Origin of the sequence: Rhodohalobacter sulfatireducens (genome assembly GCF_022012475.1) — a bacterium.
Taxonomy (GTDB): domain Bacteria; phylum Bacteroidota; class Rhodothermia; order Balneolales; family Balneolaceae; genus Rhodohalobacter; species Rhodohalobacter sulfatireducens.
Genome location: NZ_JAKLWS010000002.1, coordinates 230,687 through 288,357 on the forward strand (window position 1 = coordinate 230,687; position 57,671 = coordinate 288,357).

General features: G+C 42.6%; 45 protein-coding genes and 1 tRNA gene (2 of these 46 running past the window's edge). 24 read left to right on the forward strand and 22 right to left on the reverse strand.

The features are described 5' to 3' along the window. Nucleotides 1–1,000 carry the 3' portion of an aspartate-semialdehyde dehydrogenase gene (asd, locus tag L6773_RS03135; protein WP_237852396.1) on the forward strand. It extends 53 nt beyond the left edge of the window, so 1,000 of the gene's 1,053 nt are visible here — the last part of the coding sequence; its start codon lies beyond the left edge, outside the window; its stop codon occupies nt 998–1,000. 277 nt (nt 1,001–1,277) lie between these two features. Here asd and L6773_RS03140 read toward each other — a convergent pair whose 3' ends face one another. The 9 genes from L6773_RS03140 to gltX form a co-directional block, all read right to left on the reverse strand. Further along, entirely contained in the window at nt 1,278–2,048 is a 771-nt protein-coding gene (locus L6773_RS03140) for an outer membrane lipoprotein-sorting protein (RefSeq protein WP_237852397.1), read from the reverse strand. A gap of 70 nt (nt 2,049–2,118) precedes the next feature. Continuing rightward, nucleotides 2,119–2,916, reverse strand: a complete 798-nt coding sequence (locus tag L6773_RS03145) for a DUF5995 family protein (RefSeq protein WP_237852398.1) — start codon at nt 2,914–2,916, stop codon at nt 2,119–2,121. Between the two features lie 7 nt (nt 2,917–2,923). Beyond that, on the reverse strand, nt 2,924–3,919 hold the full coding sequence (lgt, locus tag L6773_RS03150; RefSeq protein WP_237852399.1) for a prolipoprotein diacylglyceryl transferase: 996 nt from the start codon (nt 3,917–3,919) through the stop codon (nt 2,924–2,926). Between the two features lie 106 nt (nt 3,920–4,025). Next, a complete protein-coding gene (locus L6773_RS03155) occupies nt 4,026–6,170 on the reverse strand; it encodes a coiled-coil domain-containing protein (protein WP_237852400.1) in 2,145 nt (714 codons plus the stop codon). Nucleotides 6,171–6,550: 380 nt separating this feature from the next. After that, nucleotides 6,551–7,564 (reverse strand): ParM/StbA family protein, encoded by a 1,014-nt coding sequence (locus L6773_RS03160; RefSeq protein WP_237852401.1) that lies wholly within the window; start codon nt 7,562–7,564, stop codon nt 6,551–6,553. A 541-nt stretch (nt 7,565–8,105) separates the two neighbouring features. After that, complete coding sequence (locus L6773_RS03165) at nt 8,106–11,189, reverse strand: AsmA family protein (protein ID WP_237852402.1); 3,084 nt, start codon at nt 11,187–11,189, stop codon at nt 8,106–8,108. Between the two features lie 108 nt (nt 11,190–11,297). Further along, a complete protein-coding gene (locus L6773_RS03170) occupies nt 11,298–13,574 on the reverse strand; it encodes a TonB-dependent receptor (RefSeq protein ID WP_237852403.1) in 2,277 nt (758 codons plus the stop codon). A gap of 6 nt (nt 13,575–13,580) precedes the next feature. Next, nucleotides 13,581–14,048 (reverse strand): hypothetical protein, encoded by a 468-nt coding sequence (locus L6773_RS03175; protein ID WP_237852404.1) that lies wholly within the window; start codon nt 14,046–14,048, stop codon nt 13,581–13,583. Between the two features lie 248 nt (nt 14,049–14,296). Next, nucleotides 14,297–15,778, reverse strand: a complete 1,482-nt coding sequence (gltX, locus tag L6773_RS03180; RefSeq protein ID WP_237852405.1) for a glutamate--tRNA ligase — start codon at nt 15,776–15,778, stop codon at nt 14,297–14,299. Nucleotides 15,779–15,972: 194 nt separating this feature from the next. Between gltX and L6773_RS03185 the strand changes: the two genes are divergently transcribed. Continuing rightward, nucleotides 15,973–16,695, forward strand: a complete 723-nt coding sequence (locus tag L6773_RS03185) for a DUF1499 domain-containing protein (protein ID WP_237852406.1) — start codon at nt 15,973–15,975, stop codon at nt 16,693–16,695. Between the two features lie 146 nt (nt 16,696–16,841). Continuing rightward, nucleotides 16,842–17,261, forward strand: a complete 420-nt coding sequence (locus L6773_RS03190; RefSeq protein ID WP_237852407.1) for a VOC family protein — start codon at nt 16,842–16,844, stop codon at nt 17,259–17,261. Nucleotides 17,262–17,411: 150 nt separating this feature from the next. Here L6773_RS03190 and L6773_RS03195 read toward each other — a convergent pair whose 3' ends face one another. Beyond that, nucleotides 17,412–18,410 carry a serine hydrolase domain-containing protein gene (locus tag L6773_RS03195; RefSeq protein WP_237852408.1) on the reverse strand — a complete coding sequence of 333 codons (999 nt, stop codon included), beginning with the start codon at nt 18,408–18,410 and terminating at the stop codon, nt 17,412–17,414. A gap of 154 nt (nt 18,411–18,564) precedes the next feature. On the opposite strand from L6773_RS03195, the gene L6773_RS03200 reads away from it, so the two are divergent. Next, a complete protein-coding gene (locus tag L6773_RS03200) occupies nt 18,565–20,850 on the forward strand; it encodes a glycosyltransferase (RefSeq protein ID WP_237852409.1) in 2,286 nt (761 codons plus the stop codon). A 141-nt stretch (nt 20,851–20,991) separates the two neighbouring features. Here the strand turns inward: L6773_RS03200 and L6773_RS03205 are convergent, their stop codons facing one another. Genes L6773_RS03205 through L6773_RS03215 form a run of 3 tightly spaced genes read right to left on the reverse strand, consistent with a single transcriptional unit; the run spans nt 20,992 to nt 23,732 of the window. Next, complete coding sequence (locus L6773_RS03205) at nt 20,992–22,356, reverse strand: pyridoxal phosphate-dependent decarboxylase family protein (RefSeq protein WP_237852410.1); 1,365 nt, start codon at nt 22,354–22,356, stop codon at nt 20,992–20,994. Between the two features lie 6 nt (nt 22,357–22,362). Then, the gene (locus tag L6773_RS03210; RefSeq protein WP_237852411.1) at nt 22,363–23,235 is read right to left on the reverse strand and encodes a DUF3078 domain-containing protein; all 873 of its coding nucleotides are present in this window, start codon (nt 23,233–23,235) and stop codon (nt 22,363–22,365) included. A gap of 14 nt (nt 23,236–23,249) precedes the next feature. Then, on the reverse strand, nt 23,250–23,732 hold the full coding sequence (locus tag L6773_RS03215; protein ID WP_237852412.1) for a phosphoribosyltransferase family protein: 483 nt from the start codon (nt 23,730–23,732) through the stop codon (nt 23,250–23,252). Nucleotides 23,733–23,848: 116 nt separating this feature from the next. Here L6773_RS03215 and L6773_RS03220 point away from each other — a divergent pair, with 116 nt between their 5' ends. From L6773_RS03220 to L6773_RS03250, 7 genes are all read left to right on the forward strand, one after another. Beyond that, nucleotides 23,849–24,130 (forward strand): hypothetical protein, encoded by a 282-nt coding sequence (locus L6773_RS03220; protein ID WP_237852413.1) that lies wholly within the window; start codon nt 23,849–23,851, stop codon nt 24,128–24,130. Next, nucleotides 24,123–25,292 (forward strand): DUF2851 family protein, encoded by a 1,170-nt coding sequence (locus L6773_RS03225; protein ID WP_237852414.1) that lies wholly within the window; start codon nt 24,123–24,125, stop codon nt 25,290–25,292. Before L6773_RS03220 ends, L6773_RS03225 begins: the two co-directional genes overlap by 8 nt. Before the next feature lie 47 nt (nt 25,293–25,339). Further along, a tRNA-Gln gene (locus L6773_RS03230) sits at nt 25,340–25,410 on the forward strand. Nucleotides 25,411–25,476: 66 nt separating this feature from the next. Next, nucleotides 25,477–26,409, forward strand: a complete 933-nt coding sequence (locus tag L6773_RS03235) for a ribose-phosphate diphosphokinase (RefSeq protein WP_237852415.1) — start codon at nt 25,477–25,479, stop codon at nt 26,407–26,409. 17 nt (nt 26,410–26,426) lie between these two features. Continuing rightward, nucleotides 26,427–27,134, forward strand: a complete 708-nt coding sequence (locus tag L6773_RS03240; protein ID WP_237852416.1) for a 50S ribosomal protein L25 — start codon at nt 26,427–26,429, stop codon at nt 27,132–27,134. 23 nt (nt 27,135–27,157) lie between these two features. Then, nucleotides 27,158–27,715 carry an aminoacyl-tRNA hydrolase gene (pth, locus tag L6773_RS03245; RefSeq protein ID WP_237852417.1) on the forward strand — a complete coding sequence of 186 codons (558 nt, stop codon included), beginning with the start codon at nt 27,158–27,160 and terminating at the stop codon, nt 27,713–27,715. A gap of 43 nt (nt 27,716–27,758) precedes the next feature. Next, nucleotides 27,759–29,945, forward strand: a complete 2,187-nt coding sequence (locus tag L6773_RS03250) for a sodium-translocating pyrophosphatase (protein ID WP_237852418.1) — start codon at nt 27,759–27,761, stop codon at nt 29,943–29,945. Nucleotides 29,946–30,002: 57 nt separating this feature from the next. Here L6773_RS03250 and L6773_RS03255 read toward each other — a convergent pair whose 3' ends face one another. Beyond that, entirely contained in the window at nt 30,003–31,250 is a 1,248-nt protein-coding gene (locus L6773_RS03255) for a PP2C family protein-serine/threonine phosphatase (RefSeq protein WP_237852419.1), read from the reverse strand. Nucleotides 31,251–31,382: 132 nt separating this feature from the next. Between L6773_RS03255 and L6773_RS03260 the strand changes: the two genes are divergently transcribed. Further along, nucleotides 31,383–32,042, forward strand: a complete 660-nt coding sequence (locus L6773_RS03260; RefSeq protein ID WP_237852420.1) for a hypothetical protein — start codon at nt 31,383–31,385, stop codon at nt 32,040–32,042. Nucleotides 32,043–32,184: 142 nt separating this feature from the next. Here the strand turns inward: L6773_RS03260 and L6773_RS03265 are convergent, their stop codons facing one another. Continuing rightward, complete coding sequence (locus L6773_RS03265) at nt 32,185–32,925, reverse strand: class I SAM-dependent methyltransferase (protein WP_237852421.1); 741 nt, start codon at nt 32,923–32,925, stop codon at nt 32,185–32,187. A gap of 100 nt (nt 32,926–33,025) precedes the next feature. Here L6773_RS03265 and pyrF point away from each other — a divergent pair, with 100 nt between their 5' ends. Beyond that, nucleotides 33,026–33,865, forward strand: coding sequence for an orotidine-5'-phosphate decarboxylase (pyrF, locus tag L6773_RS03270; protein WP_237852422.1), 840 nt, complete (start codon nt 33,026–33,028; stop codon nt 33,863–33,865). Continuing rightward, nucleotides 33,858–34,307 carry a ribonuclease HI gene (gene rnhA / locus L6773_RS03275; RefSeq protein ID WP_237852423.1) on the forward strand — a complete coding sequence of 150 codons (450 nt, stop codon included), beginning with the start codon at nt 33,858–33,860 and terminating at the stop codon, nt 34,305–34,307. The genes pyrF and rnhA overlap by 8 nt, the downstream gene beginning before the upstream one ends. Nucleotides 34,308–34,317: 10 nt before the next feature. Here rnhA and L6773_RS03280 read toward each other — a convergent pair whose 3' ends face one another. The 5 genes from L6773_RS03280 to L6773_RS03300 form a co-directional block, all read right to left on the reverse strand. Further along, complete coding sequence (locus L6773_RS03280; RefSeq protein WP_237852424.1) at nt 34,318–35,223, reverse strand: universal stress protein; 906 nt, start codon at nt 35,221–35,223, stop codon at nt 34,318–34,320. 15 nt (nt 35,224–35,238) lie between these two features. Then, entirely contained in the window at nt 35,239–36,855 is a 1,617-nt protein-coding gene (locus L6773_RS03285; RefSeq protein WP_237852425.1) for a BCCT family transporter, read from the reverse strand. Between the two features lie 45 nt (nt 36,856–36,900). Beyond that, entirely contained in the window at nt 36,901–37,989 is a 1,089-nt protein-coding gene (locus L6773_RS03290; protein ID WP_237852426.1) for a hypothetical protein, read from the reverse strand. A 630-nt stretch (nt 37,990–38,619) separates the two neighbouring features. Next, complete coding sequence (gene pruA, locus L6773_RS03295; protein WP_237852427.1) at nt 38,620–40,251, reverse strand: L-glutamate gamma-semialdehyde dehydrogenase; 1,632 nt, start codon at nt 40,249–40,251, stop codon at nt 38,620–38,622. Between the two features lie 251 nt (nt 40,252–40,502). Next, nucleotides 40,503–42,788 (reverse strand): carbohydrate binding family 9 domain-containing protein, encoded by a 2,286-nt coding sequence (locus L6773_RS03300; RefSeq protein ID WP_237852428.1) that lies wholly within the window; start codon nt 42,786–42,788, stop codon nt 40,503–40,505. Between the two features lie 200 nt (nt 42,789–42,988). Here L6773_RS03300 and L6773_RS03305 point away from each other — a divergent pair, with 200 nt between their 5' ends. Further along, nucleotides 42,989–44,731: a DUF885 domain-containing protein gene (locus L6773_RS03305; RefSeq protein ID WP_237852429.1), complete on the forward strand. Its 1,743-nt coding sequence runs from the start codon at nt 42,989–42,991 to the stop codon at nt 44,729–44,731. A 285-nt stretch (nt 44,732–45,016) separates the two neighbouring features. Here L6773_RS03305 and L6773_RS03310 read toward each other — a convergent pair whose 3' ends face one another. After that, nucleotides 45,017–45,604 (reverse strand): DJ-1/PfpI family protein, encoded by a 588-nt coding sequence (locus L6773_RS03310; protein ID WP_237852430.1) that lies wholly within the window; start codon nt 45,602–45,604, stop codon nt 45,017–45,019. Nucleotides 45,605–45,881: 277 nt separating this feature from the next. Here L6773_RS03310 and L6773_RS03315 point away from each other — a divergent pair, with 277 nt between their 5' ends. From L6773_RS03315 to L6773_RS03325, 3 genes are all read left to right on the forward strand, one after another. Continuing rightward, nucleotides 45,882–46,142 carry a DUF6364 family protein gene (locus L6773_RS03315; protein WP_237852431.1) on the forward strand — a complete coding sequence of 87 codons (261 nt, stop codon included), beginning with the start codon at nt 45,882–45,884 and terminating at the stop codon, nt 46,140–46,142. Further along, nucleotides 46,132–46,551, forward strand: a complete 420-nt coding sequence (locus L6773_RS03320; protein WP_237852432.1) for a PIN domain-containing protein — start codon at nt 46,132–46,134, stop codon at nt 46,549–46,551. Before L6773_RS03315 ends, L6773_RS03320 begins: the two co-directional genes overlap by 11 nt. Before the next feature lie 362 nt (nt 46,552–46,913). Beyond that, the gene (locus L6773_RS03325) at nt 46,914–47,375 is read left to right on the forward strand and encodes a hypothetical protein (RefSeq protein WP_237852433.1); all 462 of its coding nucleotides are present in this window, start codon (nt 46,914–46,916) and stop codon (nt 47,373–47,375) included. A 95-nt stretch (nt 47,376–47,470) separates the two neighbouring features. Here the strand turns inward: L6773_RS03325 and L6773_RS03330 are convergent, their stop codons facing one another. Further along, entirely contained in the window at nt 47,471–47,962 is a 492-nt protein-coding gene (locus L6773_RS03330) for a DUF6265 family protein (protein ID WP_237852434.1), read from the reverse strand. 565 nt (nt 47,963–48,527) lie between these two features. Here L6773_RS03330 and L6773_RS03335 point away from each other — a divergent pair. The 6 genes from L6773_RS03335 to L6773_RS21675 all read left to right on the forward strand — a co-directional run. Next, on the forward strand, nt 48,528–51,797 hold the full coding sequence (locus tag L6773_RS03335; protein ID WP_237852435.1) for a DUF1553 domain-containing protein: 3,270 nt from the start codon (nt 48,528–48,530) through the stop codon (nt 51,795–51,797). A 4-nt stretch (nt 51,798–51,801) separates the two neighbouring features. Next, nucleotides 51,802–53,262, forward strand: coding sequence for a DUF1501 domain-containing protein (locus L6773_RS03340; protein ID WP_237852436.1), 1,461 nt, complete (start codon nt 51,802–51,804; stop codon nt 53,260–53,262). Nucleotides 53,263–53,382: 120 nt separating this feature from the next. Next, nucleotides 53,383–54,447, forward strand: a complete 1,065-nt coding sequence (locus tag L6773_RS03345) for an NHL repeat-containing protein (RefSeq protein WP_237852437.1) — start codon at nt 53,383–53,385, stop codon at nt 54,445–54,447. Between the two features lie 3 nt (nt 54,448–54,450). After that, entirely contained in the window at nt 54,451–55,836 is a 1,386-nt protein-coding gene (locus tag L6773_RS03350) for a c-type cytochrome domain-containing protein (protein ID WP_237852438.1), read from the forward strand. Between the two features lie 602 nt (nt 55,837–56,438). After that, nucleotides 56,439–57,026: an RNA polymerase sigma-70 factor gene (locus tag L6773_RS03355; protein ID WP_237852439.1), complete on the forward strand. Its 588-nt coding sequence runs from the start codon at nt 56,439–56,441 to the stop codon at nt 57,024–57,026. Between the two features lie 286 nt (nt 57,027–57,312). Further along, nucleotides 57,313–57,671, forward strand: the start of a protein-coding gene (locus tag L6773_RS21675; protein ID WP_237852440.1) for a FecR family protein. Its footprint extends 661 nt past the window's final position; 359 of the gene's 1,020 nt are visible here — the first part of the coding sequence; its start codon is at nt 57,313–57,315; its stop codon lies off the right edge, out of view.

A 57,671-nucleotide genomic window follows, 5' to 3' on the forward strand; every position in this document is an offset into this window, starting at 1 on the left:
TCGACTTTTGGAGAATCACGATTGGTTTAAAATTCAGGCACTTGGGGCCTCAGAACGGTCGGCAGGAAAACCTTACAAGGAAGCTGCCAACTGGATTGAGAGCACACCTATGCCTAAAAAGATTGCGGATCTGGAAGTTCGAAACTGTGTTTCATCAGATTTTGATGATGTTGATTTTGTTTTTTCCGGGCTTGACTCGTCTGTAGCCTCAGAAGTTGAGAGAGATTTTGCAGAAGCTGGAATTCCGGTGATCAGTAATGCAAAAAATTACAGAACGGACCCAAGTGTTCCTCTGCTGATACCGGAAGTTAATCCCGATCACATCGATTTGATAAAAACCCAGACCTTTACCGAAGACGGTAGTGGATGGATCGTTACGAATCCCAATTGTGTAGCAGTGCCGCTAGCCATGAGCCTTCGTCCGTTATATGATAACTTCGGACTCAAAAGTGTTATTGTTACATCCATGCAGGCAATTTCCGGCGCAGGCTATCCCGGTGTTCCTAGCCTTGATATTCTTGGCAACGTGGTTCCGTTTATTGGCGGAGAAGAATCAAAAATTGTTGAGGAGCCCTTGAAGCTGCTTGGAAAGTTTAAGGAGGGAGCGATTGAACACGCTAGTTTCCCGGTTCAGGCTACGGCAACACGTGTGCCTGTTCTGAACGGACATTTACTGTCTGTTACTGCTGAATTAGAAAAAGATGCCGATGAACAAGAGGTAAAAAAAGCATTAAAAGAATGGAAGAGCCCAATTGCTAATTTCAGGCTTCCGACAGCGCCGAATTATCCGTTGCATCTGTATGACAACGATTACTATCCGCAGCCACGACTTCACGCGGACAGCGAAAGTGGTATGCAGACAGCTATCGGACGTGTTCGGAAATCAAATGTGTTGAGCATTTCATACGTTGCGATGGCCCACAACACGATTCGTGGGGCTGCCGGCGGAGCGATTTTGAATGCTGAACTGCTTGTGAAGAAAAACTATATCTACAAGTAAGAAAACTTTTAAGCATTCAATGGTCCTAAAAGCGTTTTGAAATTTTTTATGATCTCCGAATAAGGTGCAAGCGTTTCGTTTGTGCCTTCATGTACGAGCACGAACAAGATGCCCGCGATATATTATGCTTGTTTAAATGATAATCAACCTTTGCCTGCAGGGTTCATTTAAGCTGCCGAATTTAATGGATGAAGATCGAGAGATTCGGCAGGCTAAAGAGACAATCGTCAGCCGAGAAATTGTCTCAAATCTCACCTCTTATGGCTCAAGACTGAACTTAAATTCCTCGTCTTAAACCCCGTACGGTAAACCGCCAATCCGGAATATCAGCATTAATTTCTCGTTCCTGCCAGGTTAGTTCAGTCTTTCGATCTTCTCTTAAATCGTACATTGTCATTTTCTGCGGACTCCACAGCACATCCGTAATCTGTTCGAAATTTTCTGCTTCCAGGCGTTTTATCATCTCTTCTGAACTGTTGAAATATCGCACTGTTTCAAGAGCGTAGTTATCTTTTTGAATTTCGAATTCAACAAATGCATATTGATCGGAATCGGGTTTAGTAGCCCGAACAGTGTGATGAGTCTCACCGGTTTCCAGCCACTGAAACTCATAATCATCGGGATCTTGATCACCGAGGTCTTCATATGTAAAATCGCTGCCCATAAATTGGTCGCCCTGTTCGGCTGCACTGATTACCTGAATTCGTCCAAGCGAGGGGAGATAGAGTCGCTGAGTTTCATCTCCATCTTCATTGACGGATAAAAATCCGGTACCGCGTACAGTAGCCGGTTCAGAAAAAATAATCAGGTTGTCTGTATTTTCATCACTGTTTCGGGTCCAGGATTGCATCACTCTGGTTCGGGTTCGGCCCCGGGAATCGGTGATGATCATTTCCAAAACAGAAAATTCGGTGTCAATAGAGCCGCGTCGCTCTTCTACTTCATCGAATACGGCCCTTGCTTCATCCTCGTCTGTGATGCGTTCTTGAGCCAGGAGAGTTGTGGCCGCAAGTAGAGTGATCAAAAAAGTAAGTATGTATCGTATCATAATTATCGGTTTTGCAAAATAACATTGGAGAACTGCTAACCGTTCGTGATTTAATAACAATAAATGAATCTTACCTGAACAGATTCACAAACCAATTTACTTTTTGATCGATCCATTTTAGGAAGGAGACCGTCTCTTTAACTTTTGGATGTTGGATGGGGGATGCTAAAATAAGTCGTGCTAAAACAGCGGCTTGATCGTCTAAGGATCTTTGAAGAATTGCTCTTTCCAAATTGGTTTGAGCCGAGGTTAATGCAATTGACATCGACCACGAATGTTCCCTGGCCTTGGGAATGCTGAATGCGGTGATCTCGTCATCAATAGTACCCAACCCACGATCCAGCCGCTTTAAGATCGGGGCATATTTTTCAGCAACACTTCGTTTTAATCCGTCTGTAGCTTTTTCAAGGATAAGATTGATGTCGGTGTGATCCTGGTACTTTTCCTCGCGGTTTGGATCGATAGAGACCTGGTGTAAGGCCAGTGCTAGATCGTGATTAATATGAGCGTTTACTCCAAGTAACAGGTGTTGAATAATATACCCATCACCATTCTTTGCCAGGTTAAACGCAATTTCCCAGGATTTGGGTACCTCACTTAAATTGCCTTGTTCGTAGTTTAGAATAGCTTCTCGATAGAGATTGGCAAAACAGATCAGGTATTGTTGGCTCCAAGAGTTATTTTGAAAAGTCTTTTCTTCAATGGCCGCCCCAATAGATTGCGTGATGTGAAGATAGGCTGTGACAAAAACTCCCCTGAGGTCATTGTGATTCAGAAAATAGTTTTCGAGCCATTTAAAATTTTCTATCACCTCCGAAACGGATTGATATTGCTTCTGAAGGTTTGATATCAATTCCGTTTGACTCACTCCGTTTCTATTTTTTCCAATTCACCTTCTTCCAGAGAATCCATATACCAATCAGAACAAGTGGAATACTTAAAAGTTGTCCCATATCAAGAAATGCACCTTCAAGAAAATCAGCCAGTGTTTGCTTAGTAAATTCAAGGAAAAAACGACCCCCGAAAAGTGCAATCAGAAAGGTTGCAAACAGGGATCCTTCCGGTGGTTTACTATCGTATTTCTTGTAAATCCAAACCAATAAGATTAACACAAACAAGCAAAGAATGGCCTCATAAAGCATAGAGGGATGTCGGGGAAGCATATCCACTTTTGTAAAGACAACTGCCCATGGTACTTCGGTGGGAACTCCAATAATTTCTGAATTGAAAAAATTTCCGATACGAATAAACATACCCCCAATGGCTACTCCGGGAACAACTCGATCAGCAACCCAAAGAAAATTTAACCCATGAGTTTTATTTGCAAAGAGATACATTGCAATGATAATTCCAATCGCTGCTCCATGACTGGCTAGACCCCCTGTCCATACCTGTGGAATCAGGTGAACGTTCCGTAGGTAGAAGTCTGCTTCGTAGAAGAACACATGCCCCAGCCGTGCTCCAATAATGGTACCTACAAGCACATACATTAAGAGCCGATCGAGCTCTTCAACGGTTCTGCCGGCGTCCCTGAACATTTTAAGGCCTATCATATACCCTGATACAAATGCAGCAACCCACATCAATCCATACCACCGGGGTTGGATAGGGCCAATGGAACTAATTGTGGGTGAAGAAATAATAAGAAAAGGAAGTTGACTTAGAACAAGAGACCCGAGGATGATTCCCCAAACTTTCCAGCCTTCTGGTTCTTCTTTGCTTGATTTGGGTTTGATCTGTTGAAAACCAAAATAGATCAAGATGAAACCCAGAATAATACCGTATATCGATAACGGGAAAGGGAGATTAAATTCGGGAATTGTAAAGATCACCGGATCCAGTTCCCATGTAAAATGATCAGAGTTATTCATGGAAACAGTTCGTAAAATTCAAAGTGCAACAAATATGAAATGCAGTAAGTTTTAACTCAAGAAACATAATTTCCTGCTTCGCGGGAATTCCATTATACAAACTCAACTATATTCGCTCGCCGGATTTTCTTGAATAGAGTGTGCTTAAATAGTCCGAAATTTCGCTGATTGTCATTTCAATATATCCACGGGATGCGAACCTATTCTTTTCAGAATCTTTTGTGGCTTCCATTTGGGATTCTTGATTTGAACTAAAGTCAGATTTATTTGAGTCTGATTTGGATTTTTTTGATTTCGGATCTACAGTAATTGAATGCTCAGGAATAGCCTCAGAAGATTTTGGTCCGGTGTCGGTTTGTCCAGTATTTTTCTTGGTACTGGCTTTTGAATCGGATTGTTTTCTTTTGATCGTTCGTGAGTGTTCAGGAACAGGATATGATGGGCTGACCTCATCCGGAGATTTGGAACCAGTTGAGCCGCCATCAGGTGTGTCAGAAGTTGGTGAAGGTGATCCTCCTCCTTTATTATTATCACTGCCACTTCCTCCAGATTGATTATTGTCATCCTTGCTGGAAAATATTTTACTAACGAAGTAGACAATTGCTGCAACAACTAATGCAAGTAAGGTATAGATTAACCATGATAAGCTTCTGCCTTCTTCGTCTGTGTCGGCTTCTTCAGCAGTTTCAGAATCTGTAGGTTCATCAACTTCAGATTCAGGTTCAAGCTCAGTGATGCTCTCCTCTTCCTCTATTACACTATCATCTTCCTCAATAGCATCTGAATCCGTAATCGTATCGTCTGAGGTATCATCAGGATCTTTGGATGCGATGTCAGGTTCTTCTGTTGCATCGGGTGTATCATCTACGGATGCATCTTCATCGGCCCCCTCAGGTGATTCTGTTGTTTGTTGTTCTTCAGTAGCAAGTGTATCTGCAATTTCGGTAGAGGAATCAACATCTTTTCTGCCGACTGTTTCAGGTTCAGTGTCTTCATCATCTCTACGTTCAATAGGTGTGGTAGAAGCATCATCTTCTTCTTCTGATGGATCTGTTTCTGATTCGACATCAGCTGCTTCATCTATGGCTTGTCCAATTTGTTCACCACCCTCAACACGGTTTAACTCATTTACTAAAGAATCAATACGGGCTTGAAGATCAGCAATATTATTTTCATACAATTGCTCTTGTTCTCTTCGTGCTGCCTGTTCAGCAGATAATTGGGTTTGAAGAGAATCCAGTTGAGTTGTTAACTCATCCAGTTTTTGTAAATTTAGTTCCGCCTTTTCTCTCTCATTTGCAATCTCTTTCTCAAGACTTTCAATTCGGGTAATAAGTGTATTTAATGTGTCAGAATTTATCTCTACAGTTCTACTTTCTAATTGTTGCTGAGATTCCAACTCTTCTTCGAGTGATTCTATCTGATTTGTAAGGCTCTCAATCTGCGCCAGTTGTTCTTCTTGTTGGGCAAGCAATCGATTTTCAAGCTCTTCAAATACATCATCCCCAGCATAAGGGGGCTGATCTGAAGGAAGCAGTGGTGTCGGCCAATCGGCGTCTACATCACTTGATCCAAATTTAAACTGAATGCCAACCGAAATTACACTCCAAGTGTTAGAAGTTTTGGCTGAACCACTCAGATCATACAATTCACCTAAATAATCTCCGTCAACAATGTCTCGATTAGCAACATTGAATTCATATTGTGCAAAAGAATCAATTCGGGGACCGAGATTAAATCTTATTCCACCCCCGATAGACGTAAAGAATGTTTGCCCGGGGTGGTCTGCTGAAGTTGCATTTGGAATATTATTGTTGGCTCCGTCAGATTCAACAGAAATGTTGTTGAACATCAGCCCTGTCCCAATACTGCCGTATATATTAAAATTTTGAGAATTCCCCCCGAATAATCGCAGCAAACTAAGTTGTGTAGAAAGGGATGAAGTCCAATATTGATTTTCTAGCGATAAAAAACTCTGTTGGTTTTCAAATTCACTCAATAATGTGAATTTACCATATCCTATATTCGCTTGAAGGGCAACTTCAGGGGTTGCCACGTATCGAATATTAAAACCTATTGTATTATTGAACTGCTCTTTAAATTCAAAATTAGCATTTACAGCCGATTGAAATGTAGAACCCACATTTAGATGGCCTTTCGTAAGCGTGCCAAATACACCTATGCTTAATCGATTGGGTGTTTCATCCTGATTTTGAGCATTAGAATGACCAAAGAGGAGCAAAAATGACAAGGTTAGTAAAGAGGTGAATTTCCCCAATTTCATCATTAATTAGTCTTTTAAAAATTAATCTAGTAGAAAAAAATCAAGATGCTAACTAAAAAAACATCTATTGTGGTCTGTTGTACCAAAAATATTCGTATCAGCAATACAGCTGTAAATACTTATTTCTAATTTGGATATTCGTGCTTCATTTTTGAGCCAAAAAAATGCCTGGCTCCCCTTCAAGAAACACAAATTATTCGAATCAAAATTTAAACTAACAATATGTGAATCGATTAAAAAACACAAGTATTAAATAAAGTATGCGTTCATTTTTAATTTCAATTAAAAGCTAAATAAAAGTCCTGCATAAAAATTTAATGTCAAGGACATAAAAAGAGAACTTAATATTATTCACTGATTGAAACACAAGTATGAGCATTACCAATATCCAATCCGATACTTTTCGTATCAGTTGAATTACTTTTCTTTGCCGAATGCAAACAGTACCCTTTGCTTGCCATTGTGAGAGGGTCATCTGGAATTTCAATATTTAAAAACCCCTTGAATTCATCATAGAAGCAATCAACCAGTTCAGGGTAGCTTGCTCCACCTCCAACTAATACCATTGTACTGGCCTTATTAAAATCATCATCATTCCATGTATTTTTAATTAATGGTGAAATGACATTTGCATAATATTGGTTCAGTACTTTTTTCCTTAGATCCGTTAAGTCGATGCGTTGTCTATTAACGGTGATATGCCCATTTTTCAGAGCGTTATCGAATTGGTGTTCGGTTCTTAAACTCAAATAGTGAGAGTTCGACAATTCTTTCATAGCGGAGTCAATTGCGTAACGCAAGCCACTTCCACTGTTTAACGTTCGTTGTACAAATCCATTTTCTGTACAGAGTCCAAATTCAAGTGTGCCATACCCGATACTCACAACAAACATGCTGCCCCTGATTTGCATTTCACCTTCGCGGGCAGCAACAATGGATCCAAATAACTCTGGTATAATGCTTATTCTCTCAATGTTTACACTTGCTTCAGACATACCACTACCGCCAAAAGGCATAGAGTCGTATTGAATAGTATCGATGTTGCTGATAAGTTCGGAGGCTGCTTCTTTATTTAAATTAAATGTTGCGTGAGGAAAACCAGTAGTAATGGAAACAGGATTTTGACCAACATAATCTGATGCGATGAATAAGCCTGATTTTAATAATAGGTTATAATCGAGGTCATCCGGGGAACTGTTAATTCCTTTATGTGGTGATTTACCTTCTAATAGAGCTAAATTTCCAATTACATAATTTTCACCTTCATGATGAATTTTTATTCCATTAATTTTTTCGGTAGTTACGTTTATTAGTGTGGAATTGTACCCTTCTAAAACGCTTGGAATAATAAAAGTTTTCATGTGAGATTAGTTAAATTTTGAATTTAAAAATGGTCGGAAAAACCTGGTATCTATATTGATAAGAATTATAAAATGTCGTTATCCCCAATAAAATAATAGTAACAGCTATAAAAAAAGATTTTTACAGTTATGCAGTAATTTATACATAGTTACAGAAAATATATAATGTAAAATGAGTGGTTTTGATCTAAGGAAATTAGTACCTCAATAGTTGCAATAAACGATCACAATTTATGTAAACTTATTAAACAAACTTCCAAGATCAGAGAGCAAATATTACTTCTTATCGAGAAAAGTAGTTGAATGAGATTATAAACAAATACTGCATTATTATGAAATAAGGCCTCCTATTTTATTGAAAAAACTGAGAATCGATGGAGTACTCTTAAATCATATGAACACATTAAATCATTTCTTAAATAGAGGTGGCTTGTACACAACGTTTCAAGTTGAAAGTAACTTTGCTTTCAAATAAACTTTCGCAGTGTAATATTCCTGAACGTGTTTATGCTTATCTATAGCGGGGTTTTTGCAGAAGCACTTAATTTTCTAATAAATTTTTAAGTGTATTCTTTGCACTATCACGAATGTATTCCTTGACAATTGTATCTATAGTAGATGTATCCGGCCCAACTTTCGGAGATGCCGTTGTTCCCGTTATCTGTATCGGGACAGCTATTCTGCCATCTTCAAGTTGAAGGGCATCCGCCGCTCTGCCTGAGATGATTGTTGCAATTCCATTTTTGAACCGTTCAGGTAATAGCAGGGTGGCTTGATAATTTATGTTATCGCTCACCATGTTTAGGTTGCCATTCAGTTCAAGCCCGAGATTTCCGCTGGTCAGGTTCAAATTTTCAAGCGTCATGATTGATTCATCCATCGTAAAATTTGCATTCCAGCGATCGAGCGTAAGTGATGAGAGTTCCGGGGTTTTCAGAAATTCAGCAATTTTGGCTTGTATGGGGTGATTAGCCAGCCTCACTTTACTCATCCCGAAAGTTCCGTTAGCTTCTGCAGTTGTGATATCGGGAGAGAGATTCGGCTGAAGTTGCGCTGTGTAATCCACATCGGCACTGAAGGTTCCGTTAATATATTGATGAATGGTGCTTTTTGGGCCGAGGAATCCTGTATCTCTGAAGAATGATTTGGCCTGAAGGCTATCGAGATTTCCTGAAAATGAGATGCTGGTATTGAGTGGTTCTGTGATGGTCCATTCCATTTCCCCCGTCGCTTCTCCTTCAAAGAGTTGAGCAGTGGCATTGGAAACACCTATGACATTTTCCTCCATTCGCCCGGTACCGGTCAGATTTGTAATGTTGAGTCCAAAAATTTGGAGGCGGTCAATCCCTGCCTGAACAGATGCTTTAAGTTCAGGAAGTTCAATGGGAATCGGTTCTTCATCGGCTTCCTCTTCCCAGTCGATCATTTCGTCAATATTTAAATAACTGCTTGTGTAGGTTCCATTGACAATGGGTTTTGAAGTCGATTCAGCATCCAGGAAACTCATGTAATTTTGAAGCGTTCCTGCAAGCTGAATATCTGATTCACCCAAGTTCATCGAAAATTGTTCGAGGCTCATTTGGTTTGGACTCACGCTCATGCGGCCGGAAAGTTGAGTAATTGGAAGCGGTAGTGAATCACCTCTCGCGCTGACATTATCTACTTCTAATGAACCATCCAGGGCGATATTCTGCATATTTCCAACCGGCCCGCGTACATTAAGATTTAAAACTGCATTTCCGGTTAATTCCTGGATCATCGGTTCCAGTGAGTAATAGGAGGTAATGCTGCTGAAAACGGCATTCCCGTCGAACGTAAGATTGATGTTTGGTTCATCGCTGAGATAATCTGTTACAGATCCGGTCATTGCGAGAGCATTATCTCCGCTGGTAAATCTCCCTTCAGAAATGGTTAATTGCCGTCCCTGGGCTCGAGCTCGAAATGTGAAATCTTCGATAGGATTTGTCAAAGATTTATGCGAGATATACCCGTTCGTCAGATCGATGGTTCCGCGTTGTAATACTGTCTCAATTTGGTCGGGATCTAATTGACCTTTCAGCGCCACTTCTGCAATTAATGTACCACGCATTTGAAGTGTATCCTCATCAATTGGGTAGAAGTTTCTGATGGTTGCAAGGTCGAAGTTGACGTTTGAAACAACATCTACCGTTCGTTGATCTTCATCCAGTGGATTTAAAATGGTGCCTGAAAGCTTGAATTCATTTGTCTCCGCAGTAAAACCGGATTCGGCAATATCTATTCGATTTTGATCGGCTCTGATCTGAGCATTAATCGCTTCTATGGCGTTGGGCACATCAGCATATTTCAGGTTTCCATCAGCCAGGATAAACTCACCTGAGAACTGGGCATTTTCGAGATCATCCATGCGTCCGTTTGCAGTGGCATCAAGATTCAATTGTCCACTAAGACTTTCGATTCCCATATCCTCAATTGGATAAAAGCTGCTGACTGTTGCCAGGTTGATATCTCCGGTGGCGTCCAGTGTGAAAGATCCATTGTCTTCAAGCGGTTGTTCGATTCGACCCGATCCCTCAAGGTGATTTTCTCCAGCCTCGGCGCTGAACTGTTCGATAGTTGCCAATTCATTATTTACTATTGCCGATATATTGATATTCTGAATGGCTTCCGGTAGTTCAGGATCTTGGAGATATCCGTCAGCAACCTCTACAGTGAAATTAAAATTAGGCAAAGATTCTTCCTCGAAAACTCCATTTATACTTCCCTCTAATACCAGTGAACCGCGTGTATCTAAACCGGTAAGTTGTTCCTCGTACTCAGGCGGAGCCAGTCTGAGGAGCTCTCCGAAGTTATCTGAATTTGAGTTAAAGTTGAGGGACACTTCCGGTGCTTCACTACTCCATTTTGATACAGAACCGGTGAGATTTAGAGCCAATCCGCGAATCGAAAAAGTGCCCTCAGAAAATGTCAATACTTCATTTTCCATATCAAGTGTGGAAGTCTGTTCCATACTGAGAGCCAGATTTTCAACATAACTGGTTTCATCCATGGAGTAGGAGAGAGAGGCTAATTCCGCATCAATTGTGCTTTCGATGATATCAGAAAAAGTTAGTGCAATGCTTGCATCTAAATCTTCAAGATGAGCCTCTGAGTTTGCGGTTTGGTCTATGTAGTGAATGGATCCATCTGTAAGTTCAAAACCGGAAATGGAGATGCTGGCAGATTCCTCTGTTGTTGCAGTAGTGTCGCTTTCAAACGCTTCAAAAAGAAAATCGACATTGGTAGTAGAATCAGGCCGGATCGTGTAGTAAACAACAGGACGTCGAATATCTAAATTTGAGATGGATATTTGGTCCCCAAAGAGGCTGTATAAATCCAGTGAAAGCAATAGTTCATCAACTGTAGCGACGGGTTCCCCATCCTGATCAGGTACCCGGATACTGTCGAGTTGAACTCCGAAACTTGGGAATGTTCTGAAAAAAGTGATAGACATATTCTCAACCTGCACCTCACTCCCGGTGGCCTCCTGAACCTTAGGCAGAACCATATTCTTGAGCCTTTCATCTGTGAAATAGAAGTTGAGCCCGATCCCGGTAAGAATCAGAAAGATGAGAATACCGGCAATAATCTTTAAAAGTGTCTTCATGAAAGTAATTGGTTGATTTACTTGTTAAAACAAAGCTGAGTTTGCATTGTTCCATAAATCAAAGAGTAACAGGCAGGTAGATATTTAAATCTAACCTTTTCTTGAGTATCAAAACAGAGCTTCGATAACTATTTGAAAATTTCTTGGCGGGGCAAAAATGGCAGGTCTCTCCACGTAGTAATAATCAAATAGGTTGTTTATCAGGAAAGAAGCATTCACATCCAGACCTTCGTACACATGGGGCACCTGAAATTTAAATCGAATATCTGTGATGTATTGAGTGGGAAATACTTCTGCATCAGGAACAAAAAGCGAAAAATCAGTATCCACACGTTCAGGCGGACTCGCTGCCCGGAAATCAATTCCTGCTTCCATCCAGTCCGTTATTACTGAATTGGCAGACCCGTTCAGCAAGTGCTTTGAACGATAAAGCAGGGGTTGATTCAACTCTCGATCGGTTGTATTCAGGTAAGTATAGCCAAGTTTTATTTGATGATTTTGATCCAATGTAGAAACGGAAAAAGAGGCTTCTGCTCCGCGTATCCTTGCCCGGGTTACATTTACAAACTGAAATGCAGCAAGTTCATTGACAAAGGTCGGCTCCACCAATCGCCGATACTCATTCCAAAAGCTGGTCAGTTCTGCTTTTAAACTAAAAGCGTCAAGAATAGGACTGATGTACGTGACCCCGGCCTCATATCCTGTACTGGTCTCAGGTTTCAGAGTGATATTAGATTCAAGTGGAAAAAAATCGTTATTGTTTACAAATCGTTCAGCTACACTGGGCACTCGAAATCCTCGTCCAAAAGAAGCACGGGCTGTCAGACTTTCATTGATCGAATAAGATGCACTAAACTTTGGACTGAACTGAGTGGCTGTACTTCGGGTGTGTACCTGGTAAGCGTCGTATCGAACGCCTGCGGTAGTTGTAAGCTGATCATTCCAGGTGTACTCAGATTGCAGGAATAGAGCGCCTTCGGGTTGATTGCGAACGGTTAGCGAATCCTCGCCTACAAACACATCTGAGTTGATCACATTTTCATCAAAAGAGAGTCCGCCGCTAATGATCATTTCATCAGTGGCCTGTATGGTTGATTCTGCTTCCAAGCCGTAGCGAAGGCCTTTATTATGTCGTTTCGGCGGACTGATATGGCCATTATCTTTAAGAGGCCGAAATGCTACTCCAAAAAGCCGTCCTTTTAACGTGTATTGAATATTTGGGTTGATGGAGTGCTGAAAAACGGGAAGAATTGTGAGGCGATCAGAAAGTCCGTCGTTGGCTCCGCTGGCTTCGTTTCCGGTCAGATTGATCGACCCGGGGCTTAAAACATCATCCAGTCCATCCCAGTAGAGAAATTGCTCATTATTGTTTCGGCGAAGGCCGGTGTACATAGAGAGATTCATAACTTCTGAAATATCCCAGCCAAACTTGGCATATGTTTCAAAGCCTTTTCGGGTGCTGTTTTGCAGGTAACCGGAGTTGTTGTGGATTTTGCCACTGAACCAATACCCAAATGAATCAGTAACCTGGTGAGATCGTCCGAAAATAATACCGCCCCGGGGACGAAAATCAGACCCGCCGCCCCATCCGGCTCTCCACGTTTCAAATCGAACCGGTTCATAACCACCTCCATAGAGGCGAACAGTATTTTCAGGCTCATCAGAAAAATCTTTTGTGATGATATTAACGACTCCGCCCAAAGCTCCTCCTCCATAGAGGGCTGAGCCGGGACTTTTCAGAATCTCAATTTGCCTGGTTTGAATGAGGGGGAGGCCGTCAAAATCCATACCGCCATCGTCCGGCCCCATCAATGGAACGCCATCCACCAATAGCAAAACACGGCTGCCTACACCATACGAAAATCCGGAGGATCCGCGAATATTCACCGAGTTGCCGTGTACCTGAACTCCGGGTACGTATTCCAAGGCTTGGTCGAGTGACGTGATATTTCTGGAGGTCAACTCTTCCGGTGAGATCGTATTCATACTCACCGATACTTTTCCAATGAGCTGACTTCGCCGAGAGGCGGTAACAACAAGTTCATCCGACTGAAAAACCAGCGGTGATAATTCAATATCAAGGGTAATAGTTTGTCCACTTGCAACCGAAATGCTATCTGTTTTCTCCTCAAACCCAACCATCGAGATTCGCAGAAGGTAGGTCCCCGGAGATGCGATTGTCAGTCGAAACTGACCATTTGCATTTGTAACGGTTCCGAGCTCTAAATCGGGAATTGAAATGTGAACACCGGGCAGAGATTCTCCCGATGAATTTTGAACCGTTCCCTCAATGGTTCCGGAATTTTCCTGGGAATAAGCCGAAGGATGGATCAATAGAAAAACCAATAGGCTCAAAAGCAATATTTTGGTATTTCCTTGAAGCATAATCATCTATTCGGGTGGAAAAGGTGGGAGGTTCTCAAAATCCACATGAATGCTAATGGTAGTGGTGTCGCCTTTAACGATTATTATTCCGTCGTTTTGATCATAGAGCCCCACCGGTTTCCAATCACCAAATATATTATTCCCAAATTGCTGGGCAACGGTATTGTAAACATAAAAGCCATTCGGAACTTCGTTTACGATAAAAGTATCCTTTTCAACAAAAAAATCGAGGGGCTCGCTGAATACCAGGTTTTCTATATCAGAAAAAATGTCCTGAGCTGTTTGAGGTGGAGACTTCAAAGGAACAAATCGCAGGTCAACCAATGAGTCTTCCGTAGGCCATTCTCCTGAGTAGGTGATTGATCCGGTAATCACACCTGTGGGATTTGGTTCCTCTATCGGTGGTTCAAGCCCGCCTTCACAGCTTGCGAACAAAAAAGAAGCGATGAGGAGAAGAGCAATTGGTATGAACAAAGAGTGCTTCAAGAGCTTTATCCGTAATATGATCAACGGGAAGGATGCAATCAAGAGGGTAATATTAAGAAAAAAGAAGTCTTGTAATAGCGCGGGTTTACTCGTTCGTACATGTTACTTAGACACAAACGAGTGTTTTTTATAAAAAATACCTCTTTGGAAAAAGGGAAACCGCTGAAGAGGAAAATTATTTTTTTACAATCCAGAATACCCGTCAGACCGCTTGGAGCGGTCTGACGGGTGAAATGCTATCCCAACTTTTCAAGTGCTGTATCAATCCGCCGGGTCACTGCTTCTTTACCAAGAAGTTCCATCGAAGCGAACAGGTCGGGACCAAATCCCTGGCCTGTGATGGCAATTCGAAGTGGCATCATCAGCTTTCCAAAGCCAACATCTTTTGCATTAATGACGGATTCAAGAGATGATTTTAAATTGCCTGCTTCAAAATCAGATAGTTCTTCAATTTCTGTTTTGTAAAGGCCGACAAGTTCAGCGCTCTCGTCTTTCCATTTTTTGAGAGCTTTTTCATCATACTCCTTGGGATCTTCAAAAAAGAAACGTCCCATCTCAAGGATCTCTTCTATCTTGCTGATCCGTTCTTTCAGCAATCCCACAGCACTTTTTAGGTATTCGTCGTTTACGTTATCGATCAAACCGTCATCAGAGATTACTTTCAATCGATCGGCGATCTGTGAATCCGGTTGCTCACGCAGGTAGTGCTCGTTATACCATAATAGTTTTTTATGGTTGAAAACTGCTCCGCCTTTGCTCACTCGATCCATCGTAAAAAGTTCGATTAGCTCATCAAGTGAATGGATTTCGCTGTCATCACCGGGGCTCCAGCCGAGGTAGGCGAGGAAATTGACTAACGCCTCAGGCTCGTAATTCTGATCGATATAATCTTTCGTGTTAATCGGAATTCCTTCAGACTCCGCTTTACGCTTGGAAAGTTTTCCGCCGCTGGGCGACATGATGAGCGGAAGGTGAGCCATTTGTGGAATTTCCCAACCAAATGCATTGTATAAAAGCACGTGTTTGGGTGTACTGCTGAGCCACTCTTCACCGCGAATTACGTGAGAAATTTGCATCTCATGATCATCCACAACATTCGCCAAGTGATAGGTCGGCATACCATCTGATTTCAACAGAACCTGGTCGTCAAGTCCTTTGGTTTCAAAGGAAACATGGCCTCGTATCAGGTCTTCAAAACGAACAGTTTCACGTCGTGGAACTTTTAAGCGAACCACATATTCATCTCCTCGCTCCAGTCTTTTTTCGACTTCTTCCTGGGGAAGAGTGAGACTGTTTTTCATCGACTGACGCGTAATGGCATCATACTTGGGCGATGGATTTCCTGATTTCTTTAGCCGTTCCCGCATCTGATCAAGCTCGTCAGTTGTATCAAAGGCATAATAAGCCTGGCCTTTTTCGATGAGTTGTTCGGCGAATGTATGATACATCTCTTTCCGTTCGCTCTGCCGATAGGGTCCAAACTCGCCGGGTGTTTCGGGGCCTTCGTCAATATCAATTCCGCTCCATTTCAGGGAATTAATTATATCTTGCTCAGCTTCTTCCACATAGCGGCTCTGATCGGTGTCTTCAATTCTCAGGATAAATTTACCGTCGTGGTGTTTGGTGAAAAGGTAATTGTAGAGTGCCGTTCTGAGTCCCCCGATATGCAAATAACCGGTAGGTGAGGGGGCAAATCGAACTCGAACAGTGTTAGTCATAGATCGTCAATACTTTATTCAGATTTTTTCTCAGTTCAAAAATACGGTGAATTTGAACCGATGGCTAATAAATTCAGAAGGATGAGTAAGATCCGCGAAGTTTTCAAAACTTCACGCATCTATCTTTATCTCTAATGAAATTTCTACTCTCAATTTTATACATTGAGTTATAATCCTTACTTAAATTGGCTTCTATGCTTTACTCTCGAATTTTGTTTTACCTGTCTTTACTTGCAGTACTCGTTTTCATTGCATCGGGTTATGGTTACAACTGGGAGATATGGTCTCTCGGAATGGCATTTACACTCCTAACCTACAGTGCATATGCTACGATTGCCCTTGCACTGATTGGATTAATTTCGATATGGTTTTTAAGAAAAGGCCGGGCGAAAGCCATTGTTTTTGCCGTGTTGGCATTATTACTGACAGGTTCTGTTTCCATAACAGCTTTATACTGGCAGCAACGAGCTCAATCCGTTCCTCCCATTCACGATATAACAACAGATATCGAGAATCCACCGGAATTTTCTGCGATGCTGAGGCTTCGGGCCGATGCTCCTAATCCGCCGGAATATGCCGGGCCGGAAACTGCCGAGGCACAACGAGAAGCTTATCCCGAAATTCAGCCTATTATTTTACCTGAGAATCTGCAAGACGTCATGGATGCTGCCGTGATGTTGATCACCGATCGTGAATGGAAACTTGTGGCGATCAATCGGAACCAGGGTCGAATAGAAGCAACAGAGAAACTGGCCTGGTTTGGATTTAAGGATGATGTTGTTCTTCGGTTCACAGAAACTGCAGAAGGAACCCTTGTAGATATGCGTTCGAAATCCAGGATTGGCCGGGGCGATGTAGGCGTAAATGCTCAAAGGATTGAAGAATTTTTGGAAGATTTAGAGGATAGTGTTGATTAAAGATTCACTCAGTTGGATGTATGCAAAAAATTGAGAAATTTAGATTGAGGACTGGGCAGTGTTCATTTTGACTTTCACTTCAAATATTCCAGAACCTTTTTTGGCACAACCCACAACCCACAACCCACAACCCACAACCCAATTTTATGAGCATACCTCGTTTCCATCTCGCTTTTCCCGTTAAAGAACTCGAAAAAACGCTTGCCTTTTATCGAGATATACTTGGGTGTAAAACCGGTCGCAGTTCCGATAAATGGATCGATTTTGATTTTTGGGGCCACCAGGTGGTGGCGCACGTCAGCCCGGAGGATGCCGGGAAATCAGCTTCGAATGAGGTTGATGGCCACAAAGTTCCGGCAAAACATTTTGGGGTAATCTTGGAGTGGGATGAATTTTTTGAACTGGCCGAACGCCTGGAAGAGCACGATCTGGATTTTATTATTGAGCCATACATTCGGTTCAAAGGAAAACCCGGAGAACAAGCCACCATGTTTTTCCTTGATCCGAGCGGAAATGCACTTGAGTTTAAGGCGTTTCGGGATGAGTCGCAGATTTTTGCGAAGTAACCCATCCCCTCAATCCCCTTCCCTATCCCGAAAAACACGGAACAAGGAAGGGGAGGTAAATTCATGGCCAAACAAAAGCCCCTCCTTGTTTCAACAGTGCTTTTCTGTTGAAATAGGGAGGGGTTTGGGGTGGGTCAAAATCGCAAAGATTTAAGAAGAGCTCACCTTGGCTTCCTCAACAAACGGAATAACGGTTTCCCGCAGGAAATCAAAAATTCGATCCTGATAGCGTCGGGATCCGCTGCTTCGACCGAGATCGGAAGTGATAGAGATAACAGCTTCAAGTTCCGGTAAGATCATGATGTACTGCCCGCCATTTCCCCATGCAAAGAAGAGCTGGTATTTGCCAACAGGCCTTCTCCACCACATATACCCGTAATTGTAAGGATTGTAATTGCTGCGTGTGTACACCTGAACGGATTCCAAAATCCAATCTTTTGAAACTATTCTTTGACCGTTATACTCCCCTACATCCATCATCATCGTGCCGATTTTCAACAAGTCTAGCGGGGCTACGGCAAGGTTGTTGCCACCCATATAATATCCCTGCGGGTCGCGATCCCAGCCTCCAATTTGAATATCCATCGGTTCAAACAGATGCTCATTGGCAAAAGCCCGTGTGGACATCCCTGTGGCTTTGGTTAGAATCACAGAGAGCAGATGCGACGTCCCTGTGCTGTACACCATCTCCCCGCCCGGCTCCTCAACGAAGGGCTGGTCGAGGGTAAACTCAACCCAATTATTACTCATTACCCAGCGTCCGTAGTTCCGGAAGCTGGTGGTTTCGAGCCCGCTTCGCATCGTCAAAAGATCTTGTAGCGTGATGGCAGCTTTTGCCGAATCAGGATTTTGCTCAAAATAGTCCGGGAAAAAATCACTTAGCGGTTGATCGACCCCCTTAATGAATCCCTTATCTATAGCAATTCCAATCAATAATGAGACGATACTTTTGGATGCCGATTTAATATTCGTGGGATCATTTCCACCTATCGAGCCGTTGTACTCTTCGTGGATAATTTCTCCATCTTTCTGGATGATAAGACTTTGAATGGTTCCGATATCAAAAACGTCATTCAGCGTTTCCTGTTGGAAAGCAAAACCCCGGGTAATTGACAGTAAACAGATGATAAAAGGAAGAATAAATTTCATGGCTCTAGATACAACAGCAGAAAATTAATATCAATGGTTGCAGAGTTAACGCTTATGAGATTTACAACGTTTAAAACTTTTAGAAGAAACTGTTTTTATAAACACGTTTGAGCGTCCATCTCCATGTTGTATATTTGAGAAAAGCAAAACGAGTATGACTGACACTATTCAACTATCCATCATCTTAACGACTCACGCCAGGGAAAAGCATTTCAGCTCGCTGTTGAATGATATTCTTGAATTTGAGCACGGAAAGTTTGAGCTGATTGTTATTGATGATGCGTCTGACCCTGTTACATCGCAAGCGATTCAAAAAAAGATTGCTGCCAGCGGTAATGACCGGGTATACCTGTTTGAACACGATGAATCTAAAGGCAGGGGAGCATGCCTGAATGAGGCACTGGTTCAAGCATCCGGAACGATGATTTGGGCTCCATTGAGAGCCGATCGGCTGAATGAATCATTATTGAAGGAAGCGATCCGGAAATTCAAAGCCGATCCTGCCGCATTTTGGGTACTCGATTATAAACTCCCTGAAGAACCGGTGGATTGGGTTGATGCCGCCGAGGAGGGAGACTTACCGGATGACAGTTGCATGATTTGGAACCGTAATGTAATTCATCCCGAGCAGCTTTTTTTTAACCCGTTTTTAGAGCACCTACACGGAGCCGAATTGGCATTTCGCCTGGTAGACAGTAATGTTTGGTATACGACCGACCCATTTTTTGTGGTAGCTGATGATCAATCCGTCCATCCTACGCACCTGGATATCCAGGAGTTCTTGTATACCGCCCTGAGATTGAACAATGAAAGTGAGGTCCGAAAAGCTTTACTCGATGAGCTTCTGGATTCCGAATCAAGGCTTAAAAAACAAACTTCGGATGACGAATTCCTGATTCAATCCCGTCGCTTAATTCAACAGGGAGATGCAAAACGGGCGCTCGAGATAATCGACAAATTTTTAAAGCGGAACCCCGAACATCATGAAGGGAGCCGAATTAAAATTTCAGCACTTGAAAAATTACGCCGGCATGTAGAGGCCGCTGAGTTGAAGCACTCACTTCAGCGAAAACCGAAAGACCCGGAAGAACAAGCTGAGCTTTCACTGATTTCAGAGGAGGAGGAAACTGAAGCGCAGCTTGAGAGTTCAAATCAAGCAGATATCGAGGTTTCAGTTGTGATACCTACAACCGGGCATGGGAAAGAACCATTGGAGGTAGCCCTGTTACATCTTGAAAAAGCAGTCGATCCCAAAACCACGGAGTTGATCGTGATAGATAATGCGAGTATTGATGATACGTTTGACTACCTGGAACAACTCCAACAAGAGAGTTTTTTGAATATCACTGTGATAACCCACTCCTCCAACGAAGGTTTTGCGAAGTCTGTAAACCGTGGGATCGACTCTGCAAAAGGTGAGTTTGTCTTAATCATGCACAATGATGTGCAAGTGTCTAAAAACAGTGTGGACCTTTTGAAAAGGGGTTTTAAAAAATCGAACAAAGCGGCACTCACTGCACCGGTCTTAAATACCACCAAAATTGAGGCTCAAAGAAAGGAGCTCAATGTAGATGAGCCGTGGTTGATTTCCGAACGTGTAGACAGTTGCTGCTTTATGATCAGGAAAGACCTGCCGGTTCGTTTCGATGAAGAGTACCAGTTATGCTATTTCGAGATGGATGATTTTTGCAGGCAGATTACTGAAAGCGAGATGGAACTGGTTGTGGTTCGAAATTCAGTTGTTGAGCATCAAAGAGGCACCACAATTAAATTGATGGGCCTGGAATTGAATCCGGAATTGAAATGGATGAATCGTGAGCGGTTTTTTAAAAAATGGGGATCTGATCGTCCGATTGAGCTGCCCAACCAGGGAACTCATCCCGAGCGATTCCAAAAACTAGGTGCCCCGGATAACCCGATGAATCCCAGTTCTGAATGGGTGGAAACCGTTCAAAACTACCTGACGAATGAAGTTCGCACTGAAATTCTTCGTCAGGAATGGACAGACGATGAATTTTTCACCATTATACTTACACTCTTGATTGCTGATGAACGAGAGTTGCTCCGAACCCTGGAGGAAGAGATCGATGAGATGAAACCGGATACATCGCTTTTAGTTCTTTTTATCCACTATTATTTCAAGAAAAATATCTACTCCCGCTGTAAACACTACATGAGTCTGGCAGAGAAGAATCACCCGATTTTTGATCTATATCGTCTCAAGATTTTTGTTGCCGATAAGGAGTTCGATAAAGCGATTCCTCTTCTGAATGAGATGCTTGGTGAATATCCGTCGAGCCCCGAACTTTTCTACCTGGCCGGAGATATGTACGAGAAGAATAATGAACAGGGGGAAGCAAAGTCGTTTTTTGCGATGGCGTCTCAACTCGATCCCTATCGCTTTAAAGCCGAAGATTCATCGTTTGAGCTGAAGTTTTGAGTTGGATGGTGCGAGCATCCCGCTCGTGCCCATCGTAACAAGCACAAGCGAGACGCTTGCGCTATCTCATAATGAGATCTGATCATAAGTAGATACTCCTCTGCTTGTAAATCGGCTCGCTGAGCCGATCTAATCCCCGGCTCAGCGAGCCGGGTTACATTTAACTAACCTCTCAATCAGTTCATCCACGAACTCCTCGTGCTCTTCTTTCATAAAAACACTTCGGAGAAGGGTGGCATAATCTGCATCTACTTTATACTCAGGGAATTTCTTAGAAAATATGCCCGAAGGAATTTTGAAGAGACTCAGGTGATACCCTTTCTTGTCTAATTCCATCCCCTTATCAAATACTTCTTGATTTATCGAATTCAAATTACTGATAGATTTATCAGCAGGAACTTTGAAGTAAGCTGCGATATCGAGATCCGGTTCTTGATAAAGTTTCCAGCCTGTCAATTCTTTCATATGCGACGAAAACTTTTCAGCTGCCCTGATCGTGGAGGATAGAATGCTTCCAAGTCCCGATTTGGTAAGTGGCATCAGTTCCAGTGTTGCCCAGAAAGCTGCGGCGGATGCTCCTGCCCGGGAACACTCGAGGCTGATTTCACCGAGATGCAGATCATCTGATGTAAAGTAGGTATAGGGAGAATCATGTTTGAAGTATTTTCCGACAGCAGCGTCTTTGTAAAGAACACTGCCGCAACCATAGGGCTGTAAGCCATGCTTGTGGGGATCAATCACAATACTTTCGCATTCAAAAAGATGCTGCCAGTGTATATTTGAAGATAACTCATCAGAAATGAGTTTGAAGAACCCTCCGTAGGCGGCATCGGCATGAACCCGGATATCGTTCTCTTCGGCTACTTTTAAAATCTCTTCAAGAGGTTCAACGATTCCGAGTCCCGTTGTGCCCATTGTTACAACGAGAGTGCCGATTTTAGTAGAATTTTTTTTAACAAAATCCAGATCCGGGATTCCACGGTGGTTCACCGGAATCTTAATAAATTCACAATTGAGTACACGGCACATTCTTTGGTGAGTGTAGTGTGCATTTTCAGATGCTGCAATTGCTTTACCCGGATGAATTTCACGGGCGATAAACAGAGCCTCAAGATTGGCAATTGTCCCACCTGAAGTCAGATGTCCGAGAGAATTCGAATCATATCCAACCATGGAGGTCATTTTTTGGATCACCTCTTTCTCCATCTCTGAAGTTGGCGGCCCGCCGTCCAATGCGTGGTTGTTCGGGTTGATGGTCATCGCCAAGGCATATGAAAGCCAGGCGATGGGATGGGGAGGCTTCAGCATCTGCCCGGCATAACTGGGGTGGTGGAAGGGATAGTTACCTTCCAGCCGGGAAGCGAGCTGATCTGCAATCTCCCGAATTTTGTCAAGTTGACCAGCTGATGAGCCAGTTTCAGACAGCGAACCGTATGAATCTCGCCAGGTATCCAGCTTTCTTAGAGCATTTTTAAGGATCGGCAAGTATGGTTCAAAATTGTTCAAATCAGCTTAACGAATTGAGTAAGAGATTCCCAGTGAAAGAATTTGTGCAACCTGGATTTCTTTTGAAAAGTCGTCGTCATACACCAAATCGAGGCTCAAATTCGTATTGATGTAACTATTTATGCGGCCAATCAGTTTATTCGAGAATAAAACATCAGTGCTATTGACGCCGGTAGTAAAATTTGTGAATGTCTGAATGCTGGATGAAAACTGCACATTTTCCATCAGATCTGTTTCCAGGCTGGCACCGATGGTTAAACCCGCTTCAGATCGAAACTGATCCCCCTCATCAAGTCCATAGGTTTCGGAAAGAGACTCATCACTAACATATGTTTGCTTTAAACCAATACCCGCTTCAACAGAAAATATATCACTGGGGACATAAGCCAATCCAATGTTTTCATTAAAATAGGCAGGAGCCATAAATTTAGAAATCAGGATATTGCCGCCATCTTCAGCTGCACCGTAATCATATCCCTTATCAAATTGTGTTCGAAAAACAAGATTAGTAAAGAGTTTTAGCTCCGGATTTTCTTCATTGAGAGTGTACAAAAACCGGTTCAGAAAATAGAGCCGATCCGAAATTTTTCGTGTCCCTTCGTTTTCGATTCGGGTTTTTCCGTACCTGGTATCCAGAAGAAGCCCATATGCAAATTTTTGTTTCTTATAAAGAGTTGTAATTGTGGACGTACCCGTTGCAGCAATATTATTTGTACCGCCCTGTGCCCAGTTGGAGTACGATGCTTGCGATCCGTTTAAACCAACAGTCCAGGAGGTATTACTTCCCTGTAGAGTATCTGGGATAGAGATTGAATCCTGAGCGGATGCAAATGGGACATATAAAATGATGAATGAGAATAAAAGAAAGGTATGCTTCATAGTTTGATAAATAATTATTTTTCAATCAGTACAACTTCGTTTGGCGCTCCATCTTTCAGGCGGAGTTCAACTTGTTCATTGAGCTTAGTGGGTGCATCCACACCAACAATACTTGCAAGTATAGGATACTTTCGATGTCCTCGATCCACCAGCACCACTACGAAAACTTTTTCAAATGCAGAAAGTTCCTTTATTTTTCGGATGGATTTGAACATCGTACCACCACTGAAAATAACATCATCGATGATAAAGAGAGCGCTGTTTTGAACCTCATCATAACTTAATTCAAGAGTTGAATCATCTTCTGAATTGAGCTGTTTGAGAAATAAATAGCGTCCCGTGGCTTTATCCAGGTTTCCTTTGATCTTCCGTGCTATGCTGAATCCCCTCTCATTAAGGCCAATCAACGATATTTTTTGATTTCCCGCCTCTTCCAAAATTTGATAGGAGATTCGTTTGATAGTACGCTGAATACGTTTTTTGTCAAGAAGGATCATATACTTCAAAAGACTTTGTTAATTCGTTAAATTATTCAATTTATACAGGGAATAAAACAGAAACATTTTGAGAGCGTTATCAGGAACAAGAAAAATTAAATCATTAAGGAGCAACTATGAAGATCGCAAAAAAGATGTTATTACTCAGTAGTGGATTTGCAGGAGGTTTTCTTGCAGGTTACATGATTTCATCCGTTCAGACTTCCGACCAATTTCGATCACAAAGAAAACGTGTAGAAACAGCAATCTCAAGATTTAACCGGGTCTTGAGTGAGAGCCAGCAAAGGCTTTCAGAAGTAAACATTCGTTTAAAGAGAGAGTTCAGGCATCCAATTCCCGATCTCTACAGGGCCACCGAGTCGTTATCTCTCGATGAAAACGAATTGATTTATGACTAACCGGAATCCATACAGGGAGGAGCTTTTCCAGTGGATTTGGCAAGAGATTGAATTTGACTGTTCGAATTTAAAAACAATTTCCGGTAAACCGTTAAAAATCATTGATACAGGTTCACGGAATGTTGGAGCCGGCCCTGATTTTTTGGGAGCTCATGTAAGAATCGGCCATCGTGATTGGTATGGCAGTGTTGAGATTCACAAGAAAGCGGTGGAGTGGAACCAGCATGAACATCACAAAGACACAGAGTTTAATAGTGTAATTCTTCATGTAATTTATAGCGCAGATACTTCCACCGGTGTGAGAACTGAGGATGGACATGAACCGTTTACATTAGAATTGAAACCCTACCTCACGAAGAAAATCCATCAACTCCTCGATCAGAAACAGCGGAGCGGTATTGCCTGTTCGGGCAATGTTTCTTTTATCAACCAGGAAGCGTTTGAGAAACAGGTAGAGGTTGCGCACCGGGAATACCTTGAATATAAAGTGGAAGAACTGCTGGCTTTTTATGATCCGTCACTTCCAATTTCAAATGCCTGGCAGCAATCTATAATTACAGGAGTTTATCAGGCATTGGGAATTCCCTCCAACAAGTCCTCGATGAAAAACCTCGCACAAGAACTGTTTGGTGAATCTCTTCAGACAGAAGATTTTGCGGACTTTTCTGCCCAGATCGAACAGTTCGCTTTCAACTCAGAGAGAGATTTTCAATGGAAACAACATGGAATGCGACCGGCGAGCCGTCCCAAACCCAGGGTTAAGCAAGCAGCGGCTATTCATTTTGCAATTCAAAAAGTACCGTTTCAAATATTTTTTAAAAACAGTCCGGGTAAAACATGGAGGGAACTGATGGTTCACATTTATCCGGCAGTGCGGCCCGGAAAATCACGTCTTAGCCTTATAAAGCAGATTGTTTATTTGCCGGGAATCTATCTTCTCGGAGATCTTTTACATTCAACTCGCTTAAAGCAGACTGCCTTCGATGCGTGGACTTCATCTACCCAATACGTGCCGCCCGAGATGAAAACTCCTTTCAAAAAAGCCGGATTTTCGATTAATTCCTCAACAAAAAAGATTGGATTGGCCCACCAATACAAGAGATATTGCAGGGAAAAGAATTGTCATCGATGTGAAGTGTTTAAAAAAGCAATTCGTTCTTGATTGATATTTTTTGACTCTCTATCTTTGGGGTCTGTCGATAATACGATTGCCCGGTCGTCTAATGGCAGGACAGCTGGTTTTGGTCCAGTCAGTGGGGGTTCGAATCCTCCCCGGGCAACTCAGATAAAAGGATGCCAGACGGTACTCCTTTTTCTTTTATAGGAACCATGATAAAAACGATTTCTTGGATACGCCATTAGCCATATTTGCAGGGAGAAGCAACCTGGCACTTTCTCGTGCTATTGCTGAGAATTATGGCACAGAATTGGGAGAGGTAACGATCAAATCCTTTTCTGATGGTGAGCTCTATGTGAAGTATGAGCAGAGTATTCGTGGTGAGGATATTTTTGTAATACAATCCACACCACCTCCCGGCGACAATATTATTGAATTACTGTTATTATTGGATGCCGCAAAACGTGCCTCGGTAAAACGGGTTACAGCGGTTATTCCCTATTTTGGGTATGCACGGCAGGATCGGAAAGATCAGCCAAGGGTGTCAATCGCCTCCAAATTGATGGCGAATGTACTTGTGGAAGCCGGTGCGGACAGAATTCTGACCATGGATCTGCACGCATCTCAGATACAGGGTTTTTTCGATATTCCGCTTGATCACCTGTATGCGAGCCGCATTTTTATCGATTATTTTTCGAGAAATCCAATCGATAACCTTGTGGTTGTAGCACCGGACGTTGGTAGTTTGAAAATGTCTCGTGCCTACTCGAAAAAGCTGGGGTCGAGCCTTGCATTTATTGATAAGAGGCGGCCTAAGCAGAATGTAGCCGAGGTAATGAATATTATCGGTGAGGTGAGCGGCAAGAATGTTTTAATTGTGGATGATCTGATTGACACTGCAGGAACCATTACTAACGCAGCTGTGGCTTTAAAAGAACGCGGTGCGTTAAGTGTGATGGCAACATGTACCCACCCGATTTTATCCGGGCCGGCGTATCAGCGAATAGAAGATTCTCCAATTGATGAGCTATTGGTTACAGATACTGTACCGCTCCGAAAACCATCCGATAAAATAAAGGTTTTAAGTGTGGCCGGTATTTTTGCTGAAGCTATTGAGCGTATCCACACAAATGATACGATAAGTGCACTTTTTGATGATTAATCGATAACTGAAAAACAATGAATCAACCAGAATTATACCAACTCGAAGGCGAAAAAAGAGAGCTGGGAAGTAAAGTCTCTGAGTCTCTGAGAGAAAATTTACGAATTCCCGCGGTTCTTTACGGGCCCAAAGTAGAAGAGAATGTTCATTTTTCCATTAGTGAAGTTGAACTTGAGAAAATACTGTCGGTCAGCCAAACCAAGCTGCAAACACTTACGGTAGATGGAGAAGAGTACAAAACTCTCTTAAAGAATGTTGAATTCGATCCCGTTACAGATCGGGCATTACATGCCGATTTTTATGTACTGGACGATGAAACTCCGGTGAAATTGAATGTTCCAATTCGGCTCAATGGAGTTGCAATTGGTGTTCGGGACGGTGGTGGCCGCGTGTTCCAGCCAATGAGAATTGTTCGAATTAAAGTGATGCCGGATAAAATCCCAGCTATGTTTGAGCTCGATATTTCTGACCTTGAAATTGGTGACTCGCTCCATGTTAGCGAATTGGATATGGAAGGAATCGATCCGTTGGACGACCCGAGACGAACAATCGTAACGATTGCGCCTCCAAAATCCGAATCTCTGTTTACGACTTCACTTGTTTCTGAAGAAGAAGAGCTTGCTGAAGGTGAAGAACCAGAAGAGGGCGAAGAACTTGCTGAAGGCGAAGAAGTAGTAGAAGGTGAAGCTCAAGAAGGCGCTGACCAGAGCGAAGACAAAGAATAATAAATGAATCGGTTCGGCTGTTTATGGCACTGATTGTTGGCCTGGGAAATCCCGGACAGGAATACAAAGGTACGCGCCATAATGTAGGCTTTGAACTAATCGACAAACTCTCTGAGAAACTGACCATTACTCTTAAACCGGGTAATGGTCTTTTCTTTTTGGGAAAAGGAAAGTTTAAGGGAAAAAACGTAACCCTTCTGAAACCAACTACCTATATGAACAGGAGTGGAAAGGCTGTTTCAAAAGCTCTTGCAATTACAGGGAATTCACCCGCAGATTGTATGGTTTGTTACGATGATATACACCTGGAAATTGGCAGGATTAAATTAAAACCATCCGGGAGTGCAGGTGGACATAACGGCATGAGTGATATTATCGAGCGGTTGCAAACCAGGGATTTTCCGCGCCTCAGAATTGGTATTGGCAATGATTTTAAACGCGGGAGACAATCTGAATATGTTTTGTCTCCTTTTTCACGATCACAAAGGAAATTGGTCAACGAGACGCTGGAAGTTGCTTCCGATGCAATTATCACGTTTCTTCGTGTTGGAATTGAACGAACTATGAACGAGTATAACTAATTTTTCATAACAGATATCGCTAACTATAACCCAAACGAATAACATGGTTAATACAATATTATATCTAATTCCGGTGGCGGGGGTTCTTGCACTTTTGTACACCTTTTTTAAGACCTCCTGGGTATCAAAACAGGAAGTGGGAACCGAAAGAATGGAGAGAATCAGTAATAGTATTTCAGCGGGAGCAATGGCTTTTCTAAAAGCTGAATACAAGGTTTTGTCTATCTTTGTATTAGTGGTTGCTCTACTGTTGGCATTTAGTGCAGATCCAGCAATTTCAAGCTGGATGATATCGATCTCATTTATTATCGGAGCTTTGTGTTCAGGCCTTGCCGGATTCATTGGTATGAAAGTAGCAACAAAAGCAAATGTTCGAACAACACAAGCAGCACGAACAAGTCTTGGTAAAGGACTTGAAGTAGCTTTTGCCGGTGGGTCCGTAATGGGACTTGGGGTAGTAGGACTTGGAGTACTTGGATTGAGCTTACTTTTTATCCTGTTCGGTCAGCTTTTTGGACTTGAAGGTGCAGATGCCGTTAACAAAGTGCTGGCTGTAGTAACAGGCTTCTCATTTGGAGCTTCATCTATTGCATTATTTGCTCGTGTTGGAGGTGGAATTTATACTAAAGCAGCCGATGTGGGTGCCGACCTTGTCGGTAAAGTTGAAGCCGGAATCCCGGAAGACCATCCATTGAACCCGGCTACAATTGCAGATAATGTGGGTGATAATGTTGGTGATGTTGCCGGTATGGGTGCCGACCTTTTTGAATCTTATGTTGGATCTATTATTAGTACAATGGTTCTCGGGGCAGCATTTATGGCAATTCCGGGTTGGAGTGATAACTTTAACGGGTTGTCAGCAGTTCTTTTACCCCTGGTACTCGCCGGAACAGGTATTTTAACGTCGATTATGGGTACGTTTTTTGTACGTGTAAAAGAAGGTGGAAACCCTCAGAAAGCCCTGAATATTGGTGAGTTTGCTTCTGCTTTTGTAATGCTTATCGCTTCTTTTTTCATCATTCAATGGATGCTGCCTGCAGAATGGACATTCAATGGCCAAACACTCACTTCAATGGGTGTTTTCTGGGCTACAATTTTTGGATTAGCAGCAGGCCTGTTAATCGGTTTGGTAACGGAGCACTACACAGGTACAGGTACCAAACCTGTTTGGTCGATTGTTAAACAATCTGTAACCGGATCGGCTACTAATATTATTGCCGGTGTGGGTGTAGGAATGATCTCTACAGCTATTCCAATTTTGATTATTGCAACAGCCATTATTGGCGCATTTCATTTTGCAGGCTTATACGGAATTGCGATTGCAGCAGTGGGTATGCTTGCAAATACGGGAATTCAGTTAGCAGTGGATGCTTACGGACCGATCTCTGACAATGCCGGTGGTATTGCAGAAATGTCTGAACTGCCCAGTGAAGTACGTGAACGAACGGATAAGTTGGATGCGGTAGGAAACACAACTGCAGCGATTGGGAAAGGTTTTGCAATTGGCTCAGCAGCGCTGACCGCACTTGCACTGTTTGCTGCCTTTATAACTGCTTATGAAACAGTGAACCCCGGTGTTACAGTTTCAATCAATATTACAAGTCCATTTGTGATGGCTGCATTATTTGTGGGAGCCATGCTTCCGTTTCTGTTCTCTGCACTTTCCATGAATGCAGTTGGTCGGGCGGCCATGAGCATGATTGAAGAAGTAAGGCGACAGTTCAAGGATATACCCGAACTATCCAAAGCACTTGCTGCGATGAACAGAAATGAAGGAAAAATACTGAAAGACTGGTCTGATGAAGACCGCAAAATTTTTGAAGCAGCTGATGGAAAAGCTGAGTATGAAAAATGTGTTGAAATATCCACTACTGCATCTATTCGGGAAATGGTAGTGCCTGGTTTACTGGCTGTGATTGTGCCGGTACTTTTTGGATTTCTCGGCGGCCCCGAAATGCTTGGAGGCCTTCTTGCAGGAGTTACTTCAGCAGGTGTGTTGATGGCGCTCTTTCAATCGAATGCAGGGGGTGCCTGGGATAACGCAAAGAAAATGATTGAAGAGGGTGTAACCATTGATGGAGTTGAATATGGAAAAGGCTCCGAGCCTCACAAAGCTGGCGTTGTTGGTGATACCGTCGGCGATCCCTTTAAAGACACATCCGGACCTTCACTCAATATCCTGATCAAGTTGATGTCAGTTGTAGCGCTTGTAATTGCTACGATGATCTAAACTGATCATAAATTAGATATTCTAAGCCTCTTCCAATCAAACGGTTGAGGCTTTTTTTTATATCTTTTTTCTCTGCAAAAGAAGCAATGTTGCATCATCTTCAAGTTGTTCCGGGTATTTCAAGAGACTATTCTGTAAGAAATGAAGTTGCTTCGTCGTATCCGACTCTTCAGCGATTAAATCTAGAATGAGTTTCTCAAAATCTCCAAAATCACTTCTTTTATTTTCTTTTGTCATCCGCTCAACCAAGCCATCACTATATAGAATTAGAAGATCATTTGCTTTAAAAGAGACTTCCTCAATTTCAAATTCTGCATTCTTGGAAATACCCAATCCAACTCCACTTGGGTTACTTTTTATCAATTGGTTATTCCTGGCGATTAAAACCGATGGATGCCCGGCGCTTACTACCTTAAAAAGATGAGATTTCAAATCAACCTCAACTAAAGTAAAAGTAGCGAACATCCGGGCATCGGAGTATTCAAAAATAATCTGATTCAGATTTTTGGTTAATGCTGCAATATCATGTTCGTGAAGCGCATGGGATATCAGTGCGCTTTTCAACATCGCCATTAACAGACCGGCTCCAAAATTATGCCCCGAAACATCTCCAACTGCAAGTAAATACTTTGAATCTGATATTTTAAGGACATCAAAAAAATCGCCGCCGAGTTCGTTTGGAACTAGAGTCTTGCCTAATACATGGATCTGTTCATTATCAATCTCAATTTCCGGTAAAAGATCTTCTTGTACTTTCTTAGCGAATAATATTTCAGATTCTTTTTTTGATTTCTGGCGATAGATTGCATTTGCAGTTCGAAATGAATACTTAAGGCCGGTAATGGCAAATCCCATACTGAGCCCCCAAAGAGCGATAAAGTACAGTTTTGACCGTTCAGATTGCCAACTAAAATTTTGGATATAAATCTCAATATCCTGCCCGAAATAAAACCCAAAAAAACCTCCCCCGATCACCATACCTATAAACAGCATAATGTATAATCTCCTGTAAAATCTTTTGCGTTCCTTAAATAGATAGGAGAAAAGTTCTATTATGCCACCGAGAACTGACCCCAGTGTTAATATTATAATGCCCGATTTCGCAAAAGTTGAATTAAATAAATGTGTACCCACTATGGCCACGATTACAGGCAGGGAAAGAATCAGAAGAGCCGACAGCACGACATCTTTTCGATCTTTAGGTTTTAAATCTGCAAAACTTTCGTATTGTTTTTTCTGTTTTTGCAGTAATTCCGTCAAAAAATTGTTCGCAGGTCTATTGATGAAGCCGATGATCTTGTTCATTTCAATTTATTTTAAAATGTATTGGATAGGGTTATTTTGTGAGTGATAATTCTATACATTTGCTGCAAAGCTTGGGGTCTGAACATAAATCAAACTATTTTTTTAAACCAATTAATTCATTCGTTTTAGTTGATGGACATTTTTAAACTCATTTTTGAACACGATCTTCGATTGGATGAACTGCGTGAGCGTCATTTAGACCGAAGTAGCCAAGAGGTTTCTGCGAGTATCGAAGATTTTATGAAACCCGATCCTACCTACTCAAAGTTTTATATATCCGGGACGGTGTTAAACAGGAAAACGTTTGGTTTAGACAGGATCAAACATTTTCCTCAAGTGATGGACTCACTCTCAAAAGCATTAAATGGATTCAATATTTTCCTGGATGATACTCCCGTAGAACTTCAAAATGCTGTAAAAGAAGCAGAAATTGGCTGGCCAATACTCCTTTCAGAAAATAATGAGATTGAATGGGATCCGGAGATGCTTGTTATAGATGATGAGAGTAATGTGGGGCATAAAAAATCCGAACTTGCGCAGGTTTTGAAATCGGGAGACCTTGTTTTGTACAAGGAAAAAGCACACCAGGGATTTGACCTGCACCTGTTTTCGCAGGATAATATTTATCCAAAATTGTTTTACCCGCTTCGTGAACTTGTAAATGAAGAGTTTCGGTTCTTCAGCATTAACGGGAAGCGAATACGATCCGAACGGCAGTTCTATTTTGAAACCTGGGCGCTTCATCAACCACCTCACGGAGTGGAAGAAGTTTATACTGATACTGAGATTTAAACCTGTGTTTAGCTCCAGCATTCAGGATGTAAGATTTGCACTGATTTTTTGGATTTGCTGTGTTACAGTGGTCTGCTTTTGCTCGGGTTTTTGCTCATTTTTCGCCATTCAGTCACGAATATGACGCAAAGTTCTCAAATTCCTAAAGCTTTCTTGCAACCATCAATAAGCGCGGGCTCTCTTCTTTCTCAAAATCAGCTCCTTCATAAGATCCGTAACACCGTTCAAGTTGAAAACCGTTTCTGTTAAAGGTTTTTTCAAACCAATCCAGCTCATAGAGTTTAACCCTTTCCTGGTATTGAATAGGTTGTTCTAGCTTATCGCCCGTAAAACGGATCTTTTTATAAACCATGTTACGCTTAATTTTACGTTCAATATGAACTGTCATATCCCTAAATAATTCTTCCTCTTCAGCTACCAGGTCTCTTCTGACTTTATATGCATTCAGGTAATCCAGGATGAAGATACCGTTTACATGAAGCATTGAATTCACACTTCTAATCACTTTTGCATTTTCCTCATCTTTCAAAAAGTAGCCAAACGTTGTAAAAAGATTTACAACAGCATCAAAGGTTTTGTCTAAGGGACGACGCATATCACCCACCTGGAATTGAAGGTTTGGGAGATCCTTCTCCCCGGCGATCTGTCCAGCTTTGGCAATTACCTCTTTCGAGAGATCGATTCCAAGTACGTTATATCCCCGTTCGGCAAGAGTAATGGAATGTCGTCCGCGTCCACATCCCAGATCGAGTACATTCCGGTATTTCGACGCAGGAATTTCTCGTTCAATGAGTTCCGCCAGTTTATTTGCTTCATTTTTATTACGGTAGGCATAGAGTTTTTCGTACAGCGGACTGTCGAACCATTCTTTAAACCAACTCATAATCAAGCCCTATGTTTTTGATAAATATATGTATCGTACTCATGAACGCCTTATCTTATACTTTTAAATTTGATCTTGCAAAAAACATGAACACAATTCTATGACATTTACTGAGAAGTTGAGAAGAGCAGTCTCCGGCTCCAACTCTGTACTATGTGTTGGCCTCGATCCTGTTCCTGGATTAATTCCCAAACCCCTCGCCGATAAGTTCTCAAACTCACCGGATTTGGTTTTGGAATTTTGTACACGCGTCATAGAAGCGACTAAAAATCATGTATGTGCTTTCAAGCCAAACACAGCTTTCTTCGAGGCACTTGGCAGCCGGGGATGGGAAATTCTGGATCAAACCGTTCAACAAATTCCAAAGGAAAAAATTGTTATTGCCGATGCAAAACGAGGCGATATCGGAAATACTGCTGCTCAATATAAAAAAGCTTTTTTTGATGATCTGAATGCCGATGCCATTACTCTGAATGCATTGATGGGAATGGATACCCTGGATCCGTTTATTGATGATGATGCAAAAGCGGCATATATACTTACCATGACTTCCAACCGCGGATCAGCAGATTTTTTACAGCGACGCTTCGAGGGGCGAATGTCTCTTGGAGAATACATAGCCGAGGAGCTTGAGAAGAAGCAAGATAAAAGCAAAACTCACCTGGGAATGGTAGTTGGAGCTACACAAATTGAATCGATCGGGCCTGTTATAAACGTCAATCCTGAAGCACATTTGTTAATTCCCGGAATTGGAAAACAGGGCGGTTCTGTGGAGGCCTTACAAATGGTGCTGGAAGGTCATATCGGAATACCGGTTATTAACTCCTCACGCTCGATTCTATATGCCGGATCGGACCATGAGGATTGGGAAGAGATTATAGAGCAAAAAGCATCAGAAATGAAAATGTCATTACAAGAACTTACAAAACGATATGTCTGATTCTCTGCCAGAAGTAATTCTTTATACCGATGGAGCCTGCAGCGGAAATCCGGGACCGGGAGGTTGGGGTGCACTTTTGCTGTGGAAAGGAAAAGAGAAAGAGATAACCGGTGGTGCACCGGATAGTACCAATAACCGTATGGAGATGAAGGCGGTTATCGAAGGCCTGAAAGCCCTTAATAAACCGTGTCACGTAAAAATTCACAGCGATTCAGCTCTCATTGTAAACACATTCAAGCAGGGATGGATAAAGAATTGGCAGAAAAAGGGTTGGAAAAAATCCAACAAGAAGCCTGTAGAAAACCGTGACCTTTGGGAAGAGATGTTAAAAGCGATGGAACCTCATAAAATTGATTGGATCAAAGTGAAAGGGCATGCCGATAACCAGCTCAACAACAGGGTTGATGAACTGGCTGTCCGGGCATCACAAAAATTTAAATGATTGACAGGGGTCAATCTTTAAAGATCGATTTTAAGAATTTTGTGTATTTCTCTTTGTTCTTTTGAATGAGTAAAGGAATACCAAATGCATATCCTACCATCTTATCGGTAAAATCATGACGGATTAAATTGGGCAGTTTTTTAATTTTTGATCCCACGATAATCATATCACTCTGTTGACTGATGGATTGCTCGTAGACAATATCAGCCAGTCGTCCCTGCTTTCGCTGTGACAGAATAAAATTCACATCGCCGGGGATTTCGTATTTTTCAATAAATGTGTCTTTTTTCTCCGAGATTTCTTGATCAATTTGCTGCTTTTCCTCTTCAGAAAGCATATAGGGAAAGAATTGAGCCCGGTACTCATAAATATGCTGTGCGGTAATGGTTCCGCTCTGTACAAGTTCCCGTGCTGTATCCAACCCTTTGGCCGATTGTTCTGAAAAATCGACGGGAACAAGAACATTTTCGAGATTGTACCGGCAGTTTTCGGGAATGAAAAGCAGTGAGGTAGGTACATATTTTAAAATCCGTTTTGGAATGACTCCTTCTCCCGCATATCCAACTTTTTTTCCCATAAGAAGCAAATCGGGTTCCAGGGATTCCACTACCTTGATAATCTGATCAGTCGGTTTTCCTTCCTTGATAATCAATCTCGTTTCGATGGAGGAATCACTGAAATGTTCATCGATCTTTTCATTCAATTCATTACGGATAATCTCTTCGAACTCCTCTTTCGTCTCAATTTCCGGAAACTGATCGATGATATCCATCGCTGTTGGCCCGGATTCAATGACGTGCAAAAAAGTGATCGTTTTTGGCTCTTTAACGGATGACAAAAAGGAACTATACCCAACAAGAATCTCATCCATTTTTGATAAGTCAAGGCATGCAAGCCAGTGGTTGAATTTTATCATAATCTCCTCTGATTTCTATTTTTTTTGTTTTTTAATGGCGTTCGCTACAAGGTCTTTGTACGATTCGCGCTCTTTCGCTTTCGATTTGTCAACAATGTCTTGGTGTTCGCGGTGAAGTCCTTGCTGCAGGCTGTAGCACATTATCAGCAATACAATCGTAAATGGTAAACCCGTACTGATTGCCCCTGCCTGGAGTGCTCCCAAGCCGCCACCAATCAGTAATATTGCAGCAACAGCCCCCTCGGTAGTAGCCCAGAACACTCGCTGCCCAACGGGAGCATGAAGTTTGCCGCCGCTGGTCAAACCATCAATAACAAGTGAACCGGAGTCGGAAGAGGTAACAAAGAAACTCAATACAAGAACAATAGCCAGGAAAGAGGTGATCATGGAAAGCGGAAACTGATCCAGCAATATAAACAGTGATGTTGTTTGATCTGCCTGTACTGCACTTGCTATATCAGCGATACCGTTCGTTTCAAGAAAGAGAGCACTGCCGCCAAAGCCGCTCATCCAAAGAAAGGTAACAAGGGTTGGGATGATCAATACTCCCAGTACAAACTCCTTTACAGTTCGCCCCTTCGAGATACGTGCAATAAACATACCCACATAAGGAGACCATGATATCCACCACGCCCAGTAAAATACCGTCCATGTGTTTAGAAATTCGCCCTCTTCGTAAGATTGCGTCCATGTTGAAAAACTGGCAAAATTCTGAACATAATGCCCGATATTTTGTATAAAGGATGAAAGAATATAGAGTGTAGGCCCAACGACTAAAATAAAAAGAAGGAAAAGCCCGGCAATTCTAATATTGAATTCACTCAAAACTTTTACGCCTTTGTCAATTCCCAAAACAACTGAAATTGTAGCGATTGCCGTTACACCGATAATAATCATCACCTGGAGATTTACGGTATTGGAGAGCCCGAACACATATTCAATTCCTGCACCGGCTTGTGCGGCTCCAAGCCCCAGTGATGTTGCAAGACCGAAAAGTGTAGCCAGTACAGCAAGCACATCAATCACATCTCCAATCCAGCCGTCGATTCTATCACCCAGCAAGGGATAAAAAACAGAACGAAAGGAGAGAGGTAGTTTTCGATTGAATGCAAAAAAAGCAAGAGCAAGTGCAACGATTGCATAAACAGCCCAGGCGTGTAAGCCCCAATGGAGAAAGGTAATTCCCATAGCATCCCGAATGGCATCCGTTGTTCCCGTTTCTGCATGTGGCGGACTTATTAGGTGCCACATCGGTTCGGCAACGGAATAGAACATCAGCCCGATTCCCATACCCGCACTAAATAGCATTGCAAACCACGCCATGGTACTGAATTCCGGTTCTGCGTCTTGGCCTCCAAGACGGATCTTCCCATACCTGCTGAAAGCAAAATAGAGCGAAAAACCGATAAAAATGTTGACAGCAGCTACAAAAAGCCAGTTAGCAGAATCGGTTATAAATACACGCGCAGAATTAAATACCTGTTCTGCAGATTCGCCGGCAATCAGTGTTCCGATGATCAGTGATGCGATTAAAAATACAGAAGGCCAAAATACCGGTCCGTGTATATCGAAATACTTTTTGGAACCGGATTTTTTGGATGATTGTTTTTTCTCTTGTTCTGAGTTGCTCATGGATCAAAAAAATGATTCGTTAAAAATTTAGAATCGAATACTCTGTTAAAAGTAAAAGCCGATATTGATGTTGAACCGCAAATTGAATTCTGTTTCTCCCATTTCGAGATCTTCAAACCCGGGACCTACGCCCATCCCAAAGCTGTCTGTGAGCCAGGGGTGATTAACGCCCTGGGCAATATCAAAATAGGTGTAAACAGGTCCGGCCGTTACAAGAATACCGGTAATGTTTTGAATGGTTGGCTGGAAATTATCATCCAGGTTCAGCATAGAACCGGAGGCAGTTGTTGTGCTTCCACTGCCAATTGTGTTCTTCATATAGCTGAAATCGTTGTAAAAATTCAGGTTGGTGACGGGTCCCCATTCAACATCATATGAGTATGAAATTCCCAATGTAGCAATCCAGGCTTCGGCAGAAACCTCGTAGGGAATGGCATAAGCCCCCATTACAACTGTACTGATATCTTCGCCGGTGTCGTTTTTGGCATTCACTCCATAATAGAGAATCTGTGGCAGAACATTAAAATTTCCTGCATTGATATCGGCATGAAGCGCAAGTGCATATTGACTGTCAAATTCATCTCGAACGCTATTATAAAGCTGACCATATTGGACAGATCCGCCGATCTCACTCTCGCCCAATTTGTAAGCACCTCGAACATTAAACTGATTTCGTTCGGTTAGAGAGGCTTCCTGCCCCGGAATGATATCATAGGAGTACCGTCCGGGCCCGCCACTTCCAAAAGCAGCTGGTGGGCCTTCCGGTTCAGCCTGGAAGAAATAGGCAAAATCCCAACGGAAATTGTCGGAATGATGCGTGATTTTAAGCCCCATGTCGTGGTCATCCTCAAGTCCTACATAATAGGGAAGACTAAACCACCAGTTGTGGGAGTTGTACTGAATATTTCCAAATGGAACCTGCGTAACTCCAAGCTGACCCTGGGTTGACTCCGTAAAATTATATTCCAGCCATCCCTGCTTTATGAAGTGGGTGCCAAACGTGGGATAAAATCGGTACTCGAAATTCAGCCCAATGCCGCCGGGGTTGTCATAAAGTACATTGATTCGCCAGGTATCCATTGTAAAGGATGAACTCGTGGCATCGATCTTATTCTCATAGTTTTGCAGAATCATGTTGAACCGAAGTGCTCCGCCAACGTGAAGTGAAGATTCATCATCGTCGGATTGAGCAATTGTTTTCAGCGGTAAAAAAGAGAGGAAAAAAAATGAAAAGACAAAAACTGGTATAGCTACAGAATAGAATATTTTCTTAAAAAAGAATCGATTTTCGAAAAAGATATTTCTTTGGCTTTTGTTTTAAAGTTAACGGTTAAATAGTTGATAAATATGAGCTTTAGATTGGTTATATCCAAGGGAAGTCTTGGTAAACAAAGGTATTAAGGTTAAAGTGGAATAAACTTATATAAATATTATCCATATATAAAATTGATTAAAATTTATATATAAATATTCATTTTTAAGTAAAATATTTAATACACGATTTGGTGTTTTTTGTTTCATAGTCGAAAAAAGAGCAGTACTAATAGAGGGCTTTGAAAACCCTTTTGGTCATCCTGAATTTTGTTCAGGATCTCCATTTTTGGGTTCTCAGCAGGATTTGGAGATTCCGGATCAATGCCTGTCCCGACTACTGTCGGGGCAGGCGGAGTGCACGGGGTTTTGCAAAACCTTCTGATATGAAGAGGTAGAATTAAAAAAGCCCTCAAAAAGAGGGCTTAAACAATGGTAGAGGAGCGGGTGCTTTTATTCTTCACCCATATATGGATATCTCCAGTCTTTTGGTGGTACACGGGTTTCTTTCATAGATCGCATAGACAACCATCGCAGAAGGTTTACTTTGCTGCCTGCTTTATCATTAGTGCCCGATTTTCTTGCTCCGCCAAACGGTTGTTGGTTTACGATAGCTGCGGTCGGCTTATCGTTAATGTAGAAGTTTCCGGCAGATTGACGGAAAGCTTTCGACATTTTTTTCAGGGCATATCGGTCCTGTGCGAAAATAGCCCCTGTTAAAGCGTAGGGTGAGGTATCGTCGCAAAGTTCAATGGTTTTGTCGAAATCTTCGTCCTTGTAAACGTAAATGGTCAAAACAGGCCCGAAGATCTCCTCTTCCATCGTTTTGAATTTCGGATTGGATGTTACGATTACCGTGGGATCGATAAAATAACCTTTTGAATCGTCGTATGTACCGCCGGCAATAATTTCAGCGTCATCCGCTTCTTTTGCATAATCGATATATCCGGTAATGTCATCAAATGCCTTTTGGCTTATCACGGCTCCCATAAATGTTGTAAAGTCTTCAACATCACCGACTTTAATTTTATTGACTTCATCTACGAATTTATCACGAAAATCATCCCAGATCGATTCCGGAATGTACATCCGTGATGCCGCTGAGCATTTTTGGCCCTGATACTCGTAAGCGCCACGGAGTGCAGCAACAACCATTGCATCCACATCTGCACTGTTATGGGCAAAGATAAAGTCTTTTCCACCTGTTTCGCCTACCACTCTTGGATAGGTCTTATAGGTATCAATATTATCGCCAATGGTTTTCCAAAGGTTGTTAAAGGTGCCAACTGAACCGGTGAAATGAAGGCCGGAAAAATGGTGACTGGCAAAAACGGGATCACCAACGGATCGCCCTTTGCCTGGAACAAAATTAATCACGCCGTCCGGCATTCCGGCTTCCTTCAACACTTTCATGAAAAAATAGTTTGAATAGATTGAGTCTGAAGACGGCTTCCACAGCACTACGTTTCCACACATGGCGGGAGCCGTTGGCAGGTTTCCCCCAATAGCCGTAAAGTTGAAAGGGGTAACTGCAAACACAAACCCTTCGAGCGGACGATATTCCACCCGGTTCCACATTCCATTGGGGGAATGTGGTTGATCCGACATGATTTGAGAGAGGTACCAGGGATTGAACCGGAGAAAATCAGCAAGTTCACCGACTGCTTCAATCTCTGACTGATGCGGTGTTTTTGACTGCCCCAGCATAGTAGTTGCATTCATTGTATGTCTCCAGGGGCCGGTAATCAAATCAGCGGCTTTCTGAAAGATTGAAATACGCTCTTCCCACGGCATTTCTGCCCATTCTTTGCGTGCCTCCATAGCGGCCTCAATCGCCATATTTACCTCATTTTCACCACACCGGTGAACCGTTGCGAGTTTATGCTCATGATTATGAGGCATTGAAATATCAATAGTGTCGCCGGATTTTACCTCTTTCCCGCCAATAATTGCAGGAATCTCAATGACTTCTTCCTGTAACTCTTTTAGTTTCTTTTTGAGCTCTTTCTTCTCTGGTGAGCCCGGTTCAAAAGAGTTGTATGGTTCGTTTTTCGGTTCCTGTATTTTAAAGTAGGCGTTTGGCATTGTACTCTATTTTTAGCTTAAAGTGTTTGTTTTTTCTGTCTGAAAGATAACGGATTCCCATCGATTTTTAAGGATAAACCTTGCCGCCATCACTTGTATTTCTTAAAACAAGAGTGGTATGATTGTCATTCGATCATTGCATTTTGAAGTCATCGGAAGAGTATTCTTGATCAGAGCAGTAATATTGCTCGTTCACTCAACCGATGGACTGAAAACACCCTTTTTGTGGAGAGGGGCATTGGGCTGAGGCATCAAAACCGGTGGGTGTAGGAAACTTTTACGGCACCGCTGCGATTCAATGTACGAAATCGATCAAATTGTTCATTCTCAAGCCAATTATGATTGTATACAAGATAAAGGTCTGAACCGGGTGTGATAATCCATCTCAGGCGATTATTGGTTCCCAGCAGTTTGCTAAGGTTATCGAACTGAACATTTGTGGTAAAGAATAGTGAATTTGTAAAGTCGATATTGGCTTCAAAGCGAAAAAGATCGGTTGAAAAATCTCCTTCAGCAAGATCAACATTGGTTCGTATATATTCCGGGTTTAATTCGAGCCCGGGAAAAGGCCGAAGGCTCACATCAAATCCGATTTGAGTTTGTGTGCCCGACCAAAATCCTCCTGTTTCAATTTCTAAACCGGCGGAAACCTTCCTGTAAGAAGCAGTCTGGACTTCAACAGCTGCCGTCCACATTCTGTATTCATCCACAGGAATGATGATAGATTCATCGCGTCGGATATCAAACGGGAATTCAAGCCGCTCGTAATTCCTGGCGATGTCAACCTCAATAACATCACCTGTCATAAAGGTAATATCAAAAAGAGTAAGCCGAACTTCTTGTGTGAGAAGCTCAAAGTCGAGATCGGTGAGGTGCTCAAACCTCAGCTCCCAGTCAATTTGTTGAACGAGGTCGCTTCCCGGAAATTGAGGGGAATATTCAAACGATGGCTGAAATCGGCGGAATGCGTTACGTGGTGCAAAACCTACTGCGGGGTCATAGGCATTACCAAACTCACGATATGAGACATGCCCGGCCCATGGGTCATTCGGATAGTTGAGTCGGATTCCGCGGGAGGTTCGATCCCAAAACTCAGTCGTGCTTTCTTCAATCGGTGCATTGTGATAGACAAAAAATGCCTGGAATTGAAGGTTTTTATCTCCCAAAAATGTTGAGGTACCCAGCTCAAGGTCTGTTCCGAATGTGTGGCGATCCTGAAACTGAAATTCTGAGTTTTCATTACCCTCAGTTGCCCGTCGGGTATATACAACGCCGATGGTACTCTCACGGCCAATATTTCTCTTTACCCGTGCTACTGAAAAATTTTCCGGGTTGATGTCACCAAGTTCCCCCGTTCGGACGTGCAATAGAGCAAGGTTATAGGGTCCGGTATTGCCAAGCAGACGTGCGCCATAGGTGATTGGAATCGGCCGTCCGCCACGCAATCCAATCCTTCTGCTGAAATATGGATTTACCCGGCTGGCTGGGGCAAATTCATAGATGTTAGATCCCTCCAGGAAAAAATCACGCTGCTCGGGAAATTGAACGGCAAATCGTGTTAAGTTGACGATTCGCTGATCGACCTCTGCCTCGGCAAAATCGGTATTGAATGTAAGAGAGGCTTTCAGGCTGGGAGTGATGCTATAGTTGATATCAAGGCCGCCGTCGATATCGGTATCTGTTTCATTTCCACCTGTGAGTTTTTGTTCGCTCCCCGTCAATATTCCAAATGGAACGACCTCTAATCCAAGGCCCTGCGACATTCCGGTAAGGCCAGTCAAAAGCCCGCCATCCTGCGGACGTTCAATCCCCTGGTTTCGTTGGTAACCGGTCCAGAGCACAGTCTCACTTTTTCGCCGGATCACTCTCATGAAATTCACTCCCCATGTGTCGCTGTCAGGATCAAAATTAAAGGTTCGGAATGGAATTTTGATCTCTGTGGTCCAGCCTATGTCGCTAATTTCCGCTTTTGCATCCCAAATTCCATCCCAGTTCAGGTTAATCGTTTGTCCCTGTCCTGTTGTGATCAACCCATCTGTTCGAAGTGCATTGGGATTTACCTCCATAAAATAGGCGCTTCGTTGATCGTTAAACGTATCAAAAAACCAGGTGAATCGTTCATCGGCAGTAATTCGTGCATCTCTTCGCTTTTGGGTCGCTTTAATTCCGGACGGATCGCTGTCATAGAGAATTGCCGAGAGGTACAGGTATTCGTCATCATAGGCAATCCGAACTTCCGTCTTCTCGGTAGCGACCGCCCCTTCATTCGGTTCCTGCTGTCGAAAATTTGTAGCCACAGGTACCCTATCCCAAAATTCTTCTGTTACCCGGCCATCAAAAAGAAACTGATCAGAATCTTGAAGACGGTATGCCTGTACCTCATTTTTGGTACGATCCTGTGAAAAGAGTTGCATAGGTGTCAATACTGTCAATATCAATAACCCGGCCAGGCATAATTGGGTCTTTTTGATTGCAAATGAGATCTGTTTATGCTTCGCACGCCTGTTTGTGAGCATCCAAAAAAATATATGTTTCAAGTTACTATATAGATTTTTTGAAATTCAATAATTACCTGTGCTGTAAAATTAAGGATTTACAGGAGTATATGGGGTAAATAAGAGTAAAACTTGTAATTCTAGACAAAGTGCACTTAAAAATATAAAAACGAGAGTTTTTCAAGAGGTAATGGATTTGAGTACTTTACAGGTCATTTATTTTTTCAATTAATGCAGTTAAAATGTACTCATCCATCTTCATTCTTCTTATTCTGTTTATCCAATCTCCACAGTTAACTGACCATGAACAGCTTCGGGTACTTTTTGATGATTACTGGGAATACAGCCTGCAATCCAGCCCGGTCTTTGCGACAAGCCAGGGTGATGATCGTTTCAATGATCAGCTTGCAGAAACCGGACTGGATGCGATGAAGCAGAGCTATGAAAAATCAAAGGGGTTTCTGGATCGATTATATGAGATTTCGCGTGATGAGTTATCGGATCAAAACCAGGTCAATTACGATATTATTGAGAACCAGCTTGAAGGATCGCTTCGGGCCTATGAATTGAATCACCATCTGCTGCCATTGAATGGATGGTGGGACTATCACGCCTCGTTTGCAACGCTCGGGGATGATGTTCCTTTGGATACGGTGGAGGATTATGATAACTACCTGAGCAGGCTGAGAGGATTCCCAGAATATAACGCCGGTTATATCGAACGGATGAGAAAAGGGGTTGAGCTGGGGGTAATGCGTCCAAGAATTGTTTTTGATGATTATGTGGCATCCATTGAAGCGTTGATCACTGAAAAACCGGAGGAGCATCGGTTGTTTGAGCCGTTTGAGAGTTATCCTGACAATTTTAGTGATGACGAGAAGGAACGACTTACAAGTCAGGCAAAAGAAGTGATGGGTGAGACTGTGATTCCCGAATTTCAGCGTCTGCGTAATTTTTTGGTTGATGTATATATTCCAAATACAACCGAAACGATTGGTATCACGGAAATTCCGGGCGGGGAGGAGTACTACAATTATTTGATACAAGATCATACCACCATCGATATTACAGCTGATGAGGTTTATCAAATCGGGTTGGAGGAGGTTCAACGAATTCGCGCGGAGATGATGCAGATCGTAAAATCTGAAGGTTATGGAGATGACTTTGATGGATTTGTGGAATTTTTGCGTACTGATGATCAATTCTACGCCGAAACTGCCGATGAATTACTGAAAGAGACAGCATTCGTGCTAAAATCAATTGATGGCAAACTACCGGAGTTGTTTAAAACGCTGCCGAGGCTTCCTTACGGAATAGAACCGATTCCGGATTACCTGGCACCGCGAACAACAACAGCTTATTACAGCCGTGGAAATGCTGATGGAACCGAAGCCGGAACTTACGCCGTAAACACTTACGACCTGGACAGCCGGCCGCTATATGAAATTCCGGCGCTCTCACTTCACGAAGCTGTGCCGGGGCACCATTTGCAGATCGCTTTGCAGCAGGAGTTGAACGATCTGCCGAAATTCAGGACCAATACCGGCTTTTCCGCTTTTACCGAAGGGTGGGCACTCTATGCCGAACGCCTCGGAGAAGAGATCGATATGTACGAGACGCCCTACAATAAATTTGGCCAGTTGAGTTACGAGATGTGGCGTGCTCTTCGTCTCGTGGTCGACACCGGGATGCATGCTAAAGGCTGGAGCCGCGATGAGGCCATTCAGTATATGGCCGACAATTCTGCTCTTTCACTGCACAACATCCGCTCCGAAGTAAACCGCTATATCTTCTGGCCGGGACAGGCACTGGGCTACAAAATGGGAGAGATCAAAATCCGGGAGTTACGCGCGATGGCTGAAGAAAAACTGGGAGAAAATTTCAATCTTCGCGAATTTCACGATGTGGTTCTGCTGAGCGGTAGTATTCCGTTGAGTGTATTGGAGGGGAATGTTTTACAATGGATAAGATCAGTTGGAGGGTAGTAGTAGGCAGTTGTCAGTTGTCAGTTGGCAATTAACCATTAAATTCATACAAATTTTACCCTGAGTTTAGTTCAGAAATCTCCAAATAGAAAAATTTGTGGATAACTTCCGAGATTTATGGAAAAATATGTGATTTTGTTCTTGAGCTTTTGCAACCTCACCCGGTGAAATGGAGTCCATACTGTAGCGTCTTCGTTGAAGTACTCTTTTTACAAATTGGCTCCGCCATAAAAAACCCCGTCACAATACAATGGACGGGGTTGAATACGAAATCAAATCTGCAGGCTAATCGGAGTGTGTAATTTCGGTTCCGAGAACTTTTAGAAATTCAGCCAGCCATTTTTGATGTCCGGGCCAGGCCGGTGAAGTAACAAGGTTTCCATCAACCACAGCTTCTGTTGGCGGGACCTCTTTATAGTTGGCTCCGGTTAGCTTCATCTCGGGTCCGCAGGCGGGGTAAGCAGTCAGCGTTTTTCCTTCAATACCTCCGACAGCGGCTAAAATTTGCAACCCGTGGCAGATGGCAGCAATTGGTTTGTCTTCTTCCACGAAATGGCGCACCATTTTAATCACACCCTCATTCAGCCTCAGGTACTCCGGCGCGCGTCCGCCGGGCAATACCAGTGCATCATAATCTTCCGGTTTCACATCATCAAAAGTAAAATTCAACGTAAAATTGTGTCCGGGTGTCTCCTTGTAGGTCTGATCGCCCACGAAATCGTGTACAGCAGTCGGGCACTGGTCTCCCTCTTTCTTATCCGGGCAAACAGCATGAACCGTATGGCCCACCATCTGCAGCGCCTGGAACGGTACCATGGTTTCGAGGTCTTCGCCATAATCTCCTGCGATCATCAAAATATTTTTAGCTCCCATAATGATAACTCCTTTTTATTGAATTGATCTTATTGTGTCTTAAAAAAACACTGTGATTAGTAAATACATTCGTTTTGTGGAGGATAACAATCGGATTGTAGAAACCGAAGGAAGAGAATCTTGATGAATTCATAAAGTGTTTCGGGAGCGCAGAGTTGAGAATGATCGGTGATGATAAATTGCCGATCCATCCATATAAAAAAATAACAATTCATAATTTCCGTTTTTAATGCGCATACATTAATTTAAGTATGCGCATTTAAATCATTCCGGCATTATGAGTAAAAAAACACTTAATCTTACCATTGAAGAAAGTATAAAAGAACGGGCCAAGCGTATCGCGAAGAACCGGGGAATTAGTGTCTCGCAGCTTTTTGAGGAGGCGATTGCGCGCGAAGAGGATTCAGAAGAGTTTGCACCAAAACCAGGAAGTGCTGCCTACAAACTTATGAATTTGATCCCCGAATCGGAAAAATTAGAAAATTACGATTACAAAAAACTGAAAATGGAAGCACTCAAAGAGAAATATGGTTTATAAGAATGTTCTATTAGACACCAAGATCTGTTTGGATGTGATTCTTGATCGAAAGCCATTTGCTGTGATATCAGGGGAAATTATTAACAAGGCCGAATTGGGTGTGTTTTCCGCTTTTGTCGCTGCACATAGTTTTGATACTCTGTTTTACATTTTAGAGAATAAAATTGGAAGAAAACAAGCTTACGTGGGCATTGAAATTTTACGAAATGTATGTTTGGTGGCAGATGTAAGCAAATTAGTAATTGATAATGCATTAAAAGAAAAATGGCCCGATTTTGAAGATGCCATCCACTATCAAGCTGCCCTTAACTCAGGATGCGACGCTATAGTGACACGAAATCCAAGTGATTTTAAAAAAGCAAGTCTGCCGGTTCTTTCACCTCAACAGTTTTTAGCGAAAGTCAGTTAAGAGGAATATTGAATATTTTTCGGTGATTTTTCTCAGAATAAAATTTATTCTCCACGAATGTTTTTATAAATATGCGTTTCTGAAAAGAGAGATTATTCGATCAAAATAAACTAATCTTTTTTGACCTAACTCTCCCCCTCCCTTCGTATTCGTAGGTTGTATGTACCTGTTGCATAATTACTACAGCAGAAAAACATGCACCCTATGCCGGTAAATTTTGGGATCGAGCTCAGCTAAACTGTGTTACCGTCTGATCGATAGATTGCAAAATCATAAAGCTGTCATTTTGGGAATCAGATTACCCGGGATTTATTTGGCCTATAAACAAGAATCAAAAACTTTAAAAATAGATCAACTAATTCATGAAGTACGTTTATCTGAATCTATTCGAGTCATCTACAATAAAATCATTTATCATTCTAATAGCTTTTGGGCTAATCACATCCATGTTTTCAGGGTGCAGCTCCTCAACATCTGCAAACGATGAGGATGGTGATCCGGAAAATGAAACCCGAACGTTCGAGTTGGTGCTTTCGTCCGACGGCTCAACAAACGTAGGAACCGCAACTACTGAAATCATCACCCCTGATAGCGATGCCTATATCGATGAGGGGTTCTTTATAACACTCGATATCTCAGCGGGAGATTTTGAAGCCCCTTTTGATGTCAGCATGAGAGGAGGCCAGTGCGGTACCTGGGATGTACAAGTTGACGAAAAAGCCGAAATGCCCTGCGATTACGATGAGTTCCTGGCTGATCCATCCGATTTGAAGGTTACTTCCGAAGACGGAAGCGGTGTTGAAGCGTATGCTGAAGGATCGTAGATGGTTTAAACGTGGAAGATTGATATATGTTGGCAGGAACCGGAAGTCCGCTGGATTCCTGCCAAATTTATACAATAGATTTGATAGAACAGCACTTAATCCAAAGGACTGAAGAGCCAAAAATCTTCAAATTTCCACTCTCCATCTGCCGGAGTACCCACTGCAACAGCAAACTTATTTTCAGGGCGCATTTCATACGATATTCTCACATCCTCTCCTTGTTTTTGAAAAAGCGCTCGACCATTGCTGCTCTCCAGAAAGGTATAATGATCAAATTCATCCTTTTCTTCTACACCAATAAGTCCGGGTCTGAAATGCTTTACTTTTACTTCAAGACCGGTGTCTGTCATTTCAATGGCAAAAATTTCATATAGAACAGCCCGTCCATCACCGATTATTCGAACTACACCAACGATATTATCGCCCTCCGGCTCAGTCCAAAATGCCTCAACCAGATTTCCATTTCTTGTGGCCTCCCAGTGTCCGGATAAGAATTCTATATCAGAAAGTGTACCATTATTTTGAGCCTTGACATCAATGAAAAAGACGGTTAAAAAAAACAGAAAAAGGAATAATTTATTTTTCATAATATTTCTTTTTTTAAATTTTAAACAAGAATCAAAAACATATGAAAAAAATTATTTAAGATGTGATTAATATTTTCAGCTGAATAGTTCTATGAAAAGACAAAAGGTTACTTAACCGGGTAAGCTGCGATTAAAGATCGGGCTGAGCGAAGCTAGGAGGGAGAGTGATTGAAAAAACTGCACAGAAAAAACATCGTGTAAATCAATATTTGAAAATTGACAGATACTGATATAAAAAGAACCATCTACTCATTTTATACGCTTTGCCTAGACAGTTCGAAATTCGTTCAATGGTAGAATCTCGGAAAACAAGCATTCAGGCGTTCTGTTATCTTGAGCTTTGTATTAGAGCGGAACCAAAAAGAAATCAAGAGGATAGCAGAGTCAACGTTTTGGAAAATTATTGATACTTGTTGTAAGCAATTAAATGTTCAAACAATTGCACATAAATATTTTTTTCATTATTTAGTTCGAATAATCGAATATATAATTGTTTATTTATTGTAATTTTTATTAGTTCTTCAGTTATTTTTTTCTATTATCACATGGAATCCAATCATCTTCAATGAAACCTGTCTCAGTTCATACAAATAACAGAAATTCCAGTTTTGGTGTGATTCTGTTTCTTTTGGTGATGATTTTATTCTCCTCAGCTTGTAATTCTGAGAACGAGCAATTTGCAGGGGATCCGATTCCTGAGGAGATTGATTTCAATTTTGATGTAAAGCCAATCCTGTCCGACCGCTGTTTTGCCTGCCACGGACCGGATGAGGCAGCTGTTGAAGCGAATTTGCAACTTACAACAGAAGAGCTGGCTTACGCGGCGTTGGGCGAAGAAAAAGATCGGTATGCAATTGTACCGGGGGATCCGCATGACAGTGAACTGTATAAACGTATCACCTCCGATGAACCGGACTTCATGATGCCCCCGCCTACATCGAACCTGAGTATTACAGACCGGGAAATCGCTATTCTCAAGAAATGGATCGAACAGGGCGCTGAATACAAAAAGCACTGGTCATTCATTCCTCCGGAAAAACCGGGCCTTCCTGATGTTGACAATGAGGAGTGGCCACAAAATGAAATCGACTACTTTGTTTTAAACAAGATGGAGGAGATGGAATTTTCGCCTTCCGAACGGGCATCCAAAGAAAAACTGATGCGCCGTGTTTCATTTGATCTGACTGGATTACCACCCACCGTAAATGAAGTAAACGACTTTATTTCTGATGATTCCCCGGATGCCTATGAAAAAGTGGTGGATCGCCTGTTGGCTTCCAAAGCGTATGGGGAGCGCATGGCCACGGAATGGCTGGATGTTTCGCGATATGCTGATACACACGGGTACCAGGATGACGGCCCCAATCATATGTGGCCCTGGCGGGATTGGGTGATCGAAGCGTTCAACGAGAACATGCCCTTTGATCAATTTACCACCTGGCAAATTGCCGGGGATATGCTGCCGAATGCAACCCGCGAACAAAAACTGGCAACGGGCTTCAACCGGGTTCACATGCAAAGTCAGGAGGGAGGAATTGTAGATGAGGAGTACCGGGTGGAATATGTGGCCGACAGAACCAATACAACGGCCTCCGCTTTTCTGGGAATGACCATGGAGTGTGCGAGATGCCACGACCACAAATACGATCCCATCTCCCAAAAAGAGTATTTCCAGTTTTCTGCGTTCTTCAACAATGTAAATGATGCTGGACAGATTCCAAATGAGGGGATGGCGGGCCCCACGATTTTACTGCCCGACAGCGAAGCTAATCAACAGATTAGTTACCTGGAAGAGCAGATCCAAAAACAGGAGAGGGAATTAGAAAAATATACTACGACTAAAAGTGGTGGCTTTTCGCAATGGATGAATTCGGGGGTGGGTGAGCAGTCCCTCCAACCGGCAGATGATGGTTTGGTGACGCATGTAGATTTTAACTCTATCGAAGATGGCCAGATCATGGAATTAGTCGGTGATTCACTTGCAGGGCAGATCAAAGGTGAACTGCCGATTCGGGATGGAGTTGATGGTAAAGCGCTCGAATTCAATAAAGGAAATTCTATTGACCTGGGCGATATCGCAACCTTTGAACGAACCGAGCCGTTTTCGCTGAGTATTTGGGTGAATCCATCGGACACAACTGCGGGATCGGAGGCCCCGGTGATTGTGAAGATGGGGATGATCTTTATTGGCTACAGGGGATATGACCTGACCCTTCTTGAAAACAAAGTTTCCGTCCGACTGGTCCACGGATGGCCGTTCAATTCGATTAAAGTGACAACACGTGATGCGCTGCCACTCAATCAATGGAGTCATATTGGGGTCACATACGACGGGTCAAGCGAAGCCGGTGGAATTGATATCTTTGTGAATGGAGATCGCTGGGACTCTGAGATATTCCAGGATAACCTGTTTAAGAATATTGCCATCGGCGAAGAACAAAAGACCTATCCCTACCAGAATTTCTTGGTTGGCGAACGAAATTCATTTGAAAAAATAGAGTATAAAGGACTGAAACTCGATGAACTGAAGATTTATAACCGCCGGTTGAGCCAGGCCGAGATGATGGCACTGGCCGGAAGCGATGATTTACCGGCATTGATGGCAGGTTCAACTAACCTTCAGGACCAATACAGGGAGCAGATATTAGCCGAACACTATCTTCTCCGTGAAGATGAAACATATCGCCAATATTTTGATGAACTTCTTCAACTCCGGGTTCAAAAAAGCCAGGTGACCGACACTCTCCGGGAAGTAATGGTGATGGGCGAGCGGATTCAACCGAGAGATACCTATGTTCTTGACCGGGGTTTATATGATCAGCGCGGGGAGAAAGTGGAAGCCAATGTTCCGAAAAGTGTAATGGACTTTCCACCCGACCTTCCCCGAAACAGGCTGGGGCTGGCGCAGTGGCTTGTCAGTGACGAAAATCCGCTAACAGCTCGTGTGATCGTGAACCGGTACTGGCAGATGTATTTTGGAAATGGAATTGTAGATACACCCGGCGATTTTGGCAACCAGGGGTCGCTGCCTACCCACCCGGAACTGCTTGACTGGCTGGCGGTAACCTTTCGAGAAAATGGCTGGGACCTGAAAGCGTTACACAAGAATATTGTGATGTCGAGTACCTATCAGCAGTCGGCTGTTATTACAGAAGAAAAATTGGCGGAAGATCCGTCCAATAAATATTTAGCAAGGGGCCCTCGTTTCCGTATGTCGGCTGAGATGATTCGAGATAACGCACTGGCTGCAAGCGGCTTGTTGGTGGAAAAAGTGGGCGGTCCCAGTGTGAAACCCTATCAACCCGAGGGATTGTGGAAAGAGAAAACATCCGGCCGGTACCTGCCTGAATATATACAAGATCACGGGGACTCGTTGTACAGGAGAAGTCTATATACCTTCTGGAAACGAACGTCACCGCCGCCTTTTATGACCACATTTGATGCCCCGGGCCGGAGTCATATGTCGCTCAATCGAGGCAAAACAAGTACACCTTTACAGGCGCTGTTCACTCTGAATGATCCTCAGTTTGTGGAGGCCTCCCGTTTACTTGCCGAGCGCATGATGACCGAGGGCGGTGAAAACCTGGAGAGCCAGATATCCTTTGCGTTCAAAGCAGCTACGGCACGAACCCCGAAAGAGCAAGAGATTCAGCTGCTCTCTGAACTCTACATGGAAGAATTTGAAGCCTTTCAAGCAGAGCCGGCAAGAGCCGATTCCCTTCTGGGCGTTGGTGAATACCCGGTGGATAACAATCTGGATACCACTCAATTAGCAGCAGGAACCATTGTAGCGAGTACGATCCTCAATCTCGACGAAACGATAACCAAGGAATAGAATCATGTCTGAAGAAATTGACAAGCTGAATTGCAACATGAATCGCCGGCATTTTCTTTCCAAGACCAGCATGGGTTTGGGTGCAGCTGCGTTAGCTTCACTGATCAGCCCAAAAGCGCTTTTTGGAGATCGGTCGGGGGGATTGGACGGTGTGCTGGATTCTCCGCATATCATCCCTAAAGCCAAACGAATTATCTACCTGTTTCAAAGTGGTGGTCCTTCCCAGCAGGATATGTTCGATTACAAACCGAAATTAAGGGAATTACACGGCTCGGATCTCCCTCCTTCGGTGAGAGGAGATCAGCGATTGACAGGCATGACTGCCAACCAGGATGGATTCCCCCTGGCTGGATCTCACTACAACTTTGAGCGATATGGCGACAGCGGTATTTACGTGAGTGAATTGATGCCCCATACAGCTGAAGTTGTGGACGAACTTTGCTTCGTAAAATCGGTGTATACAGATGCCATCAACCATGATCCGGCCATTACGTTTATTCAAACCGGATCTCAGCAGGCGGGACGGCCCAGTATGGGGTCGTGGGTTAGTTACGGGCTGGGATCGGATAATGAAAACCTGCCGGCATTCAGCGTGTTAATCTCCCGTGGTTCGGGACGTCCGTTTGATCAGCCTCTTTACTCCCGTCTTTGGGGAAATGGGTTTTTGCCGTCACTGCACCAAGGGGTTCAGTTTCGGTCCGGGAAGGATCCGGTGTTGAACCTGAATGATCCACCGGGTGTGAATAAGATGAGCCGGCGAAATATGCTGAGCAAGCTGAAGGACCTGAATAAGCTGCACCTGGATGAGTTTGGTGATCCGGAAATTACCACCCGTATCAGCCAGTATGAGATGGCGTATCGAATGCAGACCTCCGTGCCCGAAACGATGGATGTATCTGATGAGCCGGATTGGGTATTTGACATGTATGGGGAAGATGCCCGAAAACCGGGAACGTATGCGGCCAATTGTTTACTCGCGCGCCGTCTCGCAGAACGGGACGTGAAATTTGTACAGTTATACCACATGGGATGGGATCAGCATAATGGCATTCCCGATCAGCTGCCCCTTCAGTGTAAAGATATTGATCAGGCTTCAGCGGCCTTGGTAAAAGATTTAAAACAGCGTGGTTTGCTGGATGAAACACTTGTGATTTGGGGTGGAGAATTTGGCCGAACCTCTTACTGCCAGGGACAACTGACCAAAGAAACTTACGGAAGAGATCACCACCCACGATGCTTTACAATGTGGATGGCAGGTGCTGGAATAAAATCGGGTTTTGAGTATGGTAAAACGGATGAGTTTGGGTATAACATTGTCGAAAATCCAGTACATATTCACGACATCCAGGCTACTATTTTACACCTGATGGGGGTGGACCATGAACGGCTCACATACAAACACCAGGGCCGCCGCTTCCGTCTGACAGATGTACACGGACATGTAGTGGAAGATATTTTAGCTTGAATTCAGTCATTTCAAGAACAATTTAAAAGAGCCACAGAAGCACGGAATCCCCTGAAATTTCCGTGAATTTCTGTGTTTCAGTGGCAAATGATTATAGCCTAAACTCTTAGAAAACAATAGATGGCAGATTCTAAAACAACACGCCGGGACTTTATCAAAAAAAGCTCACTTTTAGCGGGCGGAGCGATTATTCCTTCGATATTTCATATCGGGCGAAGTAAACCAAAATTGGAGGATACCATTTTAGGTCACGGAGATTTCCAATATCGGGTCCATCAGGAATGGGGAAATCTTGATCCTGAAAATACACCTGTGAAGAATTGCCACGAGATGGTGTTGGACTCACAAGGTCGTCTGATTATGATTACCGATGAGGTTCAGAATAACATCATCATTTATGATAAAAGTGGAAAACTTTTGGAATCCTGGGGAGATCAATTTCCGGGTGGACACGGGTTGACCTTGTTTGATGAAGGCGGGGAAGATGTCCTTTTTATTACCGACTACAGTCTTGAAAAAGTTTTTAAAACAACTACAGATGGTCGAATGTTGATGACCATCGGTCATCCAAATACAATTGGAGTGTATGGGGAGGAGGATCCGTTCCGCCCTACGGAAACGGCAATTGCTCCCAACGGAGATATTTATGTTGCCGACGGGTACGGCTCCCAGTTTATCTTGCAATATGATTCAGATGGTAATTTTATCCGTAAATTTGGAGGAGCGGGCGACGAAGATCATCTGTTCAGCACGGCTCATGGCGTGGCTATTGATGACAGAAGTGGAACTCCGACTCTGCTCTGTACATCCAGGGGACACAACTCCTTCAAAAGGTTTACAATGGACGGCGAATACCTCGAAACGATTTTTTTGCCGGGAGCCTTTGTTTGTCGGCCTGTGATTGATGACGGAAATATCTACTCCGGTGTTTGCTGGTCGCGTTTACGATACCTGAATCAAACCGATAATTCCGGGTTCGTCACCATACTGAACGATCAAAATAGAGTCGTTTCGAATCCGGGAGGAACGCAACCGGAATATGAAAATGGTGAGCTACAGTTGATGGTACAGGAAAATCCTTTGTTTAATCACTGCCACGATGTTTGTGTGGACGAGGATAAAAACCTGTACGTCTGCCAGTGGAACGCCGGCCAAACATATCCAATTAAACTGGAACGAGTATAGTTTATGGGCGAATCATCTGATCTTTATCTTTTTATTGGACGGTTTCATCCGCTCTTCGTACATCTCCCGATTGGCTTTTTGCTTTTGGCGTTTCTATTTGAAGTATGTTCACGGTTTAAAAGATTTGAACATCTTGGATCCGCTGTATCATTTAGTCTGTTGTTGGGCTTTGCAAGTGCAGTTGCCGCTGCCGCTACCGGTTACCTTCTCTCAGAGGATGGGGGGTACGGAGAAGACTTACTTTGGATACATAAATGGCTTGGAATTTCGGTTGCTGTAATATCACTATGTGCCTTTGTGCTTCGTCAGTGGTTTTATGAGAATGTACAGCTAAAAAAATTGTACACATTCCTGATGTGGGGTATGATTGCCTGTTTGTTTGGTGCGGGTCACTATGGCGGATCGTTAACCCATGGCTCAGATTACCTGGTACAATACATGCCGGAACCCTTGCGTGCCATAACCGGCGCACCCGTTGTTGAAGCAAAAAGTATCAAAAAGATTGAGGACCTGGATTCAGCAAAGGTATTTATGGATGTGATTCATCCCATTCTGGATACACGTTGTGTAAGCTGCCATAACCCGGAAAAATATGAGGGAGATCTTTTACTTACATCGTATGATGAGATTCTTCAAGGCGGTGAAAGTGGTCCTGCGCTGGAGGCGGGAAGTGCTGCAACAAGCGAGCTGGTAAAACGGATTTTACTGCCAGATCGCCACGACGACCTGATGCCGCCATCCGGGAAGCAGCCATTGACCGAGGACCAGAAAGATCTTATCGCATGGTGGGTTGATTTGGGAGCTCCGACGGATGAGTCAATTTCAGAGCTGGATGTACCGGACAATATTTTGGCAAAACTGAATAAACTTACCGTTGACGGAACAGGCTTCTTGGTGCGAACAGAGGTGAGTGAACCGGATACGAGCCTGGTGAATGAACTAAACAACGGCGGTAGTTTTCGAATTTCACGAATTGCCCAAGATTCAAATTTCTTGCAGGTTAAAACCAGGAACTCGGACGGAATGATTGATCTACATCAGTTATCACCTCTTTCATCCCAGGTTACATGGTTAGACTTATCGGGAACGGCCATTTCTGATAGCTCACTGGCTGCGATATCTAATTTTGAAAATCTTACCCGGCTTCATCTTTCTCAAACGGATATTGAAAACAATTCTCTTCAGCACTTAAAAAACCTTGCACACCTTGAATATTTAAACCTTTATGGAACGACTATCAGTGATGAGGGACTGGACAATCTAACGGGGCTTCAAAGCTTGCACTCACTCTACATCTGGCAGACTGAAGTAACCGAATCCGGCGTTGAGCAGTTGAAAAGCCAACTTCCAAATTTACAGATAGATACAGGCTGGCAAAGTGAAATTTGATGTGGCTTTTATCTTAGGTAAGTGGAAATTTAACTTCTAAATTTGTGCCAATCACAGCCGATGTTATTTTGAGTTACAAGTAAAATCTAAATGATTTATTAAGGCCATTTGAAATCGTTGTCAATAAAAAATTTCGATTTACGCCAAAATAATCTTCTGGTTAATCCACTGATCCCGATTCTAATTAGTTTGCAGTTTCTTCTGCAGAATCTCAAGAGAACCTCTAAAATAAAATATTACAATTACTTACCGGACTGTTTTAACATTCACTTAAAGCAATTAAAGTCTGCCAAATTTGAAATAGTCTCTAAACTCCAAGTTATGAATCGTTGCTTTTCATTAAAACTTAAATTACAGACGGTTCAAGAGTCTAAATGGTGTAAGTATTATATATTCTTGCACTGAAACCTAAAAAAAAGAGGATTCAGAAGCCTTATTGTTTAATAATAATTAGTGATTTAATAAATCTTAAACGATGTATTATTAAATCTTAGTATCATGATGAAAAGGTTTCCATAAATATTTCAAATCAATACATTAGGAGAAAAATCTTTTGAATCTAAGTAAAAGATGGTTTAAAAAAATTTTATACAAATCCATATATGAGCAAAAGCTATACAAATGTCGATGATGAGAAGCTGTGGGAGACGTTTGTTCGTGAAAGTGATGAAGTGGCTTTTGAAATATTATACAAGAGATATTATGTACAGCTTGTCAGATTTTCCTGGCGCTATTCAAAATCAAAAGCTGTTTCTGAAGAATTAGTACAGGATTTTTTTGCGGAAATTTGGGAAAATGCTGACCTCTTAAACCTCACAAACTCAATTAGAGCATATTTTTATAAAGCAATTCGCAACTCGAGTTTAAACTACTTAAAGCATAAAAAAGTAAGAGAGAAATATGATCCAGAATGGATGTCTATGAAAAAGGAGACCGTAATGCCAGAAATTGAGGATAAATTTCGAGAAGAAAAGATACGTGAAGCAATTAAAGAAGCCGTGGAAAGTCTACCGGAGCGTAGTCGTATGACATATAAATTGCATAGGTATGATGGTCTTACATATGAGGAGATAGCCGAAGTAATGGGAGTGTCAGTTAAAACCGTGGAATCACAAATGACTCGATCATTAAAAATCTTACGTAGTCAACTTTCTTATCTACTACCACTACTGTTGATTATAGTAGCTTAGGTAAAAAAATAAAACAGCAGTGAATTTCAGATTACTTCTACTCATTAAGTTAAGCTCAATTCTGTTTTAGGAATCATTCTTAGCTCCACAGATATGATTCAAAAATATTCAAAAAAAATTACAGGGTACTCTAAATCTCAGTTGTTTTAACAACAGATCTATAAAATTGGATGTTTAAAAAAAGGGAAATGTTTGGTTGTCCCAATCATTTTGTAGAAAAACCGACAATAAGAGGTAGAGTTAATTGGAATTACAAAGAAAAATGTGGGTACTGATACAGCGGTACGTGACCGGTAATGCATCACCGGAAGAACGGCAAGTACTTCAAAAATGGATAGACAAGAGCCGAGATAATGAGCAAGTTCTTAGAGAGATTGAGAAGATTTGGAAGATGACTCCAGAAGAAAATTTTGAGACAGATGTTGAAGAAGCATGGCGACAATTCAGGGAAAGAATTAATCAAAAATCTACTGAAAAAACCGTTAAGCAAATACAAACAGTCCGTAAAACCTATCCGAAAAAATCGAATACTTTTGTATATGCGATGCGTGCAGCGGCTGTAATTTTGGTGATCCTGCTTGCCGGTATGTTTTCATACTATCTGGGTAATAATAATTCTTTATCGGATTCAATTGCGGAAAAATC

Coding starts and splice junctions, on each gene's coding strand:
- L6773_RS03140 (WP_237852397.1), bottom strand. CDS start 2,048: ATGATACGATACATACTTACTTTTTTGATCACTCTACTTGCGGCCACA.
- lgt (WP_237852399.1), bottom strand. CDS start 3,919: ATGAATAACTCTGATCATTTTACATGGGAACTGGATCCGGTGATCTTT.
- L6773_RS03160 (WP_237852401.1), bottom strand. CDS start 7,564: ATGAAAACTTTTATTATTCCAAGCGTTTTAGAAGGGTACAATTCCACA.
- L6773_RS03165 (WP_237852402.1), bottom strand. CDS start 11,189: ATGAAGACACTTTTAAAGATTATTGCCGGTATTCTCATCTTTCTGATT.
- L6773_RS03170 (WP_237852403.1), bottom strand. CDS start 13,574: ATGCTTCAAGGAAATACCAAAATATTGCTTTTGAGCCTATTGGTTTTT.
- gltX (WP_237852405.1), bottom strand. CDS start 15,778: ATGACTAACACTGTTCGAGTTCGATTTGCCCCCTCACCTACCGGTTAT.
- L6773_RS03185 (WP_237852406.1), top strand. CDS start 15,973: ATGCTTTACTCTCGAATTTTGTTTTACCTGTCTTTACTTGCAGTACTC.
- L6773_RS03190 (WP_237852407.1), top strand. CDS start 16,842: ATGAGCATACCTCGTTTCCATCTCGCTTTTCCCGTTAAAGAACTCGAA.
- L6773_RS03195 (WP_237852408.1), bottom strand. CDS start 18,410: ATGAAATTTATTCTTCCTTTTATCATCTGTTTACTGTCAATTACCCGG.
- L6773_RS03200 (WP_237852409.1), top strand. CDS start 18,565: ATGACTGACACTATTCAACTATCCATCATCTTAACGACTCACGCCAGG.
- L6773_RS03210 (WP_237852411.1), bottom strand. CDS start 23,235: ATGAAGCATACCTTTCTTTTATTCTCATTCATCATTTTATATGTCCCA.
- L6773_RS03215 (WP_237852412.1), bottom strand. CDS start 23,732: ATGATCCTTCTTGACAAAAAACGTATTCAGCGTACTATCAAACGAATC.
- L6773_RS03220 (WP_237852413.1), top strand. CDS start 23,849: ATGAAGATCGCAAAAAAGATGTTATTACTCAGTAGTGGATTTGCAGGA.
- L6773_RS03225 (WP_237852414.1), top strand. CDS start 24,123: ATGACTAACCGGAATCCATACAGGGAGGAGCTTTTCCAGTGGATTTGG.
- L6773_RS03240 (WP_237852416.1), top strand. CDS start 26,427: ATGAATCAACCAGAATTATACCAACTCGAAGGCGAAAAAAGAGAGCTG.
- pth (WP_237852417.1), top strand. CDS start 27,158: ATGGCACTGATTGTTGGCCTGGGAAATCCCGGACAGGAATACAAAGGT.
- L6773_RS03250 (WP_237852418.1), top strand. CDS start 27,759: ATGGTTAATACAATATTATATCTAATTCCGGTGGCGGGGGTTCTTGCA.
- L6773_RS03255 (WP_237852419.1), bottom strand. CDS start 31,250: ATGAACAAGATCATCGGCTTCATCAATAGACCTGCGAACAATTTTTTG.
- L6773_RS03260 (WP_237852420.1), top strand. CDS start 31,383: ATGGACATTTTTAAACTCATTTTTGAACACGATCTTCGATTGGATGAA.
- L6773_RS03265 (WP_237852421.1), bottom strand. CDS start 32,925: ATGAGTTGGTTTAAAGAATGGTTCGACAGTCCGCTGTACGAAAAACTC.
- pyrF (WP_237852422.1), top strand. CDS start 33,026: ATGACATTTACTGAGAAGTTGAGAAGAGCAGTCTCCGGCTCCAACTCT.
- rnhA (WP_237852423.1), top strand. CDS start 33,858: ATGTCTGATTCTCTGCCAGAAGTAATTCTTTATACCGATGGAGCCTGC.
- L6773_RS03280 (WP_237852424.1), bottom strand. CDS start 35,223: ATGATAAAATTCAACCACTGGCTTGCATGCCTTGACTTATCAAAAATG.
- L6773_RS03285 (WP_237852425.1), bottom strand. CDS start 36,855: ATGAGCAACTCAGAACAAGAGAAAAAACAATCATCCAAAAAATCCGGT.
- L6773_RS03290 (WP_237852426.1), bottom strand. CDS start 37,989: ATGATTCTGCAAAACTATGAGAATAAGATCGATGCCACGAGTTCATCC.
- pruA (WP_237852427.1), bottom strand. CDS start 40,251: ATGCCAAACGCCTACTTTAAAATACAGGAACCGAAAAACGAACCATAC.
- L6773_RS03305 (WP_237852429.1), top strand. CDS start 42,989: ATGTACTCATCCATCTTCATTCTTCTTATTCTGTTTATCCAATCTCCA.
- L6773_RS03310 (WP_237852430.1), bottom strand. CDS start 45,604: ATGGGAGCTAAAAATATTTTGATGATCGCAGGAGATTATGGCGAAGAC.
- L6773_RS03315 (WP_237852431.1), top strand. CDS start 45,882: ATGAGTAAAAAAACACTTAATCTTACCATTGAAGAAAGTATAAAAGAA.
- L6773_RS03320 (WP_237852432.1), top strand. CDS start 46,132: ATGGTTTATAAGAATGTTCTATTAGACACCAAGATCTGTTTGGATGTG.
- L6773_RS03325 (WP_237852433.1), top strand. CDS start 46,914: ATGAAGTACGTTTATCTGAATCTATTCGAGTCATCTACAATAAAATCA.
- L6773_RS03330 (WP_237852434.1), bottom strand. CDS start 47,962: ATGAAAAATAAATTATTCCTTTTTCTGTTTTTTTTAACCGTCTTTTTC.
- L6773_RS03335 (WP_237852435.1), top strand. CDS start 48,528: ATGAAACCTGTCTCAGTTCATACAAATAACAGAAATTCCAGTTTTGGT.
- L6773_RS03340 (WP_237852436.1), top strand. CDS start 51,802: ATGTCTGAAGAAATTGACAAGCTGAATTGCAACATGAATCGCCGGCAT.
- L6773_RS03345 (WP_237852437.1), top strand. CDS start 53,383: ATGGCAGATTCTAAAACAACACGCCGGGACTTTATCAAAAAAAGCTCA.
- L6773_RS03350 (WP_237852438.1), top strand. CDS start 54,451: ATGGGCGAATCATCTGATCTTTATCTTTTTATTGGACGGTTTCATCCG.
- L6773_RS03355 (WP_237852439.1), top strand. CDS start 56,439: ATGAGCAAAAGCTATACAAATGTCGATGATGAGAAGCTGTGGGAGACG.